The sequence below is a fragment of the Streptomyces sp. NPDC002133 genome, from assembly GCF_040296405.1.
GTDB lineage: Bacteria > Actinomycetota > Actinomycetes > Streptomycetales > Streptomycetaceae > Streptomyces.
Genome location: NZ_JBEOXF010000065.1, coordinates 1 through 41580, shown reverse-complemented (window position 1 = coordinate 41580; position 41580 = coordinate 1). Strand labels below are relative to the sequence as shown.

Sequence of the window (41580 nt, the reverse complement as noted above, 5' to 3'; positions counted from 1 at the left end):
CTGCGGCGCGCGCGGTCGGCCGGCTCGGGGTACTCCGGCTCCGGCGCCACCCCGAAGACATCATTGAGCACGAACGCCGCCCGCTCGGCCGGAGAGAGAGAATCCACCGCACTGAGCAGAACCTCACTGATCTCCTCCTCCAGAGTGTTGTGGTGCTCCTCGACCGCACGGGCCTCCCCCCGGCCGGACGGGACCAGCCGGGCCAGACAGATGCCGCCGGCGACCCTCGCCAGCCAGGAACGGGGCGCCGCGATCTGCGCGCGCACCGGATCGGACAGCTCGTACCACCGCCGGTAGGTCTCATCAATGACGCCCTCGGCCTCACTCCTGCTGCCCAGCATCCAGCAGGCGACATCCAGCAGATGCCGCCGCTCATCGAGCAGCTCCGCGACCGGCACTCCATCATCGGTCTGTTCCATACGGCGTCCTCCCTCTGGCACGGCACCACACAACGCAGCCGCCCCGCAGCCATCCAGCTGACCGGTCTGTGCCCGAAGGCTGAAGCAGACCCGGCGCCTCATCGGCAGGGTGCTGCTTTCCACGCCTCGGTACTTGGGGAAGGCGGTGCGGCAGGCGACGATGAAGTCCTCGTGTATCACTTCTTTTCTCTCTCCGTGCGTTCTGACAATCAGACCGGACAGGCGTAAAACTTGTGACAATGGCCGACCAATCTCTCGAGCCACCCGAGCGAGCTGCGGCTACGCGGGGCCACGGTCCTGATCTCGGAGCTGCTCCGTCGGCGTCGACGCCTGTCGAAGCTCCACACGTGGGGCTCATGGGCACCGATCGGATGTCGGATGTACCCAGCCGAGTCGGCCCGCAGGCCGTTCGCGGGGACGGTGAAGAGCTCCTGGCCGGCGAGGTCATGGACGTGGTCCTGCTTCGATCCACTGTGTAGCGATCTCTGAAGGGCTCCGCTCGGCCGTGGATGGCCAGGTGGCAGCGGATCCGGTGGGTCATCACGCGAACGTTGGCAATGTGTCACACACGCCCCGGCCACTCGGTCTCACGATCGAGGGATCCGTGGTGTGTGTCACACGGCCCCAGGAAAGATCGCGATCCCATGCGTACGAAGAGCCTTCTGAGTACATCGATCCATGAGCAGGCAACTGACCCTCGTGCGCTTGTGTGGCGGCCAAATTGAATCCGCTTGGACGAGAAGGGAAGCGGCATCTTTCCCTTCGGTGCCGGCTGCAATCATCCGGTCTTCAGATTGTTTCACATTTCTTCAGCAAGGAGGTCTTCTGTGGATTGGCGTGAAATGGCGGCCTGTCTGGGCAGAGACCCTGATCTGTTCTTCCCCGTAGGTAACAGCAACAGTGGTGCCACACTGATGCAGATAACTGAGGCGAAGGCCGTATGTCGTCGCTGCCCCGTTGTGGAGCAGTGTCTGAACTGGGCTGTCAAGGCTGTTTCAGTGGACGGTATATGGGGCGGCACCACGGAAGTTGAACGCCGTGCCATGAGGAAACGCATGGTGCGCCGGTCCCAGAACAATGCGGCAAATGCGGCACGGTCATTACAGCGCCCCTCTGATGGACTCGATTCAGCGAAACATCATGTGCCGCAGAACTAGGAGTAGCCGTGAAGAACACGACGGAGATCGACGGTGCGAGTGTCGGGCCCAGGCTGGCAGCCCTGGGCTGTGCCGCGCTCGTGGATGCAATGGGACGAGTTCACGGTCACCGCTCACACATCTTGCCATTGGTGAGTCCTGATCCCAGTAGGTACCTGTTCGGCCCAGCCGTCACGATCTCCTACATGCCCTACCGTGATGACGTGGAACAGTCGTCAGAAACGTTCGCAGATTTCTTCTACCGGGCAGTCGGGAGCTCTCCCTCAGGGCGGGTTCTCGTGCTCTCCGGTGGTGGTTATCCGGATGTGTCACTCGGGGGAGGCACCAAGCTCTCGAGGGTAGCTAACCAGGGACTTGCGGGCGTTCTGGCAGATGGACGTCTACGGGATTTCAGTCAGCTTCGGGAGTACGGTATTTCGACGTGGTGCAGGGGCGAGTCGACCCGTTGGGGCGGCGATACGGTGATGCCTTATGCGGCTAATGGCACAGTCGAGTTCGCAGGCGTGTGCATCGTTCCTGGAGACTACATATTCTCTGACGCCTCCGGCGCAGTTGTCGTACCCTCCCGGAGCCTTCACCGAGTACTGGAAGTCGCCCATGAGATTGACGCAGAGGATTCGGGGTTCGTTCAGGAAATTCGATCCGAGAAGAACCCTCTGCTGGGCCGGCCCTGAGAAGACTGCCGACCGTCCCGGTCGTACGCGGTCAGTGCCGGCCGTACGCCCTCGTCATTCCGTGGGACAGGGCGATCCTGTTCTTCCCGGCCACCGCCGCGATCGGCGCCCTCGCCTCCCTCTGGCCAGGCCGCACGAATCCCGCTGCTGAAGGCCACCACCACAGACCCCGAATGACGGGTGGACGACCATCGACGCTGCCTCCTCGAGGCAGCCGTTGATCCTCTTCCCCGTTGGCGTGATGCGACGGCGGCCGGTGACGTGGCGATCCGGCACCGGGGATGGCGAAGCCCATGCCGAGGCTGCTCGATCGCGGTGACGCCGAGCAGCCTCGGCCATTGGGGACGTTGACACAGAGCCGGTACGCCTCGGGCAGTGGCCCAGCAACGTCTGCCGCCGCTGGAGCCGGCCCGCTCCTGAACGCCAGATGCCCTGAGTGGCACGGGGAGATCATCGGGGCTCCGTGTCGAGAGCCGCAGTCGCGGAATCGAGCTGATCACCGAAGCCGTCGACGAGGACGATGGCGCCGGGGACGTTCACCAACAACATCGCTCGGCGATCGACAGGGCCGCGCTTGGAATGCTCCCGTGGCTGGTCAGGCGAGGAGACCCGCCCCGTCAAGGTCCACGGCGGCCCGCAGGGTACGCAGCAGCGCGGCAACGGATCCGTCCTCGGCACGAAGCCCCACCTCGGCTGGGGTGACGGAGCGATCCCCGAGCCGAGAGCCGCTACCTCCGATCGCCGATACCGCGTTCACGGCTTGCGTCACCGCTCAGTCCGCGGACAGTCGGGCCACGGCATCGCCGACGGCACTGCGCAACTCGTCGAGTGCGGCAGCTGTCGCCTTGGACGACGCTTCATTCGGTGGGTTGTGGACCGGCATCCGAGACGAATTGAGCCAGCTGACGCAGACGCTGCCAGTAGCGGAGATCCTCGGTGTCGGTGAGCAACGGCAGAACCTGATCCAGGTCTGCGACGCAGTCCCTCAGGATCCTGAGACGCTGTGTGTCGAGAGTGGTGCCGTTGCTTCGCCACGTGGACACGCGCCCGGCGATGTCAGTGTCGAGCGGCACCATGTCGATACCTGCCGGCTCCGCACCGCGCAGCCCGGCGGGAAAGGGCGCGCGCAGGTGTTCCCGCCACAAGCGGGCCACAACGGCTTCGTGCTCAGTAGTTCTGTTCACGCCATTCATCATCGTGCAGCGTTCCTGGCGTTGTTCACCTGCTCAGGCGGCAATGGCAGACGAGGGCCGCGGCCATACCCACGAAGGCGAGGAAGTGCTCAGCCTTGCCTTCATATCGGTGGAGACGACGGCATCCGGCGAACCAGGACACGGTCCTCTCGACGACCCATCACCGGGCGGCCGAACCGTTGCGAGGTCTCGCTTCCCTTGCGGGTGAAGCGGTGGGTGGTGCCGAACCCGCGCAAGCATCGCGACAGGTGGGAGCAGTCGTCACCGTTGTCGGCGTGGAGCTTGCCCGGTCGGTCCGCTGGGTGATCAAGTGGATCTTTGGGATCCGTACTTGCCCCGGTCGACGGGACTCGCGCCTGTCAGGTCGCCCCTTTCAGCACGCCGATGTCCACCGAATCGATCGCGCAGCGCGACCACTCCAACTCGCCGTGGAAACCGAGCTCGTCGAGGACCAGACGGTGGAGCTTGGCCCACACCCTGACCTTCGTCCACTCGGAGAAGCGCCGATGGGCCGTCGCCCCCGACGGCCCGAACGAGGCTGACGGCAACTGCCGCCCTGTGCAGCCGACGTGGTCACGAACACGATCGCGGCCGGCACCTCCCGGTCGCCATACCGGCGTCGGCCACCATCCTGGGGCCGCGACGGCGCCTCCGGCACCACTCCCTGGAACAACTCCCACAACTCGTCGGGAACCAGCCGCTCAACGATCCCCACGACGCCCGACAACCTACCGAGTCAATCAAATGAGATGACGTCTAGGAGGCCGGGTTCTTTCGCGGTGCAATGGTGGCATTGGGCAGTGTCGGCGCGGGGAGACGATCTCCGTCGTACCCCACGACCCGGCCGAACCTGTCGGATCCGCCCTGCCAGGCGTCCCGAGCCTGGACGATGTCCTCGTGCGTGCGGCCGATGAAGTTCCACCACATGACGATTTCCTCCTGGAACGGCGGCCCGCCCAGCAGTACCACCCGCGCCTGCTGCGGGGATGCGTTGGTCAGGGTGAGCGTCGTGAGTCCGGATGCGGCGTAGCCGAGTTCGGCAGCGCTGAGGGGTGTTCCGTTCATGAGCACCCTGCCGCTGTCAACGATGACACCGTGCTCGAACTCCTCGTTGACGGGAAGATGCACCGTGGCGTCCGGCTCGATCGAAAGTTCCGCACCGAGCAGAGGAGTGAAGGTGGGAACTGGGGAAGTGTCACCCGCGAGAGAGCCAAGGAACACTCGTGCCTCGCCCCCGTCCAGGGGCACAAGGCCGGGTACGTAGTGCTGGAAGTTCCGCGCTGCATGGCGATGCGCCTGGGGGAGAGCAATCCACAGCTGCATGCCGTGCAACAGCGTGGTGCGTTGCGTCGACACCTCGGAGTGGCTGATCCCGAAGCCGCCTGTCATGAGGTTCAGTTCACCGGGCCTGACGAATGCATGGTTGCCGTGGCTGTCGCGATGCTCGATCTCGCCGCTGAACAGCCAGCTCACCGTCTGCAATCCGGTGTGTGGGTGGGGCGCCACCCTCATGCCGCCGGTCAGAGCCACATCGTCAGGGCCGTAGTGATCAGCGAAGCACCAGGCGCCGATGAGCGTTCGTGATCGCTGAGGCAATGTGCGTCGCACGGTCATGGCGCGCGGGCCCCCGAGTGGTACCTTCCGCGCGGTGAGGATCTCGATGCCCTGCTCAGGGAGGTCCTCGCTGGCATACGCCAGCTCGGCGGGGTGTGTCTCCATGTTGCTCACAGAATGCATCCTCTTCTCGTGACGTTTCGATTGAAACGGTTTGCTGACGGTAGGCCGGTTGGGCAGAGGGCCGAATGGATGCGAGAGCCGACTCCGCGTGACGTTCTCAGCTGCGGCTCTCCAGGCCGAAGTGTCACGGTCGGTGGGGACCATCTCCCCTATGACATGCCCGGCTCTCTGAGGGAGCGGCAGGGGCATCAGCTCCGGCGACGGCACTGCGGCCGAAACACTGTGTGCAGGCTCGGCTCACCGATCACACCTCTACACCATACATGTGATGGGGAGACCACTCATCACGATGTGTCACACCTTCACTGGGTGACCGGTCATAAGAGGGACAGCAGTTCACGAACCCTGCCCTAGGAGTACAAGCGTGAACAAGTCAATCCTCGAGCTTGGCGCCCAGGATCCCGGCTGCAGTGCACCAGGTCGCCTGCGCCCTCCTTGAGATACAGCTGTCGGGGGACGTAGGTACGAGCGAGTCAACTCCCCGTTCTCCTCCATCGCGGAGGGAGTAATGGCCTACACGCTGGGGGGCACCTTCGCGCCGTGTCGGCCTGTCGTGTGCACACAACGACATGCGGTGAATCGAAAAGGTGTCATAGAGCCTGTCGCTCGAGGCCGTGCGAGGATGCGGGATTCCCGAGCCCTGCTGCACCGGTCTGAAATTCTCGCACGCGATCGTGGACTCAAATTGAGGCCGAAGAATCAGGGCCTGCAAAGTCGTTGAGACGCGCGGGAGTGATTCAGGAATGAGTGGTTAAAGATGGGCAATGCGACCCAACCGGCCGATTCGCAGCAAGGGCGCAGGGGGGAAAAGGTAGCCGATTGGGCCGATGGCCGATTGGGTTCCTACAGCCTGGCCAAGGCCACTGTGCGAAGGGTGTTCCCGGGCCACTGGTCTTTCATGCTGGGGGAAATCTGTCTCTACAGTTTCATCATACTCATCCTCACGGGTGTGTACCTGACCTTCTACTTCCACCCGTCATCGGAGCTACTGCAATACCGGGGGAGCTATGGTCCCTTGCAGGGTCAACTGGTGTCGGAAGCATTCAACTCGACCATGCACATCTCCTTCGATGTCCGCGGCGGTCTGCTCATCCGACAGGCCCACCACTGGTCAGCATTGATCTTCGTCGCCGGTGTTTTCGTGCACATGATGCGTGTCTTCTTCACGGGTGCATTCCGCAAGCCGCGTGAGCTCAACTGGGTGTTCGGCTTCCTACTGCTGATCCTGGGCATGTTCGGGGGCTTGACCGGATACGACCTACCAGACGATCTTCTTTCTGGCACTGGGCTTGCCGTTGTGAACGGAACAATCCTCTCTGTGCCCGTTGTCGGCACCTATCTATCAATGTTCCTTTTTGGCGGCGATTTCCCAGGGAATGACCTGGTGGCGCGCTTCAACACCATTCACGTGCTGCTGATCCCTGCCCTGATGGTGGCACTGATTGTCGTCCACCTGGCCTTGTCCGTCTACCACAGGCACATGCAGTACCCCGGGCCTGGACGCTCGAACAAGAACGTCGTCGGCTTGCCGCTTCGGGTGTACGCTGTGAAATCGGCTGGATATTTCTTCCTGGTCGCCGGTGTCATCTTCTTCATCGCGGCGATCGCGCAGATAAACCCCATCTGGAAGTACGGTCCTTATCGCGCCGATCAGGTTTCGGCAGGGTCGCAGCCCGACTGGTACATGGGCGTGGCTGACGGTCTACTACGCGTCATGCCCGGCTGGGAGGTCAACTTCTGGGGTCATACCCTTGCCCTCGATAACCTGATCCCGCTGTTGGTGGGCACCGGCCTCTTCCTGGCACTGGGTGCTTACCCCTTTGTCGAGTCTTGGGTCACTGGTGATGATCGCGATCATCACCTCCTCGACAGACCACGCAACCGGCCGGTGCGCACGGGGCTCGGTGCCGCGTGGCTGAGTGTGTACCTCGTGGCGTTGCTCGGCGCGGCGAACGATCTGATCGCCATCCAACTTCATGTCTCGGTCAACGCAGTGACGTGGGCGGTTCGCATCGGTCTCTTCGTTGTGCCTGTGGTTGTCTACGTCGTAGCGAAGCGCTGGGCTCTCGGCCTCCAGCGGCGCGACCGCGACAAAGTACTGCACGGCCGCGAGACCGGCGTCGTCAGACGTCTGCCGCACGGTGAGTTCATTGAGGTGCACGAACCGCTCAGCCAAGAACGACTGCACACCCTGACGGCGCACGAGCAGTACAAGCCCCTCGCTCCCGTTCCGGCGGGAAGCGAGGCGAGCGTGAAGGGCAGGCCCACTCGGGCTCAGCGGCTGCGGGCGAGGCTCAGCCGGACCTTTTACGGGGAGGGCACGCAGGTCCCAAAACCCACCGTCCAAGAGTACAAAGAGATCACCAGTCGGCACCGACGGTGACATCCCGCGGTCACACGGTGTGTCCGGTGTCTTGACGCCCATTCGTCCTGTGCGGTTCTGCATTCGAGCGGGTGGGACGGCACCTGCCGGCAGGGAGGGCGGACGATAGTGATGAGGTCTGCGGCCAAGCTCTTGTGCGGTGACGACTCCCGGCCCGGCGGATGCGCGTGAGCGTCCCCCGGCCGGGGCTGACAGATATACTTGACGATCCTGAGCCAGCCAGGCAGTGGGTCAGACCCCGCCGGGGAACGCCCACGGACGTCCTCACTGTCAGGCTTTGAGCCGTAGGCGAGGCGTTCGGGGCGATAGCTGGGGATGTGGCGCTGGTCGTGGCAGCTTCATCAGGCGTCGAAGTCTGATCACGTTGAGCGGTGGTGGAGAAAGCGTGCTGGATGCCAGCTTTCGGTAGTCCGCCGTAGCGGGCCTGGCGGATGCCGGTGATGTCGAAGGCCTGGTTGATCGTGCCTTCGACGCCGACGCGCAGGGGGGATCGGTCTTCCAGGTCTCCGTCTTCCGCTCGGCACGGGCTCGAGCGAGGGCTACTGCGGGTTCTCGGGGCCGCAGGGTGAGCATGCGGCGTTCCTTGGTGGAGCTGGTGCCCCGCTCGTGGAAGAGGCAGGAGCGGCAGTTGAGGACGCTGAAAGTGATGCTGTTGGCGCCGGTGCCGTGCTGGGTGACGGGGTTCCGGTGCGCGCTGGTCTCGTCGGCGGGACAACGGACCTGCCGGGTCTTCCAGTCGATGGTGAGTTCCGAGCCCGAGTGCCGTACTTGCTGTCCCGCCGACCTGCTGACGTCCCGAGGCTCGCCAGGCTCAGCTCAGCGAGAGCACAATCGTGCTCGCCTTCGCTAGCTGTTCGCCGCACGCACAGCCGCGAGGAACTCGTTGACCTCGAACGTGGCGTGGGAGATCGCCGGGTATCGCTTCACCATCGCGTCGTACGCCTCCGGTCCGGCGTCCGAGGCGGTGGCGTCGGTGAAGGTGGTGACGTGGTAGCCGCGTTCCATGCAGCTGCGGGCGGTCGATTCCACGCACATGGTGCCGATCATGCCGGCGATGGCGATGTACTCGACGTTGTGCTGTCGCAACTGGATGTCCAGATCCGTGGTGGCCAGGACGTCGATGTTCTTGTGCGGAGCGATGACGATCTCGCCCTCGGCGGGGGAGAGATCGGGGTGGAACTGGGCGCCCCAGCTTCCTTCCTGGAACATCCTGTTCTCGAATATCACACGATGGATGCCCGCGGGATGCTTCCAGGTGGTGTAGTCCTCCTCCGTGTACGACATGGGCGCGAAGAACACAGGCAGGCCCTGCTCACGGGCGCCCGCGAGCAGTCGCTTGAGGTTCTCGAAGGTGCCGATCCGGTCGAACTCCGCTTTGTAGAACGGGTATCCCTTGCCGTTCTCGTCGAACACCTCGTTGGTCGTGTCGATGAGGAGCAGGCCGACCCGGCCCGGCTCATACGGTGTGGCGGACATAGAAACCTCCGGTGTACGAGCGACGTGATTCTTGCGAAGTGAGTGAATGTTTGTCGTGCAAAATACTGAGCGTCACAGCAGGGGGCACCGGGAACAAAGACGTCTGTAGGTGACGGCGTTTGGCGTCGCCCGACACCGGCGGCGGCGCTGAGCCGGACTCGCCGCTGGCGATGGCGAGAAGCGAGCCGTTGAATTCGGATGGCCGCCATTCTTCTCTTGGTGACGGCTAGGAATGGCGCGCCGATCCACGACGGGGTGGTGCCGTACGAATCGGTCGCCGGGGCTGGCCCCACGTGCCTTCCCCGGGCTCACTGTCCGTCCGAAGGGGAGGGTGGGAGCCCTGAGGAATGGCGGACGGGGCAGCCCATCAGACAAGCTGTCCCGCCCGTCGTGCCCGTGCTCACGACACCGTCCGCCTGGGGCTGATTCAGCGCGCTGCCTGCGCTGCCTCATTGATCAGGCGCGCGACGTCGCCGGGGTGCGACACGCTGACGGCGTGGGACGCGGCGACCTCCACGATCGTGGCCTTGGCGCGCTCGGCCATGAAGGTCTGCGTCTGCGCGGGAATGTTCAGGTCCTGCGTGGCTACCAGGACCCAGGACGGGATCTCCTTCCACGCGGGCGCGGAGGAACTCTCCTCGAGGGCGGCGTTGGTCACGGGTCGCTGGGTGGCGGCCATGATCGCCGTCGTCTTCTCGGGGACGTCGGCTGCGAACTGGCGGTGGAACTTGGTCTTCTCGATGTAGAGGTCTGCGACCTGGCTTCCGTCGGGCAGCGTGATCGGCACGGGGCGCAGGGCCTCACCCAGGGTGCTGCCGGGGAACTTGCCCGCCAGCTGGACTGCGCTCTCGCCCTCTTCGGGCAGGAACGCGGCGACGAAAACGAGCGCCTTGACGTTCTCGAGACCGTGTGCGGCGTTGCTGATGACAGCGCCGCCGTAGGAGTGGCCGGCGAGGACGACGGGGCCGTCGATGCTTGCCACCAGCTGCTTGACGTAAGCGGCGTCGCTGCTCAGGCCGCGCAGCGGGTTGCTGGCGGCCACCACCGAGTAGTCGTGCTCCTGCAGCCTCTCGACGACGCCGTTCCAGCTGGAAGAGTCTGCGAACGCGCCGTGCACGAGAACGACGGTCGGGTGCTGTGCGGTCATGGGGAGATCTTTCTTTCTCAGAGTGGGTACGCGCTTCATCGGGCGTACGGATGTTTCGTCTGGCTCAAGCCGTCTCGTTTCCGGCCGATCGCTCAACGACGCCCCGGTGGTTCCACGGCTTTCTGTTTCTTTCCGACCACGAACGGCCGGGGGCGTGATCGGCTTCTTCGCCCGATCGCTTCCCGCATCTCACGGCCTCGGTGAGACCTGGCGTGCCGCTGCTTTGTCGCGGAGCGGGCGGTGCTGCGCGGGGAGTTCTCGGGGAATCGCCGGAAGGTGGTGCGTCAGTTGGTGCCGAGAGCCTTGCGGAGGACGTGGACGGCCTGCTCGACGGCGACGGTGGCCGCCTGGGTGGACCTCACCGGGTTCAGCATCATGAAGTCGTGCAGGGTGCCGTTGTAGCGGACGCTCGTGGTCGGCACGCCGGCCTGGGTGAGCTTGCGGGCGTAGGCCTCGCCCTCGTCGCGCAGCACGTCGTTCTCGTCGACGGCGATGAAGGCCGGCGGCAGGCCCTCGAGCTCATCGAGGCTGGCACGCAGCGGCGAGGCGGTGACCTGGGCGCGCTGGGAGGGGTCGGTGGTGTACGCGTTCCAGAACCACTCCATGGCCTTCGCCGTCAGGTGCGGACCATGGGCGAACTCGCGGTAGCTCCCGGTGTCCTGGGCGGCGTCGGTGACGGGGTAGTACAGCGACTGGTGGAGGAAGGTCACGTCGCCGCGCTGCTTGGCCATGTGGGTGAGCGCCGCGGCCATGTTGCCGCCGACGGAGTCACCGGCCACGACCAGACGGGAGGCGTCCAGGCCTTCGTCGGCGCCCTTGGTGGTGATCCACTGAGCGGTGGCGTAGGCCTGCTCGATGGCAACCGGGTACTTGGCCTCCGGGGAGCGGTCGTATTCGACGAAGACCAGGGCGGCCCTGGCGCCGACGGTCAGCTCGCGCACCAGGCGGTCGTGGGTGTCGGCGTTGCCCAGAATCCAGCCACCGCCGTGCACGTACAGGATGACCGGCAGGATGCCCTCGGTGCCGACAGGCTTCAGGATGCGTACCTTCACGTCGCCGACCTCGGCCGGCACGGTAATCCACTTCTCGTCCACATCGAGCTTTTCGATGGGCTCGGACTGCACGTCGTCGAGAAGCTTGCGGGCACCCTCGACACCAAGCTCGTACAGCAGCGGCGGCTTCGCCGTCGCGTCCGCGAAGGCCTGGGCGGCAGGCTCAAGAACGAAATCGCTCATGGCGCAACTCCTTTGGATCGGGGAGGTTGGCTGCTTCAAAGCTCAAGACCGATGAGTTCGTCAACGTGTGACACGTCACGGGAAAAGGACCGCGGTGAGCCAGGAGTCAACCGGGGTGTCACCTCAGCGGGGCGAGATCCGCGTTGCCGGGTCAGCAAAGCACTCCTAACACTGGCGTTTTCTCAGCGAAACGATCTAGGCCATTCCGTTTGCATCACCGGGCGGACAGAGAAGGGATGCCCACGATGTGAAGTCCAGTCAGGTAGATGGTCGCGGTCTTCTCGTAGCGGGTGGCGATGCCCCGCCACTGTTTCAGGCGGTCGATGCAGCGTTCCACGGTGTTGTGCTGCTTGTACGCCTCGCGGTCGAAGGCGGACGGCCTGCCGCCCCGGCTGCCGCGCCGCAGGCGGTGGCCGCGTTGATCGGCCGGAACGGGGATATCGGCCTGGATACCGTTCGTGCGAAGGTGCTCACGGATCGCGTGGGTGGAGTACGCCTTATCGGCCAGGACCACGTCTGGCCTGATGCGGGGCCGTCCCCGCCGTCGAGGAACGCGCAGGGAGGCCATTACGTGGGCGAAGGCGGGCGCGTTGCCGGCCTGTCCGGCAGTGAGAACGAAGGCCAGTGGCCGACAGTGGGCATCGGAGGCAAGGTGGATCTTCGTGGTCAGTCCGCCGCGGGACCGACCGATGGCATGGTCTGCCGGTTCGCCTGCTGGGGCCAATTTCTGCGGGCCCCGTGCGGCGGGGATCTGCTCCGCCTGGGCGGGGCGGGACCAGGCGGTCGGCGAGGATCTGCTTACCGGCGACGGCGGTGACCAGTTCCTGGGCGTCACCCGCGAGGGTTGCCCACCTCGGTCAAAGCGTGAGGGCGGGCCGTTGTCATGAGGTGCGGGAGCCTACCTACCGGAATGCCGGGAGCGCGGCGACGTCCTTCGCCGCGCCGTCCACGTCGTCGCCCGCACCGACAAACGTGCCCACACTGCCTGATCAGTGAGCCCGACAACCTGCTCGGGCCTGCCTGATCACGAACTTCTGCTGCAGCGAAGGCCATTGTCCACCGGCGTCGCCGTGTCACTGAAGACAGCTGCTCGTGCAGGACGCGGATGCGCCTGTGGTCCGCACCTTCAGCGCACATCCCGTCACACGGTCGAGCTATTCTGTCCGGTCTCCGCCTGGGCGTTCTCCTTTGGTGGCGGCACTGGAGGCAACTGCTGAACGGCGGATCTGGTGCAGCGCGTTGGACAAGGCTCTTATTTGCTCGTCGAGCTCTGCGAGTGCTCGGCGAAGCTCGGTGACATGCGTCTCGAGCTCGGTGGCTTCGGCGGTCAGCGACTCCACGGTGGCCGTGACAGCGAGTCGGTTCTCAGATGTTGGGGTCATCACGCGTCCTACTTCGGCAGGGGCCGGAAGAAATCTGGCCGGCACATCGGCCGCCCATGAGGGGATGTCTGATGTGCCGACGAGCGTCCCATCGTCAGGCAGCTTCCGCCTGGTTCATCTGCACTGCCGATATGTCGAGGATCAACTTCACCTTGTCGCTGAGCAGGACGCCCCCTGTGTCGAGCGCCGTGTTCCAGGCGAGCCCCCAGTCGGAACGCTGCAGGGTGGCTGTGCCCTCGAAGCCGATACGGATCTTCCCGTAGGAGTCCCGGTTGGTCCCACCGAACTCGAGGTCGATGATGATCGGCAGTTCGACGTCCTTGATCCTCAGGTCCCCGGACATGCGGAACCGTTCGTCATCGGTGGGGAGGATCCCGGTGGAGCGGAAGGTCATCAGCGGGAACAACGCGGAATCGAAAAAGTCCGGGCCGGTGACATGCGCATCCCGGTCGCGCACACCTGTGTCCAGACTGCCGGTCTGGACACTCACATATGCCTCGGACCGAGTGGGATGGTATCCGTCGAGCTTGAGAACCCCTTCGAAGTCGGTGAACGTGCCGCGCACATTCGTGACCATGGCGTGCCGGACGGCGAAGCCGATCGTGCTGTGGGCGGGGTCGATGGTGTAGACCCCGGTCAGCTCTTCATAGGGGTTGGAGTCGGACAGAGTGGCTTCCCTGCGGTTCTTGAGCATGGCGAGCCGCTTCCTTCGTGCTGTGGATGTGAGGTGGACAGATGCCGGCACAGCTGTCGGGAACCGCAGTTGAATCCAGGGTTCCTGCTCGCACTGAAGCCGTGCCGGCCATCGGCATCGAAACCTCGAGGCATCTGACCCGCTGTGCGCAAGCGGCAGAGTGAGCCCTCGGCCGAGGGCGCGGTGGTGGCCCTGCCGGTGGGCAGGGCCACCCGGAGGACTTACCGCTGCTGGGCGAGCCAGTCGCTGAAGCGCGTCTGAGCGATGTGCGCGTCGGGGCCGGGAAGGAGGCTGGTCGCCTCGAGCTCGGAACCGAAGTACCGGCCGTGGGGGTCCTCCACGACGGTACGAGGGTCGTTCTGGGCGGCGAGGCCCATGCGGATGAACTCGTCGAACTGGAAAGCCTCGGGACCGGCGACCTCCACCACACCGTCGAGGGGCGTGCCGGCGGCGGTGCGGGCCACGGCGGTGGCCACGTCGTCGGAGTACATGGGCTGGATCTTCGCGGCGGGGACACGCACGATGTCGCCCTCGGTCCCTGCGTCCGCGATGCCCTTCATGAACTCGAAGAACTGCGTGGCGTGGACGATGGAGTACGAGATCCCCGACGCCTTGATGAGCTCCTCCTGCGCCACCTTGGCGCGGAAGTAGCCGCTCTCCTCGAGCCGGTCGGTGCCGACGATGGAGAGCGCGACATGGTGGGTCACACCGGCCTCCGCCTCCGCCTTCAGAAGGTTGGTGGTCGAGGTGCGGAAGAACTCCATGACGGCGTCGTCCTCGAACGAGGGGGAGTTCGACACGTCGACCACGACGGAAGCACCCTGCAGGACCTCCGCCAGGCCCTCACCCGTCAGTGTGTTGACGCCGGTGTTGGGCGCGGCCGGTACCGCCTCGTGGCCGTGCTCGTTGAGCTTGCTGACCACCTTCGTGCCGATGAGGCCGGTTCCGCCGATCACTACAACCTTCATACTTCGGATCCTTTCGGAGGTACTTCATGTGCAGCGGACGCCATCAGATGAGCTGCTCGCCGCCGGCGGTCAGTGTTGTCTGCAAGGGATGACAGGACGGTGATTGTGTTTGTGACAGGGCGCCCGGGTGGGTTCGGAGATTCTTCTGAACGAAGAGGGCGAGCCCCGGCTGGCGCCACGTTGTTGCTCCGTGGCGCCACCCCGTGAAACCACGCAAGTGCGCCTGCAAAGAGCCGCCCTTGCAGGCAAACCGGGCAGGTTACTCGACGAGCTTTCCTTCGGTCGAGACGTCTGCCATCAGAGCGGAAATCTCGTCCGGGATGGGCGGAATGTTTTCGTGGGTGATCCCTGTGCTGGGGGACCACACGAGGTTGACCTGCAGTGCGGGGTCCATGTCCGGGTAGTCGCTGCGGTTGTGGCAGCCGCGGGTCTCACGGCGCTCGAGTGCAGCTTCGAGCGTGGCGCGGGCGGACAGGGCGGCGGACTTGAGATCGAAGGCGTGCGCGAGATCCTGGTAGCCGGCGATGTCGGGATGGACACCGACGGCCTCCATCCGCTTCTCGATCGCAGCGAGCTCCGTCAGACCGGCGCGCAGCCCTTCCTCGTCGCGTACGACGCCCGCGTGCTCGGTCATGGTGTTGCGGATGGCGCGCTGCAGTGCGCGGACGTTCTCCGGCCCGTCCGCGGCGAGCAGGTCGTCGACCTCCGCACGGGCCTCGGCCACCGCCGATGCCGACCGGGGTTGTGCAGCCAGCGACTCCGAGTAGGCGGCGGCTGCCCGTGCGGTTATGCGGCCGTAGACCAGCAGCTCGATGAGGCTGTTGCCGCCGAGGCGGTTGGCGCCGTGCAGCCCGCTCGCCGCCTCACCGATGGCATAGAGGCCGCGGACGTCGGTGCTGTGGTCCTCGGGCCGGACCCAGACCCCGCCCATCGAGTAGTGCGCCGTGGGCGCGACCTCGATCGGCTCGCGGGTGATGTCCAGCATCTGCAGGTCCAGCAGCGTCTGATAGACCCGGGGGAGCCGGGCCATGATCGTCTGCCGGGGGAGGTGGGAGACGTCGAGCCACACCCCGCCCTTGGGTGTGCCCCGTCCTTCCTTGATTTCCGTGTAGGAGGCGAGGGCCACACGGTCGCGGGTGGAGAGTTCCATACGCTCGGGGTCGTAGCGGACCATGAACCGCTCGCCGAGCCCGTTGCGCAGGATGCCGCCCTCGCCGCGTGCGGCTTCGCTGACGAGGGTGCCGGCCGCGTTCTCCGGCTCGATGATTCCCGAGGGGTGGAACTGGACCAGCTCCGGGTCGCGCAGACGGGCCCCCGCCTCGACGGCCAGCCGGAACGAGTCACCGGTGTTCTCGTCGCGTCGTGAGGAGGTGCGGCGCCAGATGCGGGTGTGGCCGCCGGCCGCGAGGATGACGGCGTCGGCGTGGATGAGGTAGCGCGTTCCGCTGTTGAGGTCGAAGCCGTAGGCCCCGAACACGGCACCGTCGTGGACCAGGAGCCGGGTGATGTACAGGCTGTCGAGCACGGGAATGTCGAGCTGGCCTGCGCGCCTGATGAGCGTGCGCTGGATCTCCAGACCGGTGTAGTCGCCGGCGAAGGCGGTGCGGCGGAACTTGTGCGCGCCGAAGAACCGCTGGGAGATACGGCCGTCCGTCTCCCTGGCGAAGGCCATGCCGTAGCGCTCCAGATCGTCGATGCCCAGGGCGGCGCCCTGGGTGACGATCTCGGCGGTGCGGGGATCGCCGAGCAGGTAGCTCTCCTTGAGGGTGTCCGCGGCATGCTGCTGCCAGCTGTCCTCGGGGTCCATCGTGGCCAGGGCTGCGTTGATTCCCCCGGCAGCGAGAGCCGTGTGGGCATCCTCCTTGGGGCGCTTGCCGACGGCGAGGACGTCGATACCGGCCTCGGCCAGCTCGATCGCTGCCCGCAGGCCGGATCCGCCGGTACCGATCACCAGCACCATGGTGGAAATGCGTTGTTCGGTGATAGCCACGATTACTCCGATCGACTTGTTCGTCATGAGTACGACCAGGCGATCGAGATATTTGTGACACCCGACACGAGGACTTCCGCCTCATGACGGCCTTGCCGAAGACCGTGTGCGGCGCGGCGGCGGACGGGGCCGCGGGTTCCCTTCATCGGTGCAGCCACACCATCTGTCCGGCACGGCATGCGTGCGTTGATACGTGGGTGAGGGGTGACGATGGCCTGCGATGCCGTCGCCCCTCACCCACGAGCGCGAAGCGTCACGGGAGGAGGCTGTCCAAGGGGACACCGGGATCGGCGAGGAGGGCGTCGTCGATGTCGGACCCGGACAGGATCAGGGAACGGATCGGGTCGATGACGTCCCACACATTGACGCTCATCCCCGCGAGTACACGGTTCCCCGACATCCAGAAGGCGATGAACTCCCGTTCGGCGGCGTCGCCACGGAAGACGACACGGTCGTAGCCGCCCGGCTCCGTGTAACCCGTGTACTCCATCCCGAGGTCGTACTGATCGGTGTAGAAGTACGGCAGCCTGTCGTAGACGGCGTCCTGGCCGAGCATGCTCAGCGCGGCCGTGAGCGGCTGGTTCAAGGCATTGGCCCAGTGCTCGACACGGACGTGATGGCCGAGCAGCGGGTGGTAGGCGTTGGCGACGTCACCAGCAGCGTAGATGTCGGCCACGGAGGTGCGCAGGTGCTCGTCGGTGACGATGCCGTTCCGCACCTCCAGACCCGCTTCCTCCGCAAGCCGGACGTTGGGTGTGATGCCGATGCCCACGACCACGGCGTCCGCGGCCAGGCGGCTGCCGTCGGCGAGCGTCACCCCGTCCACGCGACCACCGGTTCCTGTGATGCTCTCGACCTGCGCGCGAGGGCGCAGATCCACGCCGTGATCCTTGTGCAGGCCGGCGAACACTTCTGCCGCCTCACGCCCGAGCACCTTCAGCAGCGGCAGCTCCGAGTGCTCGAGCACCGTCACCTCCGCCCCGGCCATCCGGGCGGCCGCGGCGGTCTCGAGGCCGATCCAGCCACCGCCGATGACGACGATCTTCGCACCCTTGGTGAAGGCGGCTTTGAGCCGTTCGCTGTCTCCCACGCGCCGCAGGTACAGGACGTTCTCGAGATCCGCTCCGGGAATGGTCAGACGGCGCGGAGATGAACCGGTCGCCAGGAGCAGCTTGGCGTAGGGCACACGACGCCCGTCGTCCAGCTCCACCTCCTTGGCCCGCGCATCGACAGCCCTCACGCTCGTTCCCAGGAGCAGGTCGACGTCGTGCTCCGCGTACCAGTCCTCCGGGTGCACGAAGATCGAGTCGCGCTCCTCCTTGCCCAGCAGGTAGCCCTTGGAAAGCGGTGGCCGGATGTAGGGCCGCTCCTGCTCGTCGCCGATGATGCGGAGCGGGCCGCTGTGGCCGTGCTCCCGCAGCGTCTCTGCCGCCTTGCCCGCGGCCAGGCCGCCTCCGACGATAACGAAGGTATTTTCAGGGGACACGTTGTTCCTCATCTCGGATGTCGCATGCTGCGAGCCATGTTATGAGAGTCACCAATCAGACCGCGTGACTGCGCACCCTGTGACAACCTCCCCTTCAGCCATTGAGAGGCTCGCGGCAGTTTGGGGCGCCCCGACCGGACGGGCCCTCGACGTACAGGTATGGGCCACTGTCACAACATCATGGGGTTCCCGGTCATACGGCTAGCCGGACGGGCTGTGGTGGTCAGCCGTCCGTGATCGTCTCCGCTGACGACGAAGGAGGAGAAGATGACGTATGTCATCGCGCAGCCCTGCGTCGACATCAAGGACAGGGCCTGTGTGACGGAATGCCCGGTGGACTGCATCTACGAGGGCGAGCGGACGCTCTACATCAACCCTTCCGAGTGCGTCGACTGCCACGCGTGCGAGCCGGTCTGCCCGGTGGAGGCGATCTTCTACGAGGACGACCTCCCACAGCGATGGGCGCATTACAGGGCCATCAATGCCGAGTACTTCGAGCAGCCTGCCGAGTGGCAGGGGGACCCGTCGGTCACCGATGGCGACCACCGTCTCATCGCCGAACTGCCTCTGCAGAGTTCACAGAAGAAGGCCATCTCCGTGTTCCCCATACGCAAGGAAGAGGCTGCCGACGCCGACCTGTGGTTCCCGTCCTGACCAGGGGCGCCCTCCTCCCCGGCCTCCCCTCGCAGGGCCACTGGGAGCCGGTGTGAGGTCAGTTCGGCAGTGCATGGCCCTGAGGCGGGCGGGACGATGTCGTGATCGTGGGCACGGTGACCACCGAAACGTCACCCGTGAGAAGACGATGGACCGGACAGCGGCCGGCCACCGCCAACAGCCTCTCTGTCTGGTCGGGCTCCAGGTCGCCGGCGAGCCGGATGTTCTTGATGATCTGTCCCCGCTGATCGAAGTCCAGGTCCACATCGACGTGGTGGAGCTGCCACCCGTGTCGGTCCGCGTACGCGCGGACCGCCATGGAGGTGCACGATCCGAGCGCGGCCAGGAGCAGTTCCCCAGGTGTGGGTCCCGTATCCGTGCTGATGGGGTCAGGTTCATCTGCTGTCAGGATGTGAGGGCCGACCGCGATGGAGCGGGCAAGACGCCGGCCCTCACGAACTGACACGGTGCGTACGGACATCAGTCCGCCTCTCTGTGGGAGGGGCCACCGCTCGTGGCCGGTGATCACCAAGGGGGCCGGCGAGCTCCGCCCGTGCGGTGTCTCGCCAGTTACCAGTAGGACAGAGGTGCTCATGCTCGTGTGACAGACTTTCCGCCGGTTGTGTACTCAAGAGGACACCATCACCGACTTCGGACCGGAGGACCCGGGCGTGCTGTCACACTGTTCTGTGCTGCACGGTCTTATCTCGGAACTCGACGCCTCACTGAACAGTCAGACCGCACGCGAATGATGACTTCTCCCACCCGCGCACGGCTGCGGAAGGGAGAATGTGTGCGCCATAAATCCAAAATTGTCCGTATAGGCCCAGGCGACATCGAACGCGCCGCGGCTATGCATCGCAGGTGCTCCCCTCACACGCTGTGGAATCGATACCACAGGGCGATGGGCGATCCCTATACTTACCTGTTCACACTGCTGGCTCGTCCAGGTTCGGTGCATCTGGCTGTGCAGGACGCCGCTGACAGTATCGTCGCCGTGGGGCACCTGATGCCGGACAACGAGAACGTGGAGGCAGCGCTCCTCGTCGAGGATGCATGGCAGAACAACGGGCTCGGGACTCGACTCCTCCGCCGTCTTGGACACCATGCCGTCAGGGGAGGCTGGAAGGAGATCTACGGCCTCATCCTGCCTGGTGACGAGCGCATTTCTGCCATCCTGCGCCACACTTCCGTTCCGGTCCACTGCATCAAGGAGGACGGCGTGACCACTGCGTGGGCTGAAACCAGCGATATTGCGACCACGATCCCTCCTCCGCGACGAAGAACCGGATCCCGGCTCTCGGCGGGCGGCTGGTGAGTGCCGGGGGAGTGCCGTGTGCCGCCGTTCGGCGGCACACGGCGGCCTGCGCAGTCGGAACACCGCGCGATCGCTGCGACGTGTCAGGGCCGTCACCGCGTCACCACATCCACGCTTTCGAAACGGACGACCGCGGTGTGTGTCAGCTCACCGGGGACGCCCTGGCTAGGGAATCAACGTGATGGGTGTCGACGTGCCCTGCCAGGCCATCCTCGTGTAGGGGCACAGTGAGTCGGCCTTCTCCAGAAGGGGAGCGGCGATCTCCGGAGCGACGCCCGGCCACTTGACCGCCAGGTCGACGCGCAGTCCGTAGCCGCCGTCCTCCGGGTCCCGCCCGAATGCCACGGTCACGTCCACGGAGATTCCAGCGGGATCGAGTGCCGCTTGTCGCGCCACCAGGCTCAGGGCTCCGTGGAAGCAGGCGCCGAGTCCGGCGGCGAACAACTGCTCGGGGTTGGCTTCCTGGCCGTCCCCACCGAGCTCGGCAGGTATGCCCAGGCTGAGGTCCAGGACTCCGTCGGCTGACCGGGCTCTCCCCGAGGCCCGCCCGTGCTCGGCTATGCCGCCACTGACGGTCACAGTCGTTGTGTAGATGGCGCACAAGGACGTCCCATCGAAGTCCTTTTCGGTGGACAGGTTGGGCACCTGGTTATGCTCGCTCACAGCATGACTCCGGCGTTGTCGCAGTCGGGCTTGCCCGACATCACGCACGGAGCGGGCAAGACGATGGAAGGGGCGAGGCCTGCTCGTGCAGGCTTCTTCCCTCGGACGGCAAGGCGATACAACCATCCGCGGGCAGGGCTCACTGTGCCGCTCACGACAATTGTCACGTCGTCTGTCCTTCAAGTCTTGAGAAACCTGGGGTTCCGGGTAGACGGATGACCGACAAGCCGCCCCATGTGACACATACGGGGCCTCACCCTGGCCCAGGGCCCTGTGAGGTCGGTCAGGCGGGAGATGACAGTGCCTTCTCGCGCAGGTCGACGAGCGGGGAGGGTAGGTGCTTTTGCCAAGGCCGACAACGGAGCGGCGGACGCCAGGCCCGGGCGCACCTGAGGGCGCGAGGACCTGTGCCGCAGAACAGCGAGATCTGCCCGCCAAGCATGCTGTGCTGCCATGGACCGCAGGCAGGCCCTCCGACCGTTCTCGAGAGGTTCTCAGCCGTCCAGTGACGCCACGTACGGCGATAGCTTGGCCGGATTCATCACCCACATGATCCGGTCGATCCCTTCCGCCGACACATCGACGGACAGCAAGGCCAGGGGGTTCCCGCCGGACGAGACGAGCACGGCCGGCCAGCCATTGGCCTCGACCCACCGAACGGCCGAGTCGGGCCAGAAACGCGGCGCGAAGGCAACGAGATACTTGGAGACGTGCGCACGCCCGATGACCGGTATCTTCGTTGCGCGCACCACTCCTCCGCCGTCGGAGTAGCTGACGACGTCGGCAGCGAGAACATGCTCGAGCTCCGTGAGATTACCCGTCTGTGCTGCGGCGAGGAACACTTCCAGCAGGCGCCGGTGATCAGCCGGGCTGACGTGCTCCCTGCGCTCGGCGGACAGGTGCTTGCGCGCACGGCTCACCAACTGGCGGGTATTGGCCTCACTCGTGTCCAGGATGTCTGCGACCTCCTTGTACGGGTAGTCAAAGGCTTCCCTCAGGACATAGGCGGCCCGCTCCGTCGGGCTCAGCTTCTCGAGGAGGACGAGAACCGCCATCTCGAGTGCCTCAGCCCGTTCCGCCCCCAGTTGCGGGTCCTGACTGGTGTCAACCGGCTCGGGAAGCCACGGGCCGGTGTACGACTCCCGCCGCACCCTGGCGGACTGGGCAAAGTTGATTGCCAGACGTGTGGTTACGGTGGTCAGGAAGGCTGTCGGCTCGACAATGTTCGTGCGGTCGGTGTTCTGCCACCGCATCCACGCTTCCTGAAGGATGTCCTCGGCTTCCACAGCGCTGCCCAGCATGCGGTACGCGATACCGAAGAGCTGCGGGCGTGCTGCGAGGAAATCCCGCGTCGCCTGGTCGAGGGATTCGGCGTCATCCCCAGCGTGCATGGTTGTCCCTTCCGGCCCCGACGCCACCATGCTACAAGCCGCTGCAGCAGCGTGCGCTTGCGGCCGCGAGTGGCTCACACAGTGACACCCAACCTGATGGCAGCAATGGCACTCATTGGGTACTCGTGGCCCACTCGCTCCCGTGCCGCCGGCCGGCCGCCGGCCTACCGTCCGTCGGCTGGGACCGGGCCTGCCGATCCCATGGTGATCCGAGCACGGTCCGTGATCCGAGCAAGGTCGGTGATCCGAGCATGGTCCAGTCGGAGGAAGAGAGCCAGTGGCCGAGTGTGTGGCCCCAGTATGTGTGGGTGCTCCCAAGGCGCAGTGTTTCCATGCGCCCGGTGAGCGGTCCTCGGGGCGCTCCGGGCAATAGCGGGCTGAACCCGCACGCGGCCTGCAGCCCCCGGAGGGCATCAACCAAAACACCCCGCAGCCGTTCCTCCACGCCGTATTACAGCGTCGGGCCAAGCTCCCGGTACTTGCCCTTCACCCTGCTGCAGCGGTCCTTGGCAGCTGCCTGCGCACATACCCCTGAGCGCTCGTCGCGATCCCGTTCAGCGCCTCCGACATTTCGTCGGGGCTCATCCCGAAGTGCAGGGGAACCACGCTCACGAACGGATCCAGAGTCCACTGCTGCCGCTCGCTGGCCGGCAACACTTCCCACCAATCGACCATGGTGGCGCAGCCTGCGTCAGCCTGATCGCAAGCGATGCCGCAGGGTCCGGACCGCCGGCCACAAGGTCCACCGGACAGGCCCCAGCCGACCAATCATGGGGCGACAGGACCACGATCAGGTCGCCATGGTTGGACCGTCGAACGCACTATGAGTTGTTTTCCCGCCTGCCGACGCCTCCATGACCGCTACGCTGCCCCTCGCACACCGGTCCTGGTAGCACCCCGAGTATGCGGATGCCGGGTTCCTGGAGTCGGCCGATCGGCGAGTGACTCCGGGTCACCATGCTCTGCGGAACGGGCCCCCGCGCCACGAAACACTGTGCGCCGACTCCGTCGGCCTCGGCGCCGGAAGCGGAGCCGAGGCCGACGAGCAGGGGGTCCACCGCCCTGACTGATCGCTGGTGCGGCACAGGTCGACCGCGCCGATGCGCTCAGGAATCCGTGCCTGGGAGCAGGTCGCCGGCGAACGCGGCGGTTTCCAGGATTGCCTTGACCGCAGTCAGGTAACGGGCAGCGTCCGCTCCATCCACCAGGCGGTGATCGTAGGACAGCGACAGGTGCACCATGTCGCGAATGCCGACGACCGTGTCTCCGTCAGCCTCGACGACCGCGGGGCGCTTGACCGTGGCACCGATGCCCAGGATGGCGCCCTGGTTCGGCGGCACGATGACCGTGTCGAACAGGGCACCGCGGGAACCGGTGTTGGAAATCGTGAACGTGGCGCCTGACATGTCATCCGGGGCAAGTCCGCCACTTCGGGCTTTGCGGGCCAGTTCGACAGTCATCCGCGCGATGCCTGCGATATTGAGGTCGCCCGCGCTCTTGATGACCGGCGTCATCAGCCCCTTCTCGGTGTCCACCGCGATACCGATGTTCTCCTCGTCGAAGTAGGTGATGGTGCCTTCGCCCTCGTTGATCCGGGCGTTGATGACGGGGTGCGCCTTGAGGGCCTGGGCTGCCGCCTTGACGAAGAACGGCATGGGAGACAGTTTGACGCCTTCCCGGGCAGCGAAGTCCTCCTTCGCCCGGGCGCGCAGCTGCATGAGCTTGGTGACGTCAACCTCGACGACGGTGGTCAGCTGAGCCTGCTCGTGCAGGGCCTTCTTCAGGTTGTCACCGATGATCTTGCGGATGCGGGTCATCTTGACCGTCTGGCCACGCAGCGGTGACGTCTCCACCGGAGCCTGCAGGCGGCTTGTCGCATCCAGAGGAACCGGTGTGGTTCCAGTCGGTGTGTTTCCAGCCGGTGTGTTTCCACGTCCGGCAGCGACGACATCCTGCTTCCTGATCCGCCCTCCGATGCCGGATCCCTGAACCGAGGTGAGGTCAACGCCGTTCCCTGCGGCAAGTTGCCGTACGAGCGGGGTCACATACACGTCGCTGGGGGCAGGGTGAGCGGGGGCCGCTGCGGGCTGAGCCGCAGGCACCGGCGCGGGTGCGGCGGGGGCCGCCACGGGCACGGGCGAGGATGCGGTGGGCTGAGACGCAGGCGCGGGAGCAGGAGCGGCGGGGGCCTGCGCCGCGGGTGCAGGAGCCTCATACGGACGGGACGGGGCAACAGGACCAGGTGCCGCGGGAGCAGACCCCGGCGCGCCGATGACGGCGAGCTTGGCACCGACCTCGGCCGTCTCATCCTCGGCGATGGTGATTTCCAGTAGTACGCCCGCGGCTGGGGACGGGATCTCGGTGTCGACCTTGTCGGTGGAGACCTCGAGCAGGGGCTCGTCGGCCTCGACCGTCTCGCCGACCTGCTTCAGCCAGCGGGTGACGGTGCCCTCGGTGACACTCTCCCCGAGGGCCGGCAGGACAACTTCGATGCCGGAGGCAGCAGGCGCGTTCGCCGCAGGCGCTGCTGCCACTGCCTCGGTAGCGGGCGCGGGCTCGGCGGCGACTGCCTGGGCAGCCGGCACAGGCTCCACGGCGGGGGCAGCGGTGCCATCGTCGACAACCGCCAGCTCACCGCCGATCGCCACGGTCTCGTCCTCGGGCACCGTGATGGACGTCAGGACGCCGGTGACGGGGGAGGGGATCTCGGTGTCGACCTTGTCGGTGGAGACTTCGAGCAGGGGCTCGTCGGCCTCGACCGTCTCGCCGACCTGCTTCAGCCAGCGGGTGACGGTGCCCTCGGTGACACTCTCCCCGAGGGCCGGCAGGGTTACGGAAACCGCCATGATTTGGGTTGCTCCTCACGAATCCGCAGGGCGCCGCGGCACCCCTTGCTCTTTTCCACGGCCTGCAGTTCGCAGGTTCAGTTCCAGCACGCTGTGGGTTCGGGTCACCCCTGCCAGCCGTAGCGATCGCGGGCCTGCGTGACCGTCTCCGGGCCGACTGCTCCGGCCTGGACCAGTTGGTCCAGGGCTGCCACCACGATCGATTCGGCGTCCACGTGGAAATAGCGGCGCACCGCATCGCGGGTGTCCGACAGGCCGAAGCCGTCCGTGCCCAAGGACGAGTAGTCCTGCTCGACCCACTGGCTGATCTGGTCGGGCACCTGCCGCATCCAGTCGCTGACGGCCAGAACCGGACCTGGCGCACCCGAGAGCGCGCGGGTCACATACGGTTCGCACTGCTCACCGCGCAGCCGCGCCCGGTCGGCGCTCAACGCATCGCGGCGCAGCTCCGTCCAGGAGGTCACCGACCACACGTCGGCGTGGACGCCCCAGTGTGACTCGAGGAGATCCTGGGCCTCCAAAGCCCAGTGGATCGCCGTGCCGGAAGCCAGCAACTGGATCCGCGGCCCGGCATCGTGGAACTCGGCGGGCTTGAAGCGGTAGATGCCCCGCAGGATTCCCTCTTCAATCGACGGCACAGCGGGCATCGGCGGTTGCTGCTTCGACTCGTTGTACACCGTCAGGTAGTAGAAGACGTCCTCGGGCTGCTCACCGTACATCCGTCTCAGCCCTTCCCTGACGATCACCGCGATCTCGTACGCGAAGGCCGGGTCATAGCTCACCGCCGCCGGATTGGTGGACGACAGCAAGTGAGAATGCCCGTCGGCGTGCTGCAGGCCCTCGCCGGTCATCGTCGTGCGGCCGGCCGTCGCCCCGATGACGAACCCGCGCCCCAACTGGTCGGCCAGCGCCCAGAACTGGTCACCGGTTCGCTGGAACCCGAACATGGCGTAGAAGATGTAGAACGGGATCATGGGTTCGCCGTGCGTGGCGTACGAGGTCGCCGCCGCGGTGAACTCGGCCATGGAGCCGGCCTCGGTGATGCCTTCGTCGATGAGCTGGCCGTTCTTGGCTTCCCGGTAATAGAGGAGCTGGTCCGCGTCGACAGGCTCATAGGTCTGGCCGTCCGGCGAGTAGATTCCGGCCGTGGGGAAGAGGGACTCCATGCCGAACGTACGGGCCTCGTCGGGGATGATCGGCACCCAGCGCTGCCCTGTCTCCTCGTCGCGCATCAGGTCCTTGACCAGGCGGACGAGTGCCATGGTGGTGGCCACCTCTTGTTTGCCGAAGCCCTTCTTGAGGGCTTCGAAGGGGCGGGACGTCGGCTGAGCCAGAGGCTTGGCAACGACCTTGCGCACCGGAGCGGGGCCTCCCAGAGCAGTGCGGCGCTCCCGCAGGTACCTCACCTCCGGCGAATCCTCGCCGGGGTGCCAGAACGGCACCACGTCCCCGTTCAGCGCGCTGTCCGGGATGGGAAGTTCCAACACGTCGCGCATCTGACGGAACTGCTCCATCGTCAGCTTCTTCATCTGGTGGTTGGCGTTGCGCGACTCGAAATCCGACCCCAGCGTGTGTCCCTTCACCGTCTGGGCGAGGATGACGGTCGGCTTCCCCCGGTGTTCGACCGCAGCCCGGTAGGCGGCGTAGACCTTGAGAGGTTCGTGCCCGCCGCGCGAGTTTTCGAACAGATCGGTGAGCTGGGAGTCGCTCAGCCCTGCGGCGATGCCGGAGAGCGCATCGCCGGTGAAAAAGTGCTTGCGTATGTAGGCGGCATCTCGCGCGGCGTACGTCTGCAGCTGGGCGTCGGGCACCTCATTGAGGCGGTGGACGAGGGCGCCGCTGGTGTCCTGCTGTAGCACGGAGTCCCAGGCCTCGCCCCAGAGAGACTTCACCACGTTCCAGCCCGCTCCGCGGAAGCGGGCCTCAAGTTCCTGAACGATCTTGGAATTCGACCGTACGGGACCGTCCAGGCGCTGAAGGTTGCAGTTGATGACGAAAGTGAGGTTGTCGAGACCCTCGCGGGCGGCGAGCGCCAGCGCAGCCGTCGACTCGGGTTCGTCCGTTTCCCCGTCCCCGAGGAACGCCCATACACGTGACCCGGATGTGTCCTTGATGCCCCGGTCGTGCAGATAGCGATTGAATCTGGCCTGGTATATGGCGGCGAGAGGGCCCAGTCCCATGGAAACGGTCGGGAACTCCCAGAACCACGGGAGACGCCTGGGGTGGGGGTAGGACGGCAGTCCGTGGCCGTCGGCCTCATGCCGGAAGCGGCTCAACTGGTCCTCGCTGAGGCGCCCTTCGAGAAACACGCGGGCGTAGATGCCCGGCGATGCATGCCCTTGCAGGAAGAGCTGATCGCCGGAACCGTCCTCGTCCTTGCCTTTGAAGAAGTGATTGAACCCGATCTCGTAGAGCCAAGCCGCCGAGGCGTAGGTGGCGATGTGGCCACCAAGGCCCAGGTGGGAGCCGCGGGTCACCATCGCTGCCGCATTCCACCTGTTCAGAGCGGTGATCCGGGATTCCATGGCGATGTCGCCGGGAAAGACCGGCTGGGATGACGTCGGGATTGTGTTGATGTAGTCCGAGGAAAGAAGTCGGGGCAGAACTATTCCGGACCTGGCCGCGTGCTCGTGCACACGTCGCAGCAGGTAAACCGCCCGATCCGGCCCTGCGTTCTTCACGACAGCGTCGAGTGACGCCTGCCATTCTGCAGTCTCTTCGGCGTCACGGTCGGGTACCTGGTCGAGCTCACTTGTCGCAGAGGACTCTGCGGGCCGGGCCGGATTACTCATGGAAGCCTTCCTGTCAAGGCGTGGGGGAGGAGAGGATGACGACGGCAGACACGGACTTGCTTCCGGTGTCGGTCGACAAGAGCTGTGCGTGCTGATTTGGCGGCTCACAGGATCACACCGGGGTGTCACCGGCGGGCGAGCCCACGTGGGCGGGTGTCTCAGGGAGAAGCGTTCGCTCCCCTGTCGCCGCGCCGAAGAACCGGGCACGTACGTCGGTGGCGACGCCTCGTACGTCGCCTTCGGCAGCCGGCAGCTTCGCGGTGCTCGGCCCCCACGACGAAGCGGATCACGTAGTACTCGTCACCTGCTGGGGTCGCGGCCCCCAGATGATTGGTCGTAGCGGTGTCGAAGAACTGCGGACTGGTCTCTTCCGCACGTGAGGGCGCATCGGTGACGTCCACCACCACCCCGGCGCCACCGAGGGCCTGGGCGAGACCATCCCCGGTGATGACATCAACGCCCTCACCGCGTGACACAGGCACAACCTCCACACCGTGGTCCCGGAGCCTGGCAACCGTCCTGGCACCGATCAGCCCGGTGGCACCTGCGACGACGACTCTCATCCAGGCCCTCCCGTTCAGGGGGTCAGCGACCCCGTTGGTGTCTTCGTGACGGCGATGTCAGCCACTCACTACCTACGACAGAGGTTGAGCCACTTCTGTGACACCGCTCGACGGGGCAGTCGATGTGCCTTGAATGCACGTCGGGAGCGCAGGCCGACCGTCGCTCGGAGCGGCACCGACCAGCCGTGCGTGCCGAGCGAGTCTTCACGAGGGGCCGAGGAGGCCGCCACACCTGTCACAGATCCACAGGGCACTCGGTCATCACCACGAAGCGGCTGTGGGCCCTGGATGCCCGTACGCGGCTTCCGCCGGACGGTGCGTCGGGCTCATGAAACGGCGGACCTGGGGAGGTGGAGCACGGTGTCGGACAAGGATTCAGTGGGCGTTTCGGTTCGAGCGAGGGCGAGCCGGAACGTGTGATCGAGACTGGAGAGACGGTGCGGGAGCCAGGTGGTGATCTGATCCACTACCAGGACGGCAACGCGAGGAGGGATGTACGGGCCGGACCCGGTCGTCGTGTCCGTGATGTGGGAGCCGGGAAAGCCGATGGTCACGCTGGTCCACGAGGAGGAGGTGGCACGGCGTGCCCACGTGCGTGCCCGCGTCCCAGCGACTGACCTGTCGCCTCCTGCTCACACGGGTCGACTCCGACCGGCATCCATCCACTCCGTGGGAGGGTCGCGACAAGGCACCAGCCGATGCCGCGAGTCGAGACTGATGGCAACACGGCACGGAGGCTGCCGTACGCGGCCGCTACGGCCTGGGATGGCGCGCTCCATGACGGGCCCATCGCACAAGAACTTGGCCAGGGGCTCCCCGCGGCTCACGAAGTCGGCGGCAGGCTCCACCACCGGCCGTCCTTCAGCGCACGATCGACGACACACTCTCCCGGGAGGAAATGCACATGCCTCTTTCGATGATGAACCTTCGGTCCGGTCTCTCGAGCTGGACTTCCCTGCTCGGCTCGGGCACCGGCCGGCACAGGGGCCGACACGCCGACAGCGATCGCATACATGAGAGCGAAACGCTCCCAGGGCGCGGCCGTCACCGCAGAACTGCTCGCGCTCCCCTGACCCAGCCAACCGCACACCCCGACAACCACAGCGACGCGTTGACGCACCTGGTCACCGGCGACGAGGGCGGTTCCCCCGACACACGCCGACAGGGCAACCACAGCCAGACCGAAGACGACGCACACCTCGAGCACCACACGTTCGAGCAGGACCCGCTCGAGCACCACGCGTTCGAGCGCGACGTGCTGTCCCTCCTCGACCCGATGTACCGGGCCGCCCTGGGCGTGACAGGCAGCCCCGCCGACGCGGAGAACCTGATCCTGGACACGTTCACACAGGCGTACACCTCATTCCCCCGCCTCCTGCCGGGCACCAACCACAAGACCTGGCTCTACCACATCCTCACCAAGACATTCATCGGCCCCCGCCGCGGACAGCACGACCAGCCGAACGACACCACCACCAAGGACGGCGAGGACCGGACCCAGACCCGTGACGAACCTCGGCTTCCGGCCGGCATCCGCCTGGCCGAACTGCAGGCCTTCAGCCAACTCCCCGCGCCGGACGCCAGAGCCGCCCTCCAGGAACTGCCGAAACAACACCGCATCGCCGTCTACCTCGCAGCCGTCGAAGGCTTCACGGACAAAGAGATCGCCGACATCGCGGACGCGCCCATCGCCACCGCGGCCTCCTGGCTGCACCAGGGACTACTGCAACTGTGGACTGCCGAAGAACTGCGACCGGCAGCACCCCCCGCGGACAGCAACTCCGACCTCGTAGGCGCCGGACAATCCCGACCTGCATGAAGCACCGCCTGCCCCGCCAGGCCCTCGCCGCCCGAACTCTGGGCGCTGTCTGGCGGAGTTGGGCAGCAGCCCGATGCCACGGCAGGTCGGGCGGTCTGTGTTCGACGGAGTGTACTGATCAGCTAGGGAAAGGCCCCGAGCGGCCGCAGGAGTCGACCGGTGGTTGCGCACGGCGTCCGCGCGCGGCCCATGCCCGAACTCCTCCGTGACAGCGGCAGGTGCGCCGGCAACCGTCCCGTTGCCGGGCGGGACGAGCCCCTGTGCGAGGTGTCCAAGGGTGGTGACGAGCTCGCCCTGAAAACGGACGTGATCGGCGTCCAGATCGCTTCTGTCCCCGCTACGGGGTCAATCCGGTCACTCCTCATCGTCACTTTCGGTTACGTGTTCGCCGACGTGATCCGCAACGGCCGCCGACAGCAGAGCCGGCAGCAGTCCGGGGAAGCGGGCTTCGAGGCTTGTGCGGCGCAGAGTCACGAAGCAGCGAGTGCCTTCCTGACGGGTCTGTGTGACGCCCGCCTCGAGCAACACCTTGAGGTGATGGCTGAGCGTGGACTTGGCGATGGGGGCGCGCAATTGACCCCATCCGCGTTCGGTGCCGTCGGACAGTACTCGGACGATACCGAGGCGTGTCGGGTCGCTGAGCGCTCCCAGCACGCGCGGCAAGGTGATGTCACTCTGGGCAGGTGCTGACGAGCGGTCCGGCATGGCGACAGATTACCGCTTGTTCGGCATCGGACGAACTTCCGCGCTTGAAGCGTAACAGTCTGTGACTGTGTTGCGGGCGAGGACTCATTGCGGTGATGACGCGGCAGGTCGAGCCGGCTGACTGAGGTGCGCGGCGCCCCTGAAGGTGGGAAGCCGGCCCGTGGTTCCTGTCGCCGCCCGCGCGCTGACAGAGTCGGTCGCGCGCCTCGGCCGGTCCGGCTCACGTCGGATTGCGCGTTCGCCGAGGAGGGCGCGGCTGCCACCCTTGTCGGCTCCCCGCTGCAACAGGATCCGTGACTCGCCCCGAACTGGCCGCTCTCAACGGGTCTGCAACGAACCACGCGACCGGGATGCAGGTGGCATTGGGAAGTGACGCACATCACACCCCGCCTCCTGTCACATTTTGTGGCGCTGTCCAGTCAGTGGTGCGTATCTGCAACTCGGTAAGGAGATCACCATGGATGCGCGTCTCAACTACTTCGGCAATGCCGTCGCGGGCAAGGTGCTGAAGCACCTGTACATGGCCAGCAAGGCGGCGTCGGAAGCGGGCCTGCCGGTCGCCACTCAGGAGCTGGTGAAGATCCGCGCCAGCCAGATCAACGGCTGCGGCTTCTGCACCGACATGCACACCAAGGACGCCGCCGCCGCCGGTGAGACCCCGCTGCGGCTCAACCTGGTCGCCGCCTGGCGGGAGGCCACGGTCTTCACCGAGGCCGAGCGGGCCGCGCTGGAGCTGGCGGAGCAGGGCACCCGCATCGCCGATGCGGCCGGTGGCGTCACCGACGAGGCCTGGGCGAACGCTGCCAAGCACTACGACGAGGACCAGCTCGTCGCCCTCATCTCGTTCATCGCCGTCATCAACGCCTACAACCGCATCAACGTCATCATCCAGCAGCCTGCCGGTAGCTACCAGGTCGGACAGTTCGGCTAAACAGAGGTATCCGGCCCGGCCGGACACATGCTGTCCGTCTCCACGCCTCCCCGACCAAGGGCGGGGAGACGGACTTCCGGCGTCAGCCGGTGCCGCTGAAACATGCGGGCAGCTTCACCTCTTCATGACGCAGTCCCGGGAGCGTCGAGGACGGCTATTCTCAGGCGACCAGCCGTATGCAACAACTCATGAAACACGATTGCTGCAGGTGGACCTCCGGGCGGCGGGGTGTTTGACGAGCGACTACCTATGAAACGCCGATCGCAAGAAGAGGTCGTCTTTCTAAGCCGCCCCCGTGCCTGCTCCCTCGCCGACGATTCCGAAGAGCTCCTCGCAGCCCGTGAGCCCGCTCACCGTCACGGGTGGACGCTCGCGCAAGTGCCAATCTGCACGGGAGAGACGGAACCGCTGGGACTCGATTACCTCGCCATGCAGGACGTCGCGCGTGATGCCGTCAGGGCGGTAGCCGAGTTTCAGCGACACGGAAACCGAGGAGAGGTTGTCAGTGAAGGACATTGATGTCGCCGACACGGCACCCAGCTCCGCGAACGCGAGGTGCAGCATGGCAACGCGCATCTCGGTCCCAAGTCCCCGACCCTGGTGGTTCAGCCCGATCCACGAACCCGAGACGATCTCTTGGCGGATGCCGAAATCCACGGCTCGCATGTCCTGAACGCCCACGGGGCGGCCCTCGAAGAAGGCGACGAGTTCCAGCGCCCAGTTCTGCGGCGTCCACCGTCCCAGCCGACTCCAGTGCAGCTGCATGACATGCCGTGCGCGCTCGGCCGGCGGCAGATCGGTCCAGGGCGTCAAGAAGGGCCTGGCGTTCGGCTCGTGGACGCCCCGCGCGGCGACATCGGCAAGCTCCGCCAACTCGTCCTCGGATGGAAGTCGCAACTCAAGACGCGGAGACCGTACGCGTAGGCCCTTCAACGGCCAATGATCGATAAGCACGCGCGCCAGTCTGCACAGATCGTGCCCGGACCGCACCACCTTTTCCCCCTCCCCGGGAAATGGTCCTCGGAAGCAAAACCTGTCGAACCAGCGCCCTTTGCTCCGAACGAAACAGCCTCATCGGTAGCTGAGGGCGCGCCGTGACCACGGACGCGCCGGCGGCGTTGCCTGCCGCCCCGGTGCCCGCCGCGCCTGCGCCGGGCGCCCCGGTGCCCGCCGCGCCTGCGCCGGGCGAGTGCCGAGCACCCCGACGCCCCGGTCCGCTACATCACGCTCCGTCAGTCCATCCGGCCCGCCCCGACGAGGACCACGGGGCCCGCGATACCTCTGGCCGCATCTACCGGCACCAGTGGTTCGTACGGCCACACCGCCACACCTACCCCGACCACGACGACCCGACGGGCTACGCCCGGCACGGCTATCCGTCGCCATCCACAACCGCACCCCGTCCCGCACCCGTGCGCTCATCGAGGAGTTCGGCCACGAGGGCGCCTTCGTCCCTGCCAGGACCGCCGAGGAGCTCGTGGCCGCACTCGAGCGCCCCCGCCGGCTGATGATCATGGTTCAGGGCGCCCTCCCCTCGCTTCACGAGGCGGGAGGGTCCCGACAGGGACGAGGCTCGTTGCCGTTGCCGTTGCCGTTGCCGTTGCCGTTGCCGTTGCCGTTGCGGTGGCTGTGGCCCTGGCGCGGCGGGTGGGATTTTGGCGTCCCACCGCATCCGAGACGATGTTCGCGTGGGCCGGCGAGACCGGCCCCATGCCAGACTCCGCCGTAAGCCCTGGGCGGAGTGGGATGCCCCTGCGCTGCCGCGGTCCAAGTCGGGGCGAAAGCGCCTGTTACGGCCTGCGTGCCCCTGCCCATCAACCGTGTGTCACACCGAGGGCTGTTGCCTGGTCTACCTATCGCACGCAGTTTCAGTCTCTCGGCAATGCCGTCAAGACGGGCATCGTGCTCCGGTCGGCTGGGGCGTGGCAGGCGCTCCAGCCGACTGGTCCAACCGCGGAATCACGTACCTGGGACAACGCCCTGCTGCCATCGACGCGAAAGTCTGCACAGCGCCCTGTCCCGGCTGTCACACAAGCGACCCGGCTTCCCTTGCGCCAGTGCCCAGTCCCAGCACTCCAGTACGAGCGGCTGGACAGGGACCGGTCCGACGACGTGTGGGAGGCCGGGCATCAGCCGTTCGCGGGCCTGCCGGCCGACCACTCCCGCGCGGATCCTCCGGGCGAGGGAGACCACCTGGGCATGGACCTGGCCACCTGCGAGGTCGCCCGGTCGGGGAAGTGGTCCCTGGCCTGACCCCGCCTGCCTGCTGCGCCCCTTCTGGGGCGCAGCAGGCACCGCCCTGCCTCGTCCCCCACAGTGACGGCTCGTCCCAGTCGGGGTTACGTCCCCGGTCGTGGTGCAGCCGATCACGACCTGTCGCCTCCGGCCCGGCCCCGGCGAGCATGTTCCGTCGCGGGCGGGCCGGCCGCCATCGCAGGTTCCAGCTCCGTGCGCCCCGGCACGGTCACCGACGACGGCGACCAGGGCCATGACCTGGGTGTTCCGCGCGCTTGATCGGCTACAGCACATGGCGGGACGTCATCCCGGTCGGCGGCGTGATGAAGGCCCCGGACCATGAGGTTGGCGCTCGGCTCGGCCCCGCGGCCCGCATGCTGACGCACCTGTCGCCACAGGAGGCTGTTGAGCTGGTGAAGGCACTCCTCCTGCCGGCGGACGAAGTAGGCGTACAGCGTGGGTCAGGGCGGTCGTCAAGCGGAGGACGGCGCCACGGAATGCCGGTGCGGTGTCACGCCGTTCGAGCGCCTGCCGTTGTCCTCGTGGTCGGAGTGCAGGAGCTCATGGCGCCTGAGGGCCTCTTCCAGCACGCGGCCCGCCGCAGCTGCGTTGCGTGGGCAGATGGCCGATGCCAGGCTTGAGTTGTCGGCCCCGCGGCGTCGTGGGGGCCGCCGATGGGCGTGGGGTGCCCGTGGCGGGCTCGGCGGGTGCGCCGCATCAGTCAACAGGGCGGCCGGTGGGATCGGAGGCCCGGGGGTCGGTAGCCGGCGTGCCCCGTCAAGGAGCTCTCATGGACGGCACGACTCTGGGTGCACTGCGCGACGCACTGCGCGGACCGGTGATCGGCCCGCAGGACGACGCGTACGACGAAACCCGTGCGATCTACAACGCGATGATCGACAGACGCCCCTCCGCGTTCGCGCGGTGCGTGGACCCGGCGGACGTCATGCGGACGGTCACGTTCGCCCGCGAGCACGGCCTCGAGCTGGCCGTCCGCGGTGGCGGACACAGCGGACCCGGCCTCTGCCTGGTGGATGACGCGCTTACCCTCGACCTGTCCCTGATGCGCTGGGTGCGGGTCGACCCGGTCACGCGAACAGCCCAGGTCGGAGGGGGCAGCCAGCTCGGCGACCTGGACCACGCCGCCCATGGTTTCGGCCTTGGGACCCCCACCGGCATCATCTCGATGACGGGGGTCGGCGGGCTGACCATCGGTGGCGGCCACGGCTATCTGACGCGTAGGTACGGCCTGACGGCGGACAACCTGCTGGGCGCGGATGTCGTGCTCGCGGACGGCACCTTCGTCACGACCAGCGACGAAGAGCGCCCCGATCTGTTCTGGGCGCTCCGCGGTGGCGGTGGGAACTTCGGCATAGTGACATCGTTCACCTATCGGTTGCACCCGGTGGGCACTGTCGGGGGCGGCGTCACCGTGTGGCCGGTCGATCGCACCCGTGAGGTGCTGACGTGGTACCGCGACTTCCTCCCCGCGGCGCCCGAGGACGTGTACGGCTTCTTCGTGATCTTTGTCATCCCGCCCGGCCCGCCGTTCCCCACGGAGCTCCACGGGAAGAAGTCGTGCGGCATCGTGTGGTGCTGCACCGGGGACCTTGACCAGTTCGAGGCGGGCCTCGCAACGGTGGACGAGCCCGGGCCGCCCGCCTTCCACTTCACGACGCCCATGCCCTACCCCGCGTTGCAGAGCATGTTCGACGAGCTCATCCCCTCCGGGTACCAGTGGTACTGGCGCGGCGACTTCTTCGACCGCATCCCGGACGCCGCCCTGGACGTGCACCTCAAGTACGGCGAGAGCATTCCCACCCCGCTCTCACTGATGCACCTCTATCCGATCGACGGTGCCGTCCACCGGCTGGGCCGTGACGACACCGCATGGAGCTATCGGGACGCCGTCTGGTCCGGCGTCTTCGCCGGGGTCGACCCCGATCCCGCCAACGCCGAGATCATCAAGCAATGGTGCGTCGACTACTGGCGGGAGATGCACCCGCACTCCATGGGCGGCGCGTACGTGAACTTCATGGGCGAGGACGAGGGCCAGGACCGGGTCCGGGCCACCTACCGCACCCACTACGACCGGCTCGCGCAGGTCAAGCGGGTCTACGATCCGGACAACTTCTTCCACCACAACCAGAACATAAAGCCCGCCGGAACCGTGTGACGGCCTCCGAACGGGTGGCGCGGGCCTGGACTCGGGGCTGGTCGTGCTCGACGCGGTCACGGACTCTCCGGTGTTCAGCGTCGTCTTCTTCTCACCGGCCGGAGCGGCCGGCCGGGGTGTTTGCGGTGCGGGACAACGAGGCCCGTGCCGATGTGGACTCCGTCGCCGAGCACGGTGAGAGCCGGTAGATGCGCGAGGAAGCTCCGACCTTGCGGTCACGGACCGGGACCAAGGTGCCGTCCACGATCCATTGCGGTGGCGGTGTGGCCGGCGGCTGCGGGGTCGGGCGCTGCAGTCGGTGGGCTTGGTGCGTTGGTGCCCTTCCGCCGGCGCGCCGGGGTAGTCGCCCTCAATCCCTTTGCACTAGTGCAAATGGGATTGAATCTAGTGCAATGTATGGACTATTTTCGTGCCATGGCTGCAAAGACACCTCTGCCCACAACACTGACCGGCCGCCATGTGCGTCTGGAACCCCTGGCCATGAGTCATCTCGGCGACCTCTTCGCCGTGGGCGGCCGGGACGAGGAGGTCTGGCGGTGGCAGGGAGGGCCGGCGCCGCAGACGCAGGACGAGCTGGGGGGCAAGCTCGGCGCCCTACTGACGGCTGCTGAGCGGGGGGAATTCGTTCCGTTCGCGGTCATCCACCGTGCGAGTGGCCAGGCCATCGGTTGGACCGCATACCTCGACATCGATGTGCCCGACGAACGACTGGAGATCGGCTGGACCTGGTACGGCCGTGCATACTGGCGTACCGCAGTCAATACCGAGTCGAAGCTGCTCCTGCTGACCCACGCCTTCGAAGAACTGGGCATGGGGCGTGTGCAGTTGAAGACCGATCACCTCAACCACCGCTCGCAGGCAGCCATTGCCCGCCTCGGAGCGCGCCGTGAAGGCGTGCTGCGCCGCCATCGCCGACGTCCGGACGGCACGTGGCGGGACAGTGTGTACTTCTCCATCCTCGCCCAGGAATGGCCTGAAACAAAGGCACTCCTGGGCGCTCGGCTCTGACGAGGACAAGCACGACGGTGCTCTCGACGAGTTCGGCTTGGCGATCCTCGAGGCGTCAGCAGGAGGGCGGGCCGGCGAGCGTGGTCCTCAGGTTCGGAACTCGAAACGCGAGGTCGTTGGCATCCATGCCACCGACCGGCCCCAATTGGCGCGCGACCCGGGTGCGGCGCGCCTTGGAGCGGACATCTGATGACGTACATAGGGAGTTGTGATGCAGGTAGCCGTGGTCACCTTCGACGGGTTCAATGAACTCGACAGCTTTATCGCCTCCGCGCTGATCAACCGGTGCCGCAAGGACGGCTTGGAGGCCTTCATCACCACGCCGACGCCGGCGGTCACGTCGATGAACGGCGTCGAGGTGACCGGACAGCGCCCGTTGGCGTTCGTGACCGAGGCCGACGTCGTGCTGATCGGTAGCGGGGTGAGGACGCGCGACGTGGTTGCCGACGACCGGCTGCTCTCCATGTTGCCGCTCGACCCTTCGCGACAGCTGATCGGCTCACAGTGCTCCGGCGCACTGGTGCTTGCGCGGCTCGGTTTGCTGGGTGGCATGCCCGTTTGCACGGACATGACGAGCCGGCCCTTCGTTGAAGCCTGTGATGTCACTGTGCTGGACGCGCCGTTCCACGCCGAGGGGAACATCGCTACGGCGGGCGGCTGTCTCGCGTCGCAGTATCTCGCCGCATGGGTGATCACTCGAATGCTCGGAGAGGATGCCGCGCGCGACGTCATCGGCTACGTGGCTCCGGTCGGCGAAAACCAGGAGACCGTCGAGCGCGCCCTGCGTGCCGTCCACGCGGGCCAGGTCGTACTGGGCTGATGCCCCGCGATCTCCACGGCGCGTCTGTACTGGGAGACCGCCCAGGCCGGGATCTCGTTCTTCGGCGCCAGGGGAGTCGAGCTCCCCGTCGCCGTCAGTGTCTTTCCGACCGAGATGTACAGGCCCCCGAAGAGCTGGGCCGAGAAGGCGTACCCGAACCTGATCCACTACAACAAGCTCCCCAAGGGCGGGCACTTCGCCGCCTGGGAGCAGCCTGAGTACTTCGTCGACGACGTCCGCACGGGCCTGCGCCCGCTCCGCCAGTGACCGGTCGGGCTGCGTCCTCGTTCGGACGCTTCTGCCACTGCGGTCGTTGAACGGGTCATGGCGGATCTGGTTGAGCGGCTGGTGCCGGGCGAGTTGTGGGCACTGTTCCGCCGTCGTCGGCACAGCGGCAGCCCTGATCGGTCACCGCTGGCTCACCAGATGAAACAACGTGTTAGGACGCTGTCTGCCGGGGTAGTTCGCGGTTGATGACGCGGGCCACGCGTTCGATGGTGACGATGCCGTCGTCTATCGAGCGGTTGCCGTGGGAGAGTACGACCATCCCGTAGTCGTGGCCCCCGCCGGTGAACACGCCGATGCTGTGGACCCGCCAGCCGTTGGTCGCACGCGGCAGCCACCCGTTCTTCAGGTGGGTCGTCACGGTGTCGGATGCCCCGGCCGGCACTCCCCAGCGCTGGGTGGGGACTACTTGGTTCATCAGGCCGAGGGCGTACGCGCGAGCGTTCCTGTCGAGGACGGAGTTGTCCGAGGTGAGCACGCGCAGCAGTTTGAGCTGGTCGCCGGCGGTGATCTGGGTGCGGCCCCAATAGCCCTTCGGCCCCAGCACGGTGTCCTGCATGCCCGCCAGAGTCAGGAAGCGCTGGATGCCTTTGTGGCCGATCTGTCGCCACAGAGCGGACGTCGCGTCGTTGTCCGATTTGGTGATCATGGCGGTGGACAGGGCGGCCTCGCGCGGCGTGAGGCTGCGGTGCTCTTCCATGGATGTGCGCAGGAGAGCTGCGAGCACCGTGACCTTGACCACACTCGCTGAGTCGAACCTCGCGTCCGGCCTGAATGTGCACGAGGTCGCCGTGGGTCGGTCGTAGAGAGCGAGCGCGGGGGTGCCCTGGCGCCCGCGGAGTGCGGCGGCGATGTCCTGTGCGAGTCGGCTTGCCAGCCCTGGTTGCCGCGAAGTGCATGTGACCTGCGAGCCGCCGGCCGGTGCGCCGGCGCTGCCGGTCTGGGCCGCGGCGGTCGTCGAGATCCCTGCGAGCGCCGTCCCGGTGGTCAGGACCGCGGCCAGGCATCGCAGTGCGCGGCGCGGTATGGGCATTCCGAGCATGAGGATTCCGTCCTGCTGTGTTCCTGCGGTTGCGCTGTGTTCCGCTCGCGATGGTTTGTGAGTCCGGGGTCGTGCGGGTGTCGGCGGGCATTGGCCGCTGTCACGACTCCGGTGTCGGACGCTTGGTGAAGCGTGGCGCGGCAGTGCGGTGGCCCGGGGGTGGTTCTCCAGCCCTGGACTTGTTGGCCGGCAGTAGCTGCAGAGCGCCAGATCCCCGATTGCGGTGACCCTAGCAACGGCGGAGCGAAGGCAGGCGGAAATAAAGGGGGATATGTCCTAATTGAGTACTTTCTTGGTGTGTGATGTTTGTCAACCTATTCGTCGTTTGAGTCGACGGGTCGCTGCGACGAGGCTGGTGGTCGTTGCCGGAGCAGGCAATCGCGCCACCAGGGGCGGCGACGGTCTTGACCGGTTCGTTCGGCAGGCCGGCGCGGCGGCTCGTCTTGAGCACGCCCGTAGGTGCCTGGTCGGCGATTCGGAGCGGATTCTCGGCGGAGTCCTTGAGTGGGGGAGCAGCCGAAGGGACACCAGCGACGTCGCGTCGCTACGACCGGGGGATAACGCCAGGCATGCGATTTTCTGGGGGTGTCGCGCGAATCTCCCAAAGTGCTTCAGGGCGGCTCGCGCCCCGCTGAAGCCCAGCTCGCGGAGGTCCGCACCCCGGGGACGGGATCTGCGTGGCGAGGTGCGGGTGGGCTTCGGACGGAACGCTGCAGGTCTTCTTCGTGTGTCTGGCTTCGATGACGATTCCGGTGCCGCGGGCGACTCGTGATCATCTTGTCGGCAACGGCTGAATTTGGGACCAGTTCGAACGGTTCAATCGTGAGCCACTGTGCGGCCTCGGTGGTTCGTCAGTCGTTGTCGGTGGCGGTGGGGACGCGGCCGAGTTCGCGGCCCTTCATGCGGTAGGACTCGCCTTTGAGGGAGTGGACCTCGGCGTGGTGGACGAGTCGGTCGATCATGGCGGCGGCGACGGTCTCGTCGCCGAAGGTCTCTCCCCAGCGTCCGAAGGGCTTGTTCGAGGTGACGATCACGCTGGCTCTCTCGTATCTGTTCGAGACGAGCTGGAAGAACAGGTTCGCGGCCTCGGCCTCGAACGGGATGTAGCCGACCTCGTCGATCACGATCAGCGGGTAGCGGCCGAGCTTGACCAGTTCGTCCTGGAGCCGGCCGGTCTGGTGGGCGGCGGCGAGGCGGTCGACCCACTGGGCGGCGGTGGCGAACGCGACCCGGTGGCCGGCCTGACAGGCCCGGACGGCGAGTCCGGTGGCCAGGTGGGTTTTGCCGGTGCCCGGCGGTCCCAGGAAGACGGCGTTCTCTTTCGCCGCTATGAAGTCCAATGTTCCCAGGTGTGCGAGTTGTTGGCGCGTCAGACCACGCAGATGAGTGAGATCGAGCTCCTCGATGGTCTTGATGGCGGGGAAGCGGGCGGCGCGGATGCGGCCCTCGCCGCCGTGGGAGTCGCGGGCGGAGACCTCGCGCTGGAGGCAGGCGACCAGGTACTCGGTGTGGGTCCACGATTCGGTGCGGGCGCGTTCGGCCAGGCGCTCGGCGGCGTCCAGCAGGGCCGGGGCCTTCATGGCACGGGCGAGGAAGGCCAGGTCGGCGGCGGTCTGCCGGCCCGTGCGGGCGCCCTGGCCGTCGGGCTTGCCCGCATCGGGGGTGGGGTGCGTTTTCGTGGGAGCGGTGGTGCGGGCCATCAGGTGTCCTCCTTCCCGCCGCCGCCCTCGATGAGGGTGAACATGCGGTCGTAGGTGCCCAGCTCGCGTTGTTCGACCTCGATGCCGAGGCTGTCTGGGGCCAGGGCCGCGGCTTTGGCGGTGGCCGCTCGGGCTGCCTGCTGGTGGATCACCTCACCGCGCAGGTTCCGGGCCGCCTCGGCGTGCTCAGGGTCGGTCAGGCTCTGATGCTTGGCCCAGCAGCGGGTGTGACGGGCCACCAGGTCGTTGCCGCAGATCACGGTGATCTCCTCGGTGTCGGCGTGGACCGTGACCACGTGGCCGATCGCGCGGGGGTGGACGGAGTAGTCGTTGGTGTCGACTCGGATGTAGTGGTCGCGGCCCAGGCGGGTGCGAAGCGGCCACCAGTGGGGCGGGCCGACCGGCGGGATGGCGAGCATCGACGCCCGGTCGCTCTCCCAGCGATCGACCGGCCGGGCGTCGATCACACGGTGATGGCGCCGGTTGGCGATCTGCAGCCAGGCGGTCAGCTGGGCGTTGAAGTCGTCCGGGCCGGTGAAGAGGCGACCGGGCAGGAAGCTGGTCTCCAGGTAGCCGTTCGCACGCTCGACCAGGCCCTTGGACCGAACCGTCAAATGCTTCTGATCCGCATGGTGCGGAGCGAGTTGTGCGGGTGACGCACCCGTTCCATCCGTGGCACGGTCGGTCGTAC

The 41580-nt window shown here is 66.4% G+C and carries 32 protein-coding genes and 5 pseudogenes; 13 read left to right on the top strand and 24 right to left on the bottom strand.

What is annotated here, in order from left to right; translation table 11 throughout:
• Window positions 1-419: pseudogene (locus tag ABT078_RS36030) on the bottom strand (sigma-70 family RNA polymerase sigma factor family protein); the annotation flags it as partial.
• 827 nt (window positions 420-1246) lie between these two features.
• Here ABT078_RS36030 and ABT078_RS36025 point away from each other — a divergent pair.
• Complete coding sequence (locus ABT078_RS36025) at window positions 1247-1576, top strand: WhiB family transcriptional regulator (protein ID WP_351235447.1); 330 nt, start codon at window positions 1247-1249, stop codon at window positions 1574-1576.
• 8 nt (window positions 1577-1584) lie between these two features.
• Window positions 1585-2250: an RraA family protein gene (locus tag ABT078_RS36020; protein ID WP_351235441.1), complete on the top strand. Its 666-nt coding sequence runs from the start codon at window positions 1585-1587 to the stop codon at window positions 2248-2250.
• An 857-nt stretch (window positions 2251-3107) separates the two neighbouring features.
• Here the strand turns inward: ABT078_RS36020 and ABT078_RS36015 are convergent.
• The 3 genes and pseudogenes from ABT078_RS36015 to ABT078_RS36005 form a co-directional block, all read right to left on the bottom strand.
• Window positions 3108-3446, bottom strand: coding sequence for a hypothetical protein (locus ABT078_RS36015; RefSeq protein ID WP_351235439.1), 339 nt, complete (start codon window positions 3444-3446; stop codon window positions 3108-3110).
• A gap of 22 nt (window positions 3447-3468) precedes the next feature.
• Window positions 3469-4158, bottom strand: a pseudogene (locus ABT078_RS36010) (transposase).
• Window positions 4159-4199: 41 nt separating this feature from the next.
• The gene (locus ABT078_RS36005) at window positions 4200-5171 is read right to left on the bottom strand and encodes a pirin family protein (RefSeq protein WP_351235445.1); all 972 of its coding nucleotides are present in this window, start codon (window positions 5169-5171) and stop codon (window positions 4200-4202) included.
• A gap of 766 nt (window positions 5172-5937) precedes the next feature.
• Between ABT078_RS36005 and qcrB the strand changes: the two genes are divergently transcribed.
• Window positions 5938-7563 (top strand): cytochrome bc1 complex cytochrome b subunit, encoded by a 1626-nt coding sequence (qcrB, locus tag ABT078_RS36000; protein WP_351235437.1) that lies wholly within the window; start codon window positions 5938-5940, stop codon window positions 7561-7563.
• An 846-nt stretch (window positions 7564-8409) separates the two neighbouring features.
• Here qcrB and ABT078_RS35995 read toward each other — a convergent pair.
• The 8 genes and pseudogenes from ABT078_RS35995 to ABT078_RS35960 form a co-directional block, all read right to left on the bottom strand.
• On the bottom strand, window positions 8410-9039 hold the full coding sequence (locus tag ABT078_RS35995; RefSeq protein ID WP_351235435.1) for a cysteine hydrolase family protein: 630 nt from the start codon (window positions 9037-9039) through the stop codon (window positions 8410-8412).
• 427 nt (window positions 9040-9466) lie between these two features.
• Complete coding sequence (locus ABT078_RS35990) at window positions 9467-10186, bottom strand: alpha/beta fold hydrolase (RefSeq protein WP_351235433.1); 720 nt, start codon at window positions 10184-10186, stop codon at window positions 9467-9469.
• A 284-nt stretch (window positions 10187-10470) separates the two neighbouring features.
• Window positions 10471-11421: an alpha/beta hydrolase gene (locus ABT078_RS35985; RefSeq protein WP_351235431.1), complete on the bottom strand. Its 951-nt coding sequence runs from the start codon at window positions 11419-11421 to the stop codon at window positions 10471-10473.
• Window positions 11422-11635: 214 nt separating this feature from the next.
• A pseudogene (locus tag ABT078_RS35980) lies at window positions 11636-12130 on the bottom strand (IS5 family transposase); the annotation flags it as partial.
• Window positions 12131-12897: 767 nt separating this feature from the next.
• Window positions 12898-13497, bottom strand: a complete 600-nt coding sequence (locus ABT078_RS35975; protein ID WP_351235430.1) for a YceI family protein — start codon at window positions 13495-13497, stop codon at window positions 12898-12900.
• 221 nt (window positions 13498-13718) lie between these two features.
• Window positions 13719-14465: an SDR family oxidoreductase gene (locus ABT078_RS35970; protein WP_351235428.1), complete on the bottom strand. Its 747-nt coding sequence runs from the start codon at window positions 14463-14465 to the stop codon at window positions 13719-13721.
• Between the two features lie 259 nt (window positions 14466-14724).
• A complete protein-coding gene (locus tag ABT078_RS35965; protein WP_351235443.1) occupies window positions 14725-16425 on the bottom strand; it encodes an L-aspartate oxidase in 1701 nt (566 codons plus the stop codon).
• Between the two features lie 283 nt (window positions 16426-16708).
• Window positions 16709-17953 (bottom strand): NAD(P)/FAD-dependent oxidoreductase, encoded by a 1245-nt coding sequence (locus ABT078_RS35960; protein ID WP_351235426.1) that lies wholly within the window; start codon window positions 17951-17953, stop codon window positions 16709-16711.
• A gap of 255 nt (window positions 17954-18208) precedes the next feature.
• On the opposite strand from ABT078_RS35960, the gene fdxA reads away from it, so the two are divergent.
• Complete coding sequence (fdxA, locus tag ABT078_RS35955) at window positions 18209-18595, top strand: ferredoxin (protein WP_351235424.1); 387 nt, start codon at window positions 18209-18211, stop codon at window positions 18593-18595.
• 58 nt (window positions 18596-18653) lie between these two features.
• Here fdxA and ABT078_RS35950 read toward each other — a convergent pair whose 3' ends face one another.
• Window positions 18654-19076, bottom strand: a complete 423-nt coding sequence (locus tag ABT078_RS35950) for an OsmC family protein (protein ID WP_351235422.1) — start codon at window positions 19074-19076, stop codon at window positions 18654-18656.
• A gap of 423 nt (window positions 19077-19499) precedes the next feature.
• On the opposite strand from ABT078_RS35950, the gene ABT078_RS35945 reads away from it, so the two are divergent.
• Entirely contained in the window at window positions 19500-19913 is a 414-nt protein-coding gene (locus tag ABT078_RS35945) for a GNAT family N-acetyltransferase (RefSeq protein ID WP_351235420.1), read from the top strand.
• A 165-nt stretch (window positions 19914-20078) separates the two neighbouring features.
• On the opposite strand, the gene ABT078_RS35940 is transcribed toward ABT078_RS35945, so the two are convergent.
• The 5 genes from ABT078_RS35940 to ABT078_RS35920 all read right to left on the bottom strand — a co-directional run bounded on the left by ABT078_RS35940 (window position 20079) and on the right by ABT078_RS35920 (window position 28168).
• The gene (locus tag ABT078_RS35940) at window positions 20079-20516 is read right to left on the bottom strand and encodes an Ohr family peroxiredoxin (protein ID WP_502981479.1); all 438 of its coding nucleotides are present in this window, start codon (window positions 20514-20516) and stop codon (window positions 20079-20081) included.
• A 554-nt stretch (window positions 20517-21070) separates the two neighbouring features.
• On the bottom strand, window positions 21071-21967 hold the full coding sequence (locus ABT078_RS35935) for an RNA polymerase sigma-70 factor (RefSeq protein ID WP_351235416.1): 897 nt from the start codon (window positions 21965-21967) through the stop codon (window positions 21071-21073).
• 1106 nt (window positions 21968-23073) lie between these two features.
• Window positions 23074-24813 carry a 2-oxoglutarate dehydrogenase, E2 component, dihydrolipoamide succinyltransferase gene (sucB, locus tag ABT078_RS35930; RefSeq protein ID WP_351235413.1) on the bottom strand — a complete coding sequence of 580 codons (1740 nt, stop codon included), beginning with the start codon at window positions 24811-24813 and terminating at the stop codon, window positions 23074-23076.
• Between the two features lie 104 nt (window positions 24814-24917).
• The gene (aceE, locus tag ABT078_RS35925) at window positions 24918-27605 is read right to left on the bottom strand and encodes a pyruvate dehydrogenase (acetyl-transferring), homodimeric type (protein ID WP_351235411.1); all 2688 of its coding nucleotides are present in this window, start codon (window positions 27603-27605) and stop codon (window positions 24918-24920) included.
• A gap of 158 nt (window positions 27606-27763) precedes the next feature.
• Window positions 27764-28168: an NAD-dependent epimerase/dehydratase family protein gene (locus ABT078_RS35920; protein ID WP_351235409.1), complete on the bottom strand. Its 405-nt coding sequence runs from the start codon at window positions 28166-28168 to the stop codon at window positions 27764-27766.
• 1111 nt (window positions 28169-29279) lie between these two features.
• On the opposite strand from ABT078_RS35920, the gene ABT078_RS35915 reads away from it, so the two are divergent.
• A complete protein-coding gene (locus ABT078_RS35915) occupies window positions 29280-29987 on the top strand; it encodes a sigma factor-like helix-turn-helix DNA-binding protein (protein ID WP_351235407.1) in 708 nt (235 codons plus the stop codon).
• 354 nt (window positions 29988-30341) lie between these two features.
• Here ABT078_RS35915 and ABT078_RS35910 read toward each other — a convergent pair whose 3' ends face one another.
• Window positions 30342-30692: an ArsR/SmtB family transcription factor gene (locus ABT078_RS35910; RefSeq protein ID WP_351235405.1), complete on the bottom strand. Its 351-nt coding sequence runs from the start codon at window positions 30690-30692 to the stop codon at window positions 30342-30344.
• 457 nt (window positions 30693-31149) lie between these two features.
• Between ABT078_RS35910 and ABT078_RS35905 the strand changes: the two genes are divergently transcribed.
• On the top strand, window positions 31150-31623 hold the full coding sequence (locus ABT078_RS35905) for a carboxymuconolactone decarboxylase family protein (protein ID WP_351235403.1): 474 nt from the start codon (window positions 31150-31152) through the stop codon (window positions 31621-31623).
• A 282-nt stretch (window positions 31624-31905) separates the two neighbouring features.
• On the opposite strand, the gene ABT078_RS35900 is transcribed toward ABT078_RS35905, so the two are convergent.
• Window positions 31906-32616 carry a GNAT family N-acetyltransferase gene (locus tag ABT078_RS35900; protein WP_351235401.1) on the bottom strand — a complete coding sequence of 237 codons (711 nt, stop codon included), beginning with the start codon at window positions 32614-32616 and terminating at the stop codon, window positions 31906-31908.
• A 365-nt stretch (window positions 32617-32981) separates the two neighbouring features.
• Between ABT078_RS35900 and ABT078_RS35895 the strand changes: the two are divergent.
• From ABT078_RS35895 to ABT078_RS35885, 3 genes and pseudogenes are all read left to right on the top strand, one after another.
• Window positions 32982-33145: pseudogene (locus ABT078_RS35895) on the top strand (NAD(P)-binding domain-containing protein); the annotation flags it as partial.
• A gap of 527 nt (window positions 33146-33672) precedes the next feature.
• Window positions 33673-33876, top strand: coding sequence for a hypothetical protein (locus ABT078_RS35890; RefSeq protein WP_351235399.1), 204 nt, complete (start codon window positions 33673-33675; stop codon window positions 33874-33876).
• A gap of 772 nt (window positions 33877-34648) precedes the next feature.
• Window positions 34649-36034, top strand: coding sequence for an FAD-binding oxidoreductase (locus ABT078_RS35885; protein WP_351235397.1), 1386 nt, complete (start codon window positions 34649-34651; stop codon window positions 36032-36034).
• A gap of 43 nt (window positions 36035-36077) precedes the next feature.
• Here ABT078_RS35885 and ABT078_RS35880 read toward each other — a convergent pair.
• Window positions 36078-36320: pseudogene (locus ABT078_RS35880) on the bottom strand (IS5/IS1182 family transposase); the annotation flags it as partial.
• Window positions 36321-36448: 128 nt separating this feature from the next.
• On the opposite strand from ABT078_RS35880, the gene ABT078_RS35875 reads away from it, so the two are divergent.
• The 3 genes from ABT078_RS35875 to ABT078_RS35865 all read left to right on the top strand — a co-directional run bounded on the left by ABT078_RS35875 (window position 36449) and on the right by ABT078_RS35865 (window position 38129).
• Entirely contained in the window at window positions 36449-37042 is a 594-nt protein-coding gene (locus ABT078_RS35875) for a GNAT family N-acetyltransferase (RefSeq protein ID WP_351235396.1), read from the top strand.
• A 211-nt stretch (window positions 37043-37253) separates the two neighbouring features.
• Window positions 37254-37862, top strand: coding sequence for a DJ-1/PfpI family protein (locus ABT078_RS35870; protein WP_351235395.1), 609 nt, complete (start codon window positions 37254-37256; stop codon window positions 37860-37862).
• A gap of 114 nt (window positions 37863-37976) precedes the next feature.
• Window positions 37977-38129: a hypothetical protein gene (locus ABT078_RS35865; RefSeq protein WP_351235393.1), complete on the top strand. Its 153-nt coding sequence runs from the start codon at window positions 37977-37979 to the stop codon at window positions 38127-38129.
• A 172-nt stretch (window positions 38130-38301) separates the two neighbouring features.
• Here ABT078_RS35865 and ABT078_RS35860 read toward each other — a convergent pair whose 3' ends face one another.
• From ABT078_RS35860 to ABT078_RS35850, 3 genes are all read right to left on the bottom strand, one after another.
• Window positions 38302-39189: a serine hydrolase gene (locus tag ABT078_RS35860; protein WP_351235391.1), complete on the bottom strand. Its 888-nt coding sequence runs from the start codon at window positions 39187-39189 to the stop codon at window positions 38302-38304.
• Window positions 39190-40040: 851 nt separating this feature from the next.
• On the bottom strand, window positions 40041-40889 hold the full coding sequence (gene istB / locus ABT078_RS35855) for an IS21-like element helper ATPase IstB (protein WP_351235389.1): 849 nt from the start codon (window positions 40887-40889) through the stop codon (window positions 40041-40043).
• The gene (locus ABT078_RS35850; RefSeq protein ID WP_351235387.1) at window positions 40889-41503 is read right to left on the bottom strand and encodes a Mu transposase domain-containing protein; all 615 of its coding nucleotides are present in this window, start codon (window positions 41501-41503) and stop codon (window positions 40889-40891) included. The genes istB and ABT078_RS35850 overlap by 1 nt, the downstream gene beginning before the upstream one ends.
• Window positions 41504-41580 lie beyond the last annotated feature (77 nt).

Excerpts from the sequence above, each read along its gene's own strand:
- ABT078_RS35905 (WP_351235403.1), top strand. The coding sequence starts at position 31,150 with ATGGATGCGCGTCTCAACTACTTCGGCAATGCCGTCGCGGGCAAGGTG.
- ABT078_RS35950 (WP_351235422.1), bottom strand. The coding sequence starts at position 19,076 with ATGTCCGTACGCACCGTGTCAGTTCGTGAGGGCCGGCGTCTTGCCCGC.
- ABT078_RS35875 (WP_351235396.1), top strand. The coding sequence starts at position 36,449 with ATGGCTGCAAAGACACCTCTGCCCACAACACTGACCGGCCGCCATGTG.
- qcrB (WP_351235437.1), top strand. The coding sequence starts at position 5,938 with ATGGGCAATGCGACCCAACCGGCCGATTCGCAGCAAGGGCGCAGGGGG.
- fdxA (WP_351235424.1), top strand. The coding sequence starts at position 18,209 with ATGACGTATGTCATCGCGCAGCCCTGCGTCGACATCAAGGACAGGGCC.
- ABT078_RS35885 (WP_351235397.1), top strand. The coding sequence starts at position 34,649 with ATGGACGGCACGACTCTGGGTGCACTGCGCGACGCACTGCGCGGACCG.
- ABT078_RS35860 (WP_351235391.1), bottom strand. The coding sequence starts at position 39,189 with ATGCTCGGAATGCCCATACCGCGCCGCGCACTGCGATGCCTGGCCGCG.
- ABT078_RS35985 (WP_351235431.1), bottom strand. The coding sequence starts at position 11,421 with ATGAGCGATTTCGTTCTTGAGCCTGCCGCCCAGGCCTTCGCGGACGCG.
- ABT078_RS35910 (WP_351235405.1), bottom strand. The coding sequence starts at position 30,692 with ATGCCGGACCGCTCGTCAGCACCTGCCCAGAGTGACATCACCTTGCCG.
- ABT078_RS35995 (WP_351235435.1), bottom strand. The coding sequence starts at position 9,039 with ATGTCCGCCACACCGTATGAGCCGGGCCGGGTCGGCCTGCTCCTCATC.
- ABT078_RS35865 (WP_351235393.1), top strand. The coding sequence starts at position 37,977 with ATGTACAGGCCCCCGAAGAGCTGGGCCGAGAAGGCGTACCCGAACCTG.
- ABT078_RS35960 (WP_351235426.1), bottom strand. The coding sequence starts at position 17,953 with ATGAGGAACAACGTGTCCCCTGAAAATACCTTCGTTATCGTCGGAGGC.
- ABT078_RS35920 (WP_351235409.1), bottom strand. The coding sequence starts at position 28,168 with ATGAGAGTCGTCGTCGCAGGTGCCACCGGGCTGATCGGTGCCAGGACG.
- istB (WP_351235389.1), bottom strand. The coding sequence starts at position 40,889 with ATGGCCCGCACCACCGCTCCCACGAAAACGCACCCCACCCCCGATGCG.
- ABT078_RS35870 (WP_351235395.1), top strand. The coding sequence starts at position 37,254 with ATGCAGGTAGCCGTGGTCACCTTCGACGGGTTCAATGAACTCGACAGC.
- ABT078_RS35945 (WP_351235420.1), top strand. The coding sequence starts at position 19,500 with ATGGGCGATCCCTATACTTACCTGTTCACACTGCTGGCTCGTCCAGGT.
- ABT078_RS35975 (WP_351235430.1), bottom strand. The coding sequence starts at position 13,497 with ATGCTCAAGAACCGCAGGGAAGCCACTCTGTCCGACTCCAACCCCTAT.
- ABT078_RS35970 (WP_351235428.1), bottom strand. The coding sequence starts at position 14,465 with ATGAAGGTTGTAGTGATCGGCGGAACCGGCCTCATCGGCACGAAGGTG.
- ABT078_RS36015 (WP_351235439.1), bottom strand. The coding sequence starts at position 3,446 with ATGATGAATGGCGTGAACAGAACTACTGAGCACGAAGCCGTTGTGGCC.
- ABT078_RS35965 (WP_351235443.1), bottom strand. The coding sequence starts at position 16,425 with ATGGTGCTGGTGATCGGTACCGGCGGATCCGGCCTGCGGGCAGCGATC.
- sucB (WP_351235413.1), bottom strand. The coding sequence starts at position 24,813 with ATGGCGGTTTCCGTAACCCTGCCGGCCCTCGGGGAGAGTGTCACCGAG.
- ABT078_RS35935 (WP_351235416.1), bottom strand. The coding sequence starts at position 21,967 with ATGCACGCTGGGGATGACGCCGAATCCCTCGACCAGGCGACGCGGGAT.
- ABT078_RS35990 (WP_351235433.1), bottom strand. The coding sequence starts at position 10,186 with ATGACCGCACAGCACCCGACCGTCGTTCTCGTGCACGGCGCGTTCGCA.
- aceE (WP_351235411.1), bottom strand. The coding sequence starts at position 27,605 with ATGAGTAATCCGGCCCGGCCCGCAGAGTCCTCTGCGACAAGTGAGCTC.